We start from the raw sequence: 57,671 nt of genomic DNA on the forward strand, positions 1-57,671 counted from the left end.
TATAGGTTGTCGCCCAAGCGACTCTCGAATTGCTCAATGGACTCACGGTCAACGCCTGCGGCGCCGCCGTTCGCCTTGACACATTTGAATGCCTCCCAGATTAACGCCTTGGGAATGTCATACGGTTTGGTCATGAGACCGTGCTCCTCCTGCTTGCGCAGTTGACACGACGACAGACCGGGATGACGCAGCCCCTTCGCTCCACCACCATTACAGCGGCTTCAACACTACTACGAGCTGCTCCGCCCCTTGGTGGCGCATCGCTATTTTCGGCCTCGCCTTTCGGGCTTGTGCCTTTCGCTTGGCATCGCCACCGAAGGTTCCCGCAGTCCACTTCCACTGACTCCTGCTCACTCAACTGGTCTATCAGCGCGTACGATCGAGTTCGTCCGACATCAAGAGAGCGGTAGCCTTTTTTAAGATCGCTTTCTCCCGCTCCAGCCGGTTGATCCGGGCTTCCAGCTCCTGGATCTTCTGCTGCTCAGGCGTCAACGCCTTGCTCTTTGGGGTCACGCCCTGGCGCTCCGCCTCGAGCTGCTTCACCCAACGGCGCAAGGCCGAGTCCACCACTCCCAGTGAGCGGCAGGCCTCGATATGGCTGTAACCCTGGTCCAATACCAAGGCAGCAGCCTCTCGCTTGAACTCGGCGGAAAACGTACGTCGTTGCTTGCTCATCAGACACCTCTCTCACGGCGATAATTTTCGCCTAAATCGGTGTCCGGGATCAGTAGACCACTACAAAACGCCTTAATAAATCTTCTTGTAATTCATTGCCTTACAGAACGAATGTCCTAATTTTCCCCTTATCCCGGCATGGCCCCCTCGACGTCCTGCTGCATCGCTCCTCCCCGCCCTGGCGTACCGCCTTTCGACACCAATTCGTTCAAAACCCGGCCTGACCTTGGATAATTCGTGATTATCCAATCTTACTCCAGATGCCATCTGGCGAGAAATTAGGATAGAAAATAGAATGTAAATACATAGTATGTATATCAGTACGAAATCGTAGGAGATCGACATGGCGCGTGGTGGTATTAACAAGGCGGTGGTGCAAAAAGCCCGAACCGCCCTCCTCGCCCGTGGCGAACACCCGAGCATCGATGCGGTGCGGATTGAGCTGGGCAATACCGGTTCGAAGACCACCATTCACCGTTATCTTAAGGAACTGGAGGCTGCTGATCAGGGACGCAGCTCTGCCCCCATACCGTTTAGTGGTCAGCTGGCCAATTTGGTGGCGCAACTGGCAGAGCAGTTGCAGGAAGAAGCACAAGTGGCGGTAACCGCAGAGCGCGAACAGTTGGCCAGCGAGCGTCGAGGCTACCAAGATCGCCTCAGCCAAATAGAGGAGCGTTGCCACCAATCCGAAGCCCAATGTGCAGGTCTCACCGAGCAGTTGCAGATTGCGCAGCTGGCACTCCAGCAGGAGCGGCGGATTCGCCAGCAGGCCGAGGTCGAGAACGCTCGCTTACTCCAAGCCAACCGCGATTTGGAAACACACCTGAAGGATCGTGGCGAGCAAATCCGGTCGCTTGAAGAGAAACATCAGCATGCGCGCGATGCTTTGGAGCACTACCGCCAAGCAGCCAAAGAGCAGCGTGAGCAAGACCAGCGCCGTCACGAGGCGCTGGTGCAGCAGCTCCAATTGGAACTGCGGCAGCTGCAACAAACGCTAATGATCAAGCAGGACGAACTGACCCAGCTGAACCGCGATAACGCCCGCCTATTGTCGGAGGCCCGTCAGCAACAGAAAGAGCTGCAATCGCTGCAGCGGCAATTGGAGCAGCGCGAACAGACCCTAGCCAGAGAGATGCGGACCAGAGCCCAGATTGAGCAGGAGAACAGTGCCTTGCGGGAACGCTGCGATACGCTGCAAGGTGAAGTGATACGCCTGAGTGAAACCAGGGCGTCCCAAGACCAGCAGGTACAGAGCCTCCAGGAACGCCTGGTCGAAGCCCTCACACAGGTTAAACTTCTAGGCCAATCTCGCAGGGATACTGGTGAAGCGAAACACACCTGAGCCAGCACAGTTGACCGGTTTAACCATAGCAGGACAGGACCGCGAGTTTTCCTAGAATTGCAAAGTAACACCGGTCTCGCCGAAGTCAGTCGCAATGAAGCCAAGCGATAGCGTTTCATACTCCGAACTTGGCAGATGTACTACCGACCGGAACAATTAAGGAAAATGCCGGGCGGGCGATCATCGCGACCATTCTAGCTTCAACAGAGCGCTGAACGGCAAAGGGTTCTCCTTCTGACATCCCGAAGTGCGTGCGGCAACCATGAGCCTCTGCGCCCAATTTCTTTGCTCAACCCTTACCGGTAATAGGCTTTCAAAATATGCAAAAACAAACCATAATACGCAAATTTATATTTTATAATATCGCAGACCTAGAATAACGCTCTGTGGATCAGGTTCATTACATGGATCGTAGGCCCACCGACGCCAGGAGTCCTTGGCTCTACCCCAAAGGCGATCTTTCTTATTCCCCTCACAGCTTTTCTGATACGAATCCTCAACCCCCTGAACAAACTCACATATACGTTCAAGGGCCGAGCATGATACCCCTGAAAACTTCGCTCTTACATAGAGATAGTCCTCTCTGTTAGACAACAAAAAACACTCACTCCCAATTTTATAGCTATTCAAGCGGCACACACCTGACGCGATCTTCAGCAGCCTATCTATAAATTTTACTTCCACATCAGAAAAAATCGAAAACACCATTCCAGCCAATATCACCGCGCTCATCCTTACATGAACGCCGGCCCTGAACATCCCTTCCTCAAGAGCCCACGCAAATCCCTTTTTGGGCCGGTCAAACCTAGGCTTTCCAAGAAAAAACAGACTCCACGCTGCACCTGGTTTCAGAGCGTAAGTGGGAGCAGCAAGGAGCATCTGAAGCACAACATCAAAGCAATGACGTAAATTTTCATCAATCTCATTAGAAATTTTATTCCTTTCGCCACTTCCCAAATACCAAGCCACAACCTTTCGAACCAGAGAAATTCTTATCCGCTCAGACTCATTGCTCATCCAAGCTGAAGCATAGTTTTCTGTTGTGAAAATTTCTGATCTAGCCTCATATACGAAGGCATCCCATGCTTTATTTACTGAAAGCGCTCCATTCAAAGATGAAAGCTGACGATTATGACTCAAGCAATGAACAGACATCACGTAACACCAACTCTTTCGCCATGCAGGTAGACGACCTGCTACCACATCAGCACGCAGACATTCTGGGCAATAATTTACCCTCCACTCCCAGGGCAAAACCAATCGCTGCTCTTTTTCAAAAAAACGAAAACTGTATGACCTATACGCTCCTACAATTATTATAGAACCTTTAACGTAATCGGAGTTCGCATCAAAATCTGGATCCTCAAATTTATATTCTGAATCCTCTCGCGAAAATTCAGACTTTACAGAGAGCCCAGTCACCTTCGCTGACAATCTAGCAAGCAAGCATCGATTGACCCATGAGCTAAACGTCTCATCATAAACGGGCTTAACCAATCTATAATCGACCATCAATAACTCCAAGGCCTTGCGACAGCATCATTAAGAATGTCAATGGTAATTTTCTCCTCCCCAGTTCTAATTGCGTAGCATGCAGCGGCCTTCAATAGATTTACCACTTGATCCATTCGGCCGGCCGTTTTCTCAATTAAATAACCAGTGATTTCTGGGCCATCGAGATTTGATGATTTCTTTAGCGGAAGATTCTCCTCAATTCCGGCCAAAAATGATCTAAATGACTCCGTCTCAGACCAGTCTGCAAGGTCAATCTTATAGAATCGCCTGCTTAGTTGCGCGTCAAATGACAACGCATTTCTAGCCTCTTTAGTCCCAAAGCCAATTACAGATAAACCATAAATCTGATTGGAAAGGCCTTTTATTAGCGAAAGATTTTTAAGCTGCTCTGGTCTAGGGACTAACATGGCATCGTGAAACTCATCGATAACTATCCCGCGAATATTTCTGAGCTTAATTACCTCCGCCAACTCCTTTGGCAACAAGTCTTTTCTGGACCGGCCATAGCCTCCAGCCGCAGAAGGAACACCCAGCGCATCAGCAATCAACTCATTGAATCTTAGGCTATAGGGATTTACGTTCATCGCAACGAACACAAGCCGACTAGCGAGCGATGGCGTCTTCATCAATTGATTTACAATGCTGGTCTTACCTGTCCCTCCGTCGCCTTTTACCATTAAGCAAGGAGCCTGAGTACGCCTCGGGACGTCCAGCATATTTTCGATGACTCGTATGATTTTGGATGACGCCGGGTACTCTATATAGAAATTGTCGTCTTGGACCTCACCGATTCTGCGGGCATCAGAAAGCATCAGGAGCTTACGCCTTTCGGGTGTCAAATGCGCACCAGCATTCATTTAGTCCTCCTAGCGTAGGGCGTTGCTTTCTTCGTATAATCGGGCTTTCCTGAATCTTTTTCGTTACTTATAGCACCCGCGGACTCCGACTGCCTTAGCTGCTCGTAATAATTACTATCCAAGTACTCGCTTCGAGCCGCCTCTTTTTTCCTGGAAGCTTTAGTTTTTTGGATGCTTTCTTTGACCAAGTCATCATTCTGCTTGATTACGTCAACTAACGTGGGATCTTCCAAACCGCCAACAGGAACTCCACCCCTCCCTCTTCTGCCGATTTGTGAAGCACGATACTCCTCATAGGAATAATCGCTTTTTGTCATATCCGAGAAATACAGCGGCGTGTACTCGTTATCAAGCCTTATCCAGATGGTTGCCATCGAGAAGGGGTCATACTTTACGGTTACATTGCTTAGACCAATGAACGGTACCAAAGCTGGATTCCAGTACCAGCGATTATTAAGAGTAACCCCGGCAGGATGAATTTTCCTCGTTTCCTCAGGCATAAAGTCCAACCTGAATGCCCAGGGATTCTCCAAGAGAGGAGGATGAATCGCACCCTCAGCGCGGTTCGTAAAACATGACTCCCATGCAGCTTTTGGAGAGCATTGAATTGCCTTATGTTTTCTTCCATGGTAAATGGCGACCTGCCCCGCGAACCAGCGACTAAACTCTTTAAAAGTAAGCGCTGAGTTCTTTTCGCTATGATAACCTTTACGCTGCACGACATTCGACAGTGTTGTGCCGGGGAGAAAATGAACATACTCCGTCATTATTGTGCCTATTAGTCGCTCCACATGACCGCCATAGTGTTTTGCACCGTACGGCCTCCACTCTGGTTTTATATTGTTCCGCACACAAGCCTTTATGAATTTTGTGGACTTAAATTCTTTGGCATTGTCCATATGAATAACCTTTGGCACTCCAAAGAACGGGTAACACTCGGGGGGCAATCCCATATCTTGCAGGAATTTACGCTTTGGAAGTGCGGCATGGGTCATCGCACCAGCCACAGAGATCGTGGAGGGATGATGCAAGCTTAGGTAATAACCAAGAATAACTCTTGTATGAATATCAATCAGCACTGTCAGCCAAGGACGACCAAGGGGACATCTATGCTCATTGTCCACGAGAATTACATCGACCAGAGTGTGATCCATTTGGACATGCTCCAGGGGAAGACTTGTTATCTTTTTCCCAGGTCGAGCACCATAATTTTGGCTGGCTGATTCTGCACCATGCTTCTTTTTATGCAAGTCTCTAGCGGGCAAATCCTTTAATCGCGATGCCACCGAATTCCTTGCGGGGACACTTAAATCGCCAGCAAGACAAAGCTCTTCAACCCTTCTCCAGACCGCAGCCAATGATGCTGCTTTTCCACTATATTTTTCTCTAATCGCTTGCTGAATAATCTCTTCAACATTAAAATCAAGAGTTCGTTGGCCAATTTTTCGCCCACGCTTCAAACGTAAAAGCGAAATCGGCCCGGCGGACTCTTCATATAATTTTTTCAGCTTATAGAATATACCATTTGAAACATTCATTTCTTGGCGAGCTTTTTCTTGATCGATCTCTCCCGCCATGTATCTTTTTAGGATGTCGTATCTCTGCTCGGCCAACTGGTACTCTTCTATAGAGGCTTCTTCAGCTCGAGCAAACACCATTTCGGACACAAGTTTTAAATTCTCGTCCGTTGTTTCTGGGAGAACTTCAATTTCATCTATATTTACGGTCTTTCGCTCTTTGCTGCGTTGAAAGAGAACTTCGACCAAAAGACCTGGAAGGCACTGCACAACTGTTGCGACAGAGCCTTGAGCCACGACGACCAGCCCCTGCTTAAGCACGATATGCTGCATGCTCCCCCCGGAACCCTCCTCCATGTGTATCGGGATGAGCATAGACGAACATTTAAAAGGTGGAATACGAGTAAATTTTTCGAGTTCATTACACCTTTTAAAAATTATTTTTAGAGATTTTCCTTAAAAATCATATATATAATGATTTTTTACTTTTTAAGTGATGCCCACATTTCCAGGCATCCACTACGCACAATCCAGGATTCTGTTCAATTCATGGCCTCCACGCGTCTTCGAGGAATGCTGCTGCATTCTCCAGCGCACGTCGTCCCTCGGGCAGGATCGCGGCGAACAAGTGCCAGACATGGAACATGCGTGGCCAGACTTCCGGGGTCACCCGCACACGATTCTCGGCCAGGTGCGTGGCAAGCCGCAGCGCATCGCTGAGCATTACCTCGCTTTCGCCGATATGAATCGCGATCGGAGGCAACCCCCGAACATCCGCAAATAAGAGCGTCTTGGCCATCAAGTTGAGGCCCGCCAGGTTTACGGTGGGATCGATGCCATCGCGGGTCATCATTGACGAACCCGTGTGCTCCAGGTTGGCCCAAGGCGAGAGCGCCACGCCAGCAGCTGGAAGCGGCAAACCGGCAGCTCGCTCGGCGACCATCACCGTCACCACCATTGAGCCGCCGGCGGAATCGCCCGAGAACACTATCGAGCGTGCGGGAGTGCCTTGATCCAGAAGCCATTGCTACGAGGCCAGCGGCGGCCGGGAATGGATGTTCTGGTGCCAGGCGATAGTCAGGCATGTAGACCCTGGCCTTTAGCAGTTAAGATGTGCATCTAAATAATGGCAAAATTCTTTAATATCTTCCCTGCTCTGAAGAATGGAAAATCGACTGTCAGCGACCTGTTGCCAGTAAAAAGCCGCATCAGCGGCATGCTGGCAAATTAAAGGAACAATCACTCCGTTTATTTCATGCATCCTGAATACGCTCTCCACTCTTACGAATAGCTTTTCACTATAGAGTGCCACTGTTGACCGTCGAACCTATCTACCCGGTAAGAGCCGGCAATAACCAGTATGCCGTCATAAGCATCCATATGGCCGTTGAAAACCACTTTTTTATCGCCGTCCATTACATACTGCATTGCTTTGCCATCCCATACCCGAAGCTGGTAATCGGAGCATAGCCACACCTGATTGTTAAACCAGCGTAACTGGTTCCATAAAATGGTGGAGTTTCCCTGATAAACCTTCGTCCAGGTATGTTCTTTACCGACCCACAGGCTACAACCTTCGCCGCCGATATAAACGTTGCCGTCCGGGGCACATAGCACAGTATTAATCTGTTCATTGGAAGGAAAAGCGCACTGTGACCATCGTTCGCCGTTATAGCGCCAAACGTCGCCACGACCGCCCACCGCATACATGTCCTGTTCGCTGAAGCCGTCAATATCCAGAAAACCTTCAGCTATTGATTTTTCTAAGGTCCACTCTTCCTCAGATAAAGTAGGGATCCCATGGCTTATAGATACCCATTGTCCGATGTCAACCCGCTTATAAATTTTTCGATGTACGCTGGCGGCATATGTGTAGCCGTCAATGCATCGTAAGTTCGCTGTGCCTGCACCTTGCCCTTCGATAATATGCTCTAGCGGCCATTTACCCTTTCCCATTACACTAACTGTGCTATCTGCTAATCCTCGGGAAATCAATAATCCCTGAGATACAGGTTTATGAGATATCCCAACAATAGGTCGAGCAAAACCTGCCAATCCTTTCCATCCATAAGGATCGTCTGGTGTATCAAGATACAGTGCCACTAAACGACTAGGAATTTCACTATCCCACATATCCTTCATTTGCTCATGAGGTAAATCTTTTCTGAGGCAGCAATAAATAATACTTTTATCTCTTACTGCACAACCTGTAATAATCCAATTTGAAAATATTTCTTGCCATAATTCATTGTTGATATATGTATTCATAACACTATTCCTAAAAAGTCATTTATCGTTTCCACGGCTATCTTCTTTTCTGGCTTCTTTACCCTGCTCATTAACTACTTTAGTCCGACTGCCCCGGCATATTTTATAAAATTCTGCTAGTTGCTCCCGGATACATTTATAACTACAGCCCGCATAGGGAAATGCTGTCATATGTGAAGCCGCTGCAGCATTCATTGCCTGATCAAGGCTGATCGTGTTTTTACTATCCTTAGACATTTTATCGAGAATATCTGCCATTGCACCATGCACACGCTTGTGGCTCCCTTTATGCCAGGAGGTTCCCTCAACGCAAACCGTTGGTGCCAGAGCGGCCTGTTTTTCCGTCCACTTAGGGCAGGTATCCTCAACCACTTTATTATTGAGCAGGTGGTGTCCCGCTTGCCCTTTACAGCAGCCTTTTCCCGTCGCGGTTTCGATTTTAGAGCGTTGTCTGGAACCAGTGAGCGTATTTTTAGCGCCGTAAGGAACGAGATTACATTTTCTGGCACGGGGACAAGGGTTAATGGCCGCCAGCATATCCTGACCATCAGCAGCCAGATCTAGGAACAGTCTTCTTTAGCAACCATACTGTTCTTGATAAATACCGTGGCCGTGCCTTTATCCAGCGTTTGTGCTGTGACCGTATTTGGATAGGGAACAACAATTTTGCGTAGTTTCCCGCGATTCCGTGATAGCCCGCAGGGTTTCCCGCCACATACCCACACCGTGTATGTAGAGCATTACCCTGCCGTCCTCGATGTTCTCGGGAGTAACCAGGGTGGCCGGCACGCATCGGATGCCAGGAACAGACAGCCGTAGGCGACCTCGATTGGTTGTCCCCCTCGCTTCATTGGCGTGGATGCGATCACCACCTCGTTGAGCTCAGGCGCCTGTGCGTCGGTGAGCGCTGTGTGGATGAAGCCTGGATGCACCGAGTTGACGCGGATTCCGTCGGCGACGTACGTCATTGCCGCGTTCTTCGACATGTTGCGAACGGCGCCTTTGGCCGCATGGTAAGAGTGCGCGCCTGCAACCGCGGCGCTGCCCCAGATAGATGAGATGTTGATTATCGATCCCCTCCTCTGCTTGCGCATCACGGGAATGACCTCCCGCATGCCGAGTAAGACGCCCGTCTGGTCGACGGCAATCATCTGCAGCCACTCCTTCATTTGCAGTTCGTGCAATGGCTCGTAGGCAATTCACAACGCGGGCAGAACCTGCAGTGATCGAAGGCGCGGGTGGATTACGACTGATTAAGCACGGCTTTGCGTGCGACCTCACCAACGAGGTCACGCAGCCACTGATGCGCGGGGTCATGGCGGTAGCGAACGTGCCACGCCATCTCTACCGGAAATGTGCCCAGGTCGACGGGCGCAGCCAGCACCTTCAACCGCGGGTCGCGGGCCAGATGCTGGCAGATCAGTCTGGGCAGGGTCGCGCAATAATCCGTCGCGGCTATGAGTTCCGGGATGGCCAGGAAGTGCGTTACCGATACCGCCACCTCGCGCTGCAGTCCCTGCCGCTGGAGCGCCTGAAACAGGCCTGCTCGCAAGCGCCCCGGAGGAAGTACGGTGACGTGCCGAAGCTGTTCGTACTGCTGCCTGGATATCCGTTTGCTGATACGTGGATGGTCGGCGCGAACCACACAGGCCAGGCCGTCTTCCATCAGGTGCTGCACGACCAGATTGTCGGGCGGGTCAGTGATGCGCCCCAACACCATCGCCGTTGTTCCGGAGATGACTCCGGTCTCTGCCAGATCGGCGCCGAACGGCACCATCCGCAGCCGGATGCCCGGCGCCCGTTCGCGCAGACGCGCGACGATGCCCGGCAGTAGCACGAACTCGACGTAGCTGTTCGGTGCCAAGGTGAACAGGCGCTCTGCCTTGGCCGGGTCGAAGCCCTGCTGGCCAAGCACCAGTTCGTCCAGGCTCGAAACGGCAGCGGCAATACCGGGAGCCAGCGCTTCGGCCTTCTCGGTCGGCTGCATCCCGTATCGCTCACGAATGAACAGCGGGTCCTGAAGCATGTCGCGCAGTCGCGCCAGGGCGTTGGACAGCGCTGGCTGCGTCATCCCCAGGCGTTCGGCCGCCCGCGTGACATTGCGCTCTTCCATCAGCGTCAGGAAAACGGGCAGCAGGTTCATGTCGTAGCGCATCCAGTCATATTGATTAGGACATAACTGGAATTCAATAGATAAATTGGCTCAATGACTTCCTGGCGCGCAATCTGAGCCTCGTTGACGAGTTACTGGTCCTTCCCGACCGTTACCCCGTGCCCCTTACCCCTGTATTCGAACTGGAGCCGCCATGTCTTCCGAATCGCTCTTCTCCCCTACCCGCCTCGGCGCCATCGAAGTCCGTAACAAGATCGCCATGGCGCCGCTGACCCGCTCCCGCGCCGACATGAGCGGCGTTCAAACGCCCCTGGCGATCGATTACTACGGGCAACGAGCCTCGGCAGGCCTGATCATCACCGAGGCCACCAATATCTCCCGCCAGGGTCGAGGCTACGCATACACCCCCGGGATCTACACCGACGCGCAGGTGGCCGCCTGGGCGCCCGTGACAGAGGCCGTCCACGCCGCCGGCGGCCGCATCGTGGTCCAGCTCTGGCACGTGGGTCGGATGTCCCACATCAGCCTGCAGGAAGGAGGCGCTGCACCTGTGGCACCGTCCGCTATCCAGGCCGGTGGCAACGTCTTCACCGAAGCCGGCTACCTGCCCCCGTCAATGCCGCGCGCGCTGGCGACCGAAGAGATCGCCGGCATCCTGGAGGACTATCGTCACGCCGCGCGCCTCGCCAAGGAAGCCGGGTTCGATGGTGTGGAAGTGCATGCGGCCAATGGTTATCTGCTGGAGCAATTCCTGCGCGACAGCACCAACCACCGCGACGACCGCTACGGTGGCTCCCTGGAGAACCGCGCCCGTTTCCCATTGGAAGTCGTGGAAGCTGTCGCCGATATCTGGGGCGCCGACCGCGTGGGACTGCGCCTATCGCCCCTCTCCACGGCAATCGGCGACACACCGCTGGACAGCGCGCCGATGGAGACCCACAGCTACCTGGCTCGCCGACTCGGTGAAATGGGGCTCGCCTATCTGCATGTCGTCGAAGGCCAGCTGCACGGCGGGAATGGCGCCGACCTGTTTGACGTGCAGGCCCTTCGTGCGGCCTTCGGCGGTGCCTACATCGCCAACAACGGCTACGACCGACAGCGAGCCATTGATGCCACCGCTTCCGGTCACGCGGACATGATCGCCTTTGGCAAACCCTTCATTGGCAACCCCGACCTCGTCGAGCGGTTTCAATCCCAGGCGCCCCTGTACGACGCGCCGGTGGAGACCTACTTCGGTGGCGGTGCGGAAGGCTACACCGAGTTTGCCCGCGTATAGGTCGCGTGGAGCTGTGCGTGACCAGGTTGGCCATGCACGGCTCCCCTACCCCATCGCTCGCAGCACCTCAGCCGAAATCTTGAGTTCACTGGTTTCGAAGCCTTCGGTGAAGCGCGAGTAGACCGCCTCCAATTGCTCCCTGGCCTCCCTGCTCTTGCCCTCGCCTGCCCGCACGCGCGAAATGAGCAGCGCGACTCTCAGCTCCCAGGACAGCGCGGACTGCTCCCTCGCGCTCGCCAAGGCCCGCGAAAGCAGATCCTCAACCTGCTGCTTCTCGATCGGCGGCAGGCTCAAAATCACCTCGGCCTTGGTTCTCAGCAGGTCCGGAAAGTTGAAGTTGCCGCTTGTGATTTCAGCCAGTTCGATCGCTTCCTCGATAGAAACCAGGGCTTCTGCGCCCTCTCCGCATTCCCGTTGCGCTTGCGCAAGGGCCTGGAGTGCATCCGTCCTCACGACGCTCATCTTGGGCGGCGGCAGCAGCGCCAGGCACTGCTGAAGTTGGTCAGCGGCGACCTGGTGGTGCCCTCTTTGCAGCATCAGCAAGCCGTTGAGGAAGAAGATGACCTGACGGCGCACTGCCACCTTGTAGTCCACAGCGACGCTCTCGAGCTCATGGATCAGGTCCTGTGCCCGGTCCAGCAGGCCATTGCTGAGCAGGATGGGGAAACACAAGGTTGCGCACAGGTAGAACGAATCCGGGTTCCGCCTGCTTTCGGCAATGGCGCTGGTTGCGAGCTGGAGCGCCTGCACCGGCATACCTCGAATCCATTTCACGCGTGCCTGGCCAAGGCTTGCGACGACCTGCTCCTTGGTCTCGAAGTACTGGAGGGGACGCAAGGGGTGCCCTGCCAGAAGCCCGGCACCTGCGGAGTAGCTTTCGTCAGCCTCCGCCTGGTGCCCCGAGAAATGCCAGGACGACCCTTCCATCCAGCGCGCGATGATCGCCTCGCAAGGGCCGCCATGGGTCGCGGCCGCGCTGGCGTACCGCTCGCTGACCACCAGCGACTCCTGGAACCTGCCGTTCGCCATCATTGCCAGGTGGAGACCGGCGAGGAAATGGAACATGGAGCGAACATCGCCCATTTGTCGCGAAAGCTCCAATCCACGCTCCACGACGGGCGTCATCTCGCCGTCGTAGTCACCGGCGGAGTAGTAGGTAACCGCCGCCGATTCCAGTAATTCGAGTTCCGTCTTCGTCGTGCGGAACGCCTCCGGTAGCAGCCTCAGTGCCCGTTCGCAGCAGCGCTTGCACTCCATGAGCAACCCCCGCTCCAGAAACAACGGAGCGGCCAGGCAACTGATCTCCACCGCCAGCGGTAACGCCCCCTGCTCGGAAAACGCCCAGTCGATGGCCGCGCGCAAGTTACCGACATCCAGTGGACCCGACTGCTCGCTCGAAGCGATAGACGACGCAACGCGAGCCTCCTTCAGCCGTCGAAGCTGGCCTGCGTAATAGAGGGCGTGGCGGCGGGCGTATTCGTTCCGCTTTTCAAGCCTCGCGAGCCGGGAAGCGGCATAGGCACGGGTGGTCTCGAACAACCTGAACTGAAGCGCTCCGCTCACTCGCGCGATGGCCACCAGCGACTTGTCGACCAGATCACTGACGGCCTCCCCCACCTGGATGGCGTCGATCTCCCGATTCGCCGCCACGGCCACCGCAGCATCGAGCGTGAAGACTCCCCAGAAGACGGACAGCCGGTAGAGCACCTGGCGATCCCGCTCAACCAGAAGGTTGTGGCTCCAGTCGATCATCGTCTCGACCGTCTGCTGGCGGGGACAGGCATCACGGCGGCCCTGCCAATGCAGGGCGAACTGATTGGCGAGCAGGTCGGCAACGCCCTGCACGCCATAGGTCCCGACCCGACTGGCCACCAGGCCAATAGCATGGGGATTCCCATCCAAGCGGCGACAGAGGGCCGCAACGGTAGGCGCATCCTCGTCACGCAGGTCGTTCCTGGCGCCCCCTTCCCGGGCTCGCTCCATGAACAGCTGCACGGCCGGCCAGAACAGGGCCTGCTTCGCCGTCAGGCGGCCTGTATTGGGCGGGGACGCCAAGGGACGCAGCAGGTAGATGAATTCGTCATTGACCCTGAACGCCTCCCGGCTGGTATTCAGGAACGACACGCTCCCGGTCCCATCGACAATCTGCAGGCACAAGGCTGCAACTGCGGCGATCAGATGCTCGCAATTATCGAGAACGATCAAGGTCCTTGTCGTCGAGAGAACATCCAGAAGTCCCGGCAGGATATCGGCGCCCTCTGCTTCATCAGTTTCTATCTCCGCTCACTAACCAGCGCGCCGATCGGTACGGCGGATCGCTGCCCGGGCGGATGCGATTCCCCCTCGAAGTCTTCGACCAGGTGCGCGATGCCTTTCCAGCCAGTCGCCCCATTTTCGCGCACCTCTGCGCGTCGGATGATGTCGAAGTCGGTTGGACGCTTGAGCAAGCCCTGATTCTCGCCAAGGAACTGGAGGCCAGAGGCTGCAGTGCCATTCAGGTGTCCTCAGGTGGAATCCAGCCCCTCGACTCTGCTCCGGCAGAGCGCGAAAACCTGGAGTCGCTTGCTCGAGCATTGAAGGCGGCAGTGGCAGTTCCCGTGGCGATGACCAGCCCCCTCACCGGTTACCAGCAGGTCGAAGCGCTTGTCTCCCAGGGCACAGCGGACCTTATCGCCATGACGCACACGCTCCTGAACGCCCCCCGTTGGCCTTGGCTGGCAGCTCACTCATTGGGTGGCCGGGTCTGGATGCCGGTCCAGTACACACACGGACGCGCTGGCCTTTTCTGGAAACGCTGAGTGCAACGCATCACGGGGCCGGAATGGTCCTTCCGCACTAACCGCGCCACGGTGAGTACTGTGCAATGACACCTGCCTTTCACAGATGAAATCGCCCTACTCCGGCATTCGCCTCCAGCTCGGCTCATCCCGCAACACCGGGTCATCGGTCGCAGCCATGAATCTCGGCAGGTCCGTCCGGGCGATCCAGATTTCCCCCTGCCACTTCACCACGCCGATCCGCTGATTGGCCCAGGTCATGAATGCCCGATGCGGCGTGGCGTCCGGCGCGCGGTGATAGTCGTGCAGCGTCGGCACCAGCACTTCGCTCAGCCACTGGCTGATCACCCGGTGTTCCGGGTGCCCGAAGCGGTACAGCGCCTTGTAGGCCCCGGCATCGCTGATCACCTCGACCTCTTCGCGAAAGCCGCTGGCGAACTGCAGCATCACGCTGCGCTTCTGGTGCGGGTCCATGCGCTTGGGCAGGCGGTAAGGGCGATGGGCGCCGATCAGCAGGGCGAAATCGTAGGCGACGAACCAGGGCTGGTTGTCGATCATCACGGCCCGCAGTTGATGGGTATGGCGCTGGAATACGACGGGGGTATATGCGTCTTGCATGGTGAAGCTCCATTTCATTCCGGAAGGAGCCGCCAACTACGTCGTCAAACGAAAGGAGGCGGACCGCGTGGGGTTGACGAACCGGTGAAATGGAACCCGGTAGGCCCAAGGGCCTCCCCACGCGATCCGCCATAAAGCGATGCAGTCCAGAACTGCAAAGGTGCCGGCAACAACAGAACGCTGGATGCTTTCTGCAGTCACGTGCGGCGCGATCACGCCATTTCATCGGGTCGTCAAACCCGGCCACGGATTGACCGTGACGGCCGGCACTCTATCCAGCGCGTTTGTAGGCGCTCAAGGTTAAAGCTGCGTAGGAAACCTTGCTGTCGGCACAACGACTTATCGCAGGACGAATCCTGTAGGAGAACGCTTACTTTCCCCACCCTCCCCTGCAGCCTCCCGTAACCGCCTGCATGCAAGCGCGCTTACTCGCGGCTCTGCCAATAGGGCTCACGAAGATCGCGCTTGAGGATCTTGCCCGCCGCTGACATGGGCAATGCTTCGCGATTTTCCACCGTCTTCGGGCATTTATAGCCAGCTACGCGCTCCCGGCAATGTGCCCGCAGTTCCTCTTCGCTGGCCCGCGCAGTGGGCTTCGGGTAGACACACGGCGTGTACCGCTTCTCCGCAGCTGTCGTTCAGCTGCATGTGGTTTACACCTCAATAGGGTTGCGTGAGTGCGAGCCGACGCGTCGAGCGAAGGCCGTCAGTCATCGAAGGCCGTCCGCCACTGCCCTGCCAGCTGATCGTCACCTTCGGTATGCACGAGCCCATGCTCCAGCGCCTGGGTGGCAGTCACCCGATTCGCCAGCATGGCCAGCAGCACGCCTTCGCCCACTATCACCAGGCTCGCTCCCTTGGTAGGGGCCGGCGCATGCGGGGTCAGATGCCACTGGCCATCGCGCAGCTCGAAGCGCGTCCACAAGCCGGGCTCCACCAATAACAAGCTGAAATCGTTGCCACTGGGTGGCAGGCGGCTGGCCAGGCGATCCATCGCGGTCAGTGCGCGGCGCATACCGAAGCCGCCGGGTAATGGCAGCGGCTTGGCGATCAGTTCGTCCTGGTAGGCCTGGTGGATGGCCAGGGACACATCCAGCGATGCCGGATGTGCCAGGGCCAGATCCATCGCCATGCCGTCATAGCCACAGGCCAGAGAGGCCGGGGCGGCGCTGCACAGCAGCACCGCCAGGCCAAGTATCACGTCTCTCATGGCGTGACGATGTCGAACCAGAAGTCGAACGTGTCGAGCAGCCCCATGAATTCGCCGAAGGCTTGCTGGCGACCGTCGAACTTCAGCTCGCCGGAAGCCACCTTCTGCTCCAGGGTGGCCCTGCCCAACTGGATGTCTTCCAGGGTGCCCTTCTTCATGGTCAGTCCGACATCGGCCTTGTCGCTCGCCTTCGGCTCATAGGTGAGCACGGCGTTCTCCACGGTCAGGGCGTAGCGCTTGCCCAGGTCGGTGAAGTTGAAGTTCAGCACCAGTTTCTTGCCCGCCGCGCGCTCGCCGTTCAGGCGCACCGCCAGGTAGTCGAAGAGCATTTCCGGCGTCATCGCGTGAATCACGTCGGGGCTGGCGGTGACCGTATTGCCCAGGGTCGGAACGCCATTGCGCAGCTCGTACGCGCCCTGCAGGTAAATCGAGCGCCAGGGGCCGGCCTCGGCCTGGTAGCCCAGTTGTTCGAAGGCATCGGCCATCAGACTCTTCGCCGCGGCGTTATCCGGTTCGGCGAACACCACCTGCTTGGTCGCTTCGGCCACCCAGCGGTACTCGCCCTTGGCGAAGTCGGCTCGGGCCTTGTCCAGTACCGCAGCCGAGCCACCCATGTATTCGACATACTTCTTTGCCGCCGGCTGCGGCGGCAGCTTGTCGAGGTTGGCCGGGTTGCCGTCATACCAGCCCATGTAGCGCTGGTAGACAGCCTTGGCGTTGTGCTTGAGCGTGCCGTAGTAACCGCGCCCCGGCCAGAAAGCCTCCAGCTCCGGCGGCAGTTTGATCGCCTCGGCGATCTCTTCGCCGGTCATGCCCTGGTTCATCATGTGCACGGTCTGGTCGTGGATGTACTTGTACAGCGCACGCTGCTTCTTCAGGTAGTCCTCGATCTCGGCCTTGCCCCACACCGGCCAGTGGTGGCTCTGGAACTTCACTTCGGCCTTGTCGCCATACAGCGCAAGGGCTTCGCCAATGTACTTCGACCACTGCAAGGCGTCGCGGACCTGCGCCCCGCGCAGGGTCAGCACGTTGTGCATGGTGTTGGTGGTGTTCTCGGCCATCCACAGCGCCTTGAACTGCGGGAACCAGGTGTGCATCTCCACCGGCGCCTCGGTGCCCGGCGTCATCTGGAACACCATCTTGACCCCGTCGATGGTGACTTCCTGGCCGGTCTTCTCGACGAACTCGGTGGGCTGGATCAGGGTCGTGGTACCGGCAGATACGGTCTGGCCGAGACCGGCGCCAACGCCGCCCTGGGGATTGCGCGGCAGCAAGGCGCCAAACATGTAGACGGCACGACGGGCCATGGCGTTGCCGGCGATGACGTTTTCGCTTACCGCCTCTTCGGAGAAACCTTCCGGGGCGACGATCCTGACCTTGCCGGCCTTCACGTCCGCTTCGTCGACGATGCCGCGCACGCCGCCGAAGTGGTCGATGTGCGAGTGGCTATAGACCACGCCAACCACGGGCTTCTTGCCCAGATGCTGGCTGACCAGCTCATAGGCGGCCTTGGCGGTTTCCTGGCTGAGCAGCGGGTCGAAAACGATCCAGCCCGTGTCGCCCTGGATGAAGGTGATGTTGGAAATGTCGTAGCCACGCACCTGATAGATACGGTCGGTGACCTTGTACAGGCCGTACTGCACGTTCAACTGGGCATTGCGCCAGAGGCTGGGGTTGACCGTGTCCGGGGCAGGCTTGTCCAGCGTGATGTACTGCTTGTAGCTCTCCAGATCCCAGACCACCTTGCCGTTGGCGTCCTTGATGGTCAGGGTGTCCGGCTTGGCGATGAAGCCACGCTCGGCATTGGCGAAGTCCTGGCGGTCGGCGAAGGGCAGCTGCTTCAGCACGGCCTCGTTGGCGGCGCGGGTCACTTCGCTGGCGGGTTTGGCAGGTACCGGCGCGGCCTGGGCAATCGTACTGGCCAGCAGCGTCAGGCTCAGGCCGGCAACGGTCAGATGCTTAAGTGCGTGGTGCATGTAATGCTTCCTCGTTGTTGTTATCGGGTGTTCGCGATCCATTCCGCCGCGCGCTCGGCGATCATGATGGTGGGCGCGTTGGTGTTGCCGCCGACCAGGGTCGGCATGATGGAGGCGTCGACCACACGCAGGCCCTGGATGCCGTGAACGCGCAACTGGCTGTCCACCACAGCGAGTTCGTCGTTGCCCATGCGGCAGGTGCCTACCGGGTGGTAGATGGAATCGGTGCGCCGACGCAGCAGGTCGATCAGTTGCTCGTCGCTGTGCAGGCCGTCGCTGAATTTGTCCTTGAGGCCGAAACGCGCCATGGGCGCCTGCGCGATGATCTCGCGGGCCATGCGGTAGCCCTTGAGCAGGGTCTGCACGTCATCGTCATGGCTGAGGAAAGCGGGATCGATGCGCGGCGGCGCCTTCGGGTTCACCGACTGCAGGCCGACGCTGCCGATGCTCTTCGGCCGCAGCACGCAGACGTGGCAGCTGAAGCCGTGTCCCCAATGCAGCTTGCGATTGTGGTCGTCGAGCAGGCTCACCACAGAATGCAGCTGGATGTCCGGGCGGACCAGCTCGGCGCGGGTCTTCAGGAAGCCGCCACCCTCGGCGAAGTTGCTTGCCAGCGGGCCGCGCTTGCGGGCCAGGTACTGTGCCAGGGCCGAACCCATCTTCAGGCTGCCGCCCAGCGAATAGCCGAGGAGCGAGTTGTCGGTGCTCTGGTAGCCCAGCACCACATCCGGGTGGTCCTGCAGGTTCTGCCCAACGCCAGGCATTTCATGCGTGACGGCGATGCCTTGGGGCTTGAGTTCGGATTCCGGGCCAATGCCGGAGAGCATCAGCAATTGCGGGGTACCGAACGCGCCCGCGCTGAGCAGCACCTCACGGCGCGCCTTCAGGGTGAGGGACTCGCCCTTGATCTGCACCTGCACGCCACTGGCCTGCTTGCCTTGCAACAGCACGCGCTCGGCAGTGGCGCCCGTCAGTACGGTGAGGTTGCGGCGCGCGCCGCGTATGGGTTTGAGGAAGGCGGTGGCCGTGCTCCAGCGGCGACCGCCGCGAATGGTCACGTCGTACTGACCAATCCCCTCCTGCTCGGCCCCGTTGAAATCGGCGTTGTAGCGATGCCCCGCTTTCTGCCCCGCCTCGATGAAGGCATGAGTGGCGGCATGGGCCTCGATCTGGCCGACGTAAAGTTCGCCCTCACCGCCATGGAACTCGCTGGCGCCGCGATGGTGCATCTGGCTCTTGCGGAAATAGGGCAGTACGTCGGCGAACGACCAGCCGGAATTACCGAGGGCCGTCCATTCGTCGTAATCGCTCTGATGGCCGCGGATATAGATCATCCCGTTGATCGAGCTACTCCCGCCGAGCACCTTGCCGCGCGGCTGGTAACCCCGGCGGCCGGCCAATCCGGGCTGCGGCACCGTATCGAACGCCCAGTTCACGTGGCGGGTCGGCAGGATGGCGGCAACGCCCGCCGGCGCATGGACCAGCGGCGACCAGTCCCGGGGGCCCGCTTCGAGCAAGCACACGGAGACGGCCGGGTCAGCGCTCAGACGGTTGGCCAGTACGCAACCGGCAGAACCGGCGCCGACGATGATGTAGTCGAACTCCATGGGAAGCTCCGAAGTGGGGAGTGGCCCTGGAATTCTTCTCCGCAATCGACCGACTGATATTGATCTTTCATGACAGTTATTTGATTCTGCACGACATGGAACCTTTCATCAGAACCACTTCATTCGGCGGCTTTCGCGAACTCGTCGGCCAGCTCGGACACGACCCAGCGCCCCTCCTCGCCCGTTTTCGTGTCCGCCCGGAATTGCTGGACGACGAAGATGCCCGCGTCCCCTTTCGCTCGCTCATCGGCCTGCTGGAATGCGCAGCCGACGAGCTGGACTGCGCCGACTTCGGCCTGCGCATGGCCGAGTACCAAAACCTGGCCGTACTGGGCCCGATCGCGCTGATTGCCCGCAACGCGGAGACGGTGGGCCATGCGCTCTCCGAAATCATCCGTTTCATCGGCTACCACAGCTCCGGCATCCAGCTGGACCTGGACCGCAGCGAGCCGGAGGCTCCGCGCCTGGTCATCGAACTGCGCATGCCCGGTCCCCAGCGGCAGATGGTCGAGCTGGCCCTGGGCGTGGCGCACAACACCATGAAGATGCTGTGCGGACCGACCTTCAGTGCCAGGGCGGTGTTGCTGTCCGGCACCAGTCCGCTTCCGCTGGCCCGTTACCGCCGCTACTTCGCCAGCGAGGCCTATACCGGGCAGGCCTGCAATGCCCTGGTTCTGACGGGAAGGCACCTGGAACAGCGCATCGAGCGGCACGACCCGTCCCTCCACCGGACCCTGGTGCAGTACCTCAGCCAGGTTCACCTGCAAGGCTCCACGGACCTGCTTGAGCAAGTCCGTCGCCTGGTGCTGCGCCTCTTGCCGACGCAACAATGCCGCTTGCTTCTGGTGGCCGAGCAACTCGGCCTGCACGAGCGCACCCTGCAACGCCATCTGGCCGAACAGGCCCGCACATTCGAGGAGCTGGTCGAGGAAATACGCCGTGAACGGGCCGACTTCTATTTGGCCGAGCGCGACATTCCCCTGTCGCAGATCGCCGGCATGCTCGGCTACAGCGAACAGAGCGTATTCAACCGCGCCTGCCGCCGCTGGTTCGACATGACACCCGGCGCGCGCAGGAAGGCGCTGCTGGCGCAGCACTGAGGGCTACGGGCGGCTTTCGCAACCGACTCCGGCTTTGGCTATGTCTCCGTTAGCTGTTGCAACGTTGAAGGAGGCGATTTAGCACGGGGCTTCCAGATTTGCGCACCAGCCTGACGTAACCCTCTCCCCCGCCCCTCTCCCTAAAGAGGAGAGGGGTGACTCGCGCCAGCGAGGCTTGAGCGATCCTGAAGCCCAGACGGGTCTGAAAACGGGCGGGCGAGGTGGGGCAGCGGCCCGCATGGAGCAGGCTTCGCTCCCCTTACTGCTGCCCTCCCCCGATAAACCAGCGGTAGTAAGGGTTGTCGCCGTCCTGCTGGACCAGATGCTGCATTCCACGCGCCCAGGCCTGGCGATTGCCGTTGTAGGCGTGGAGCGTCACGGCGTAGAAGCGGCCGAGGGCTTGCCAGTCGTCCTCGACCGCCCCGCGCAAGCCGGCATCGGCATTCAGAAGTGGTGGCGGCGTCCGCAAGGCCAGCAACTCGGGCAGAACCCGCGTGATCTCCTTGGGCCGAACCCAGGCGGCGTATTCGATCCGTGGCCGGTCATCGGTCACCGGCTTGGCGTTTGCCGCGTACTGCTCCAGTCCTGCCCGGTCGGTCACCCAGGTGGCAAGCAAGGCAGAAACCGAATCCACCCCGACTTCGCCCAGCGCCGCCGCCACGTCCGGTTGCTCGAAGCGCTGGCGAATGCGCTCGGCGTCGAGCACCAGTGGCTGCGGGGAGCCGATCAGCAACATCTCATGGAACTCGGTGGTCCAGAGCGATGCATGGGGGAAGGCATCGAGGAAGCTGCGCACCAGCGACCGGCTGTCCTCATCGTTCTGGGTCGGTAGCGGCAACCACTGGGCGACGATACCGCCCTCCTCCAGACGGGAGGCGGCCAACTGGTAGAAGTCTCGCGAGTAGAGGTTGACCACACCGGCCGCTGACGGCGGCGGCGGCTCCAACGTGATCAGGTCATAGCGCTCGGCGCTGCGCAGCAGTTCGCGGCGGCCGTCGCGCAGGCGGATGTCCAGGCGCGGGTCGTGCACCGCGTCGTAGTTGCCATGGAACAACGGTGCCGCCGCGAGTACTTCCGGCAGCAGTTCGGCGACCACGGGTCGTTGCAGGCCGGGATAGCGCAGCATCGCACCGGCGGTAATGCCGGTGCCAAAGCCGATCACCAGGGCCGAGCGCGGCTCGCCGCCATGGATCAGCAACGGCAACAGGGCCTGCAGGCGCATGTAGCGCAACGACGGCATGGCATCCCCGGTATTGGACACGCCCTGGATGTAGAGACGATTGAACGCTCTGCCATGCCGCCCCTGGGTGACCACGGCAACCGTGCCGCCCCTGCCTTCCTCATAGAAGGTGATGCGCCCGTTGCGCGCACCCGGCAGCAGCTCGGCCAGCCGGTCCGGCGGTGTCAGCACAGCGGTGACCAGAGTCACCACGGCCACCACGCCGATCGCGCCGCGCATGGGGCGGCGTACATCGGCGCCGCGCCAGGCGGCCATGCAACCGATACCTGCCGCCAGCACCGCGAGCACCGCCAATGTCCGCACCAGGCCGACCTGCGGCACCAGCACAAAACCAGTGAGCATGACCCCGACTATGCCCCCCAGCGTGTTCAGCCCAACCACGGCGCCCACGTCACGCCCGACATGGGCGCTGTCCACCGAGAGCCGCAAGGCCAGGGGAAAGGCAGCACCCAGTAGGGTGGTGGGCAGGAACACCACACACAGCGCGGCGGTGGCGAAGCGCGCGCACATGCCCGCCAGTTCACTGCCGGTCGCCTGCAACGCGAGCATTTCCATGTGGGTCTGGGCCATGACCAGCCAGCGGCCCAGGCCGGCAATCTGCAGCAAGGCGAGCAGGCCCGCCAGGGCGATCAGCAGACCGAACAGGCCCCAGGGGTCACGGATACGGTCGGCCCGGCGCGCATAGAGCGCGCTGCCGAGCACCAGCCCGGCCAGATAGGTGGCGAGCACCATCGCGAAGGCGAAAGTCCGGGTACTCATGAATTGCACGATGGACTGTGTCCAGACCACCTCGTAGCCAAGCGCCACGCCGCCCGCCACGCAATACAGCGCGATGGCCAGCCGCGCCAGCGCGGAGCGAGTCATTCGCGTGGCTTCAGCGGGCTGCGCCGCCAGGTCGTCGCCCCGACGGGCAATCCAGGCACCTGCCGCAGCCAGCAGATTGAGGGATGCAGCAACAAGGGCGCTGCCGGTAACGCCCAACTGGGGCAACAGCACGAAGGCTGCCAGCAGGGTTCCGCCAATGGCGCCGGCGGTGTTGGCGGCATAGAGCCGGCCACCCGCCTCGCCCAATTGGCCGTCGGCGGGCGTCAGTGCGCGGACCAGCACCGGTAGCGTGCCGCCCATGAGGAAGGCCGGCAGGCCGACCAGCGCAAAAGGCAGCACCCAGGCCAGCAGGCCGACGCGCTCTTCCAGCCGGGCGAATGGCCCTGCCGCGTGAGCGAGCGCCAGGGTTGCGCCAACGCCAAGGGCGGCCACGGCCACCTCCAGAATCGCGTAGAGCCTGACGGGTTGGCGCAGGCGGTCCGCCCAGCGGCCGAATACCAGGCCACCCAGGGCAAGCCCGGCGAAAAAGGCACTGATGCCGGTGGTGACGGCATACACCTCCACCCCCACCACCAAAGAAAGTTGTTTGACCCAGAGCACCTGGTACACCAGGGCGGCGCCGCCGGAAATGAACAGCAGCACGGCGGGAATGAGCATCTGCAGGGGAAGCCGTTTGCGGGCATCTTCACCAACCGTGGCACGCGGGCGCACACGGGACGAACTGGTGGCTGAGGACATCGACGAGCCTTATCGGATTGCTGAACCCGCAACAGGAAGGTAGGAAAAAGGCGCCCGCCATGGGCGGGCGCCGGGCCGATCTACTGCTTTTTCATTTTCTCTTCGATTTTCTTGTCCACGTCGGCGCGGATCTGGTCGATGCTGAAGCTCGCCGGGCGCTGGCTCGGCGGGTACTCGACGAAGGTCTGCAGGAAGGCAGCGGACCGCTGGGTCGCCTGTTCAGTGATGAAGACGTTCTTGGTCAGCATGTCGTAGTACTGGTCGGAGACAATGTCCGCCCGCTCGTACGGGTCCATGCGCAGGTTGAAGATCTTCGGCAGGCGGAGGCAGACAAAGGGCTCGCTCCACACTTTCATGCCACCCGGTTCGCGCTGCTCGCAGAACACCACTTTCCAGTTGCCGAAACGCATGGCCACCAGGTCGGTATCGTCATTGAAGTAGTAGAACTCGTCGCGCGCGCTCTTGTTGGTCTTGCCAGTGAGGTAGTCGAGCTGGTTGAAGCCATCCAGGTGCACCTTGAAGCTCTTGCCGCCAACATCGGTACCCTTGAGCAAACGCTCCTTGATATCGGTGTCGCCGGCAGCGGCAAGCAAGGTCGGGAACCAGTCCAGGCCCGAGAATATTTCGGTGGAAACGCTGTCAGGCTTGATGTGCCCCGGCCAGCGGACCATCGCTGGCACCCGATAGGCGCCTTCCCAGTTGGAGTTCTTCTCGTTACGGAACGGCGTGGTTGCCGCATCCGGCCAGGAGAACTGGTTGGGCCCGTTATCGGTGGTGTAGATGACGATGGTGTTGTCGGCGATCTTCAGGTCGTCGACCGCCTTCAGCAGTTTGCCGACGTGACCATCGTGCTCGATCATGCCATCTGCATACTCGTTGCCCGGCATGCCGCTCTGCCCTTTCATCGAATCACGCACATGGGTGAACAGGTGCATGCGCGTGGTGTTCATCCAGACGAAGAAGGGCTTGTCCGCCTTGGTTTGCTTGCTCATGAAATCGATGGCGGCCTGGGTGGTCTCGTCATCGATGGTTTCCATGCGCTTCTTGTTGAGCGCGCCGGTGTCTTCGATCTTGCCGTCGGCACTGGACTTGATGACCCCTCGCGGCGAGGCGCTCTTGACGAACTTCTCATCATCCTTCGGCCACCACTCGCGCTCCGGCTCTTCCTCGGCGTTGAGGTGGTAGAGGTTGCCGAAGAACTCGTCGAAGCCGTGGGCAGTTGGCAGGTACTCGTCACGGTCGCCGAGGTGGTTCTTGCCGAACTGGCCGGTGGCATAACCGTGGGACTTGAGCGCCTGGGCAATGGTAACGTCCCGCGCCTGCAACCCGACGGGAACGCCCGGCAAGCCCACCTTGGAAAGGCCAGTACGGAAGATCGTCTGGCCGGTAATGAAGGTCGAGCGGCCGGCCGTGCAGCTGTTCTCCGCGTAGTAGTCGGTGAACATCATGCCTTCCTTGGCGATCCGGTCGATGTTCGGCGTCTGGTAGCCCACCACGCCCTTGGAATAGGCACTGATGTTGGTCTGTCCGACGTCGTCACCGAAGATCACCAGGATGTTCGGCTTGTCCGCGGCGGAGGCGATGCTCGCCCCGACTACCGCCGTCGCAGCTAGTGCGACCCTGGTTAACCATTTTCCGCTGCGCTTCATAAGGTCACTTCTCCGTTTCACGTTTCTGTCGTTGCCACGACTACGTACACGAGAGAGGCCGACTGCCTGGCTGGGGGTCCCTGTGTTCCTGCGGTCTTTCGTTAGGGGTGGTCAGTTCTGCTCGAAGGGATAGACACGGCTCCACTCCTTCGCCATGTCGACCACTGTCCAATTGCCGCTTTTGGCGGCCTCCAGCGCCTTGTCCAGCCGGCCGACCTTGCTGTCCCGGTCGTAGGCCCACTCACGCTGGGCATCGGTGTGATGCACCAGTCCGGCAAAGCGCTTGCCCGTTCCGGCCATGGTCCACTGGAGCATCTGCAGGTCGCCGTCGGAATTGCCGAAGGCGAAGATCGGCCGCCGGCCGATGATGGCGTCGATGCTGACCGGCTTGCCTGGCCCGTCATCGTTGTGGGCCAGCTTCGGCAAGCGCTGGATCGACAGCTTGCCGTCCTTGTCCTGGAACTGGGATTGGAAGGTGGTACCGATCACCTGCTCCGGTGGAATGCCGTACACCTCTTCGGCGAAGGCGCGCATGAACGCCACTTCACCGCCGGAGACGATGTAGGTCCTGAAGCCATTGGCACGCAGATAGGCGAGTAGCTCCAGCATTGGCTGGAAGACCATCTCGGTGTAGGGCTTCTTGCTGCGCGGGTGTACCGAACTGGCCAGCCAGCTGCGGGACTGGCCGATGAAGTCCTCGGTGCTCATGCCGGAATGGGTGGCGGCGATGATTTTCATCAACCCTTCCATGCCGCTTTCAGCCAGGGATTTCTGGTCGCCTTCCAGCACTGCCTTGAAGGGCTGCTGCTCCTTCCATTCGGGATGTTGCGGGGCCAGGCGCCGAACCTCGTCCAGTGCGAACAGCACCTCGAAGTACATCGGCTGCTCGCTCCACAGGGTGCCGTCGTTGTCGAACACCGCAATGCGTTCGGCTGGCGGCACGAAGTCCTTGCCGCCCTCGGTGGTCACGGCTGTAACGAAGGCCTCGATGGCCGTGCGCGAGGGGCCGTCCTTCCACGAGGGCAAAGGGTTCTGCGCTTGGGCCAGCACGGGCAGGAGCAGAAGCAAGGTGAACCACCAACGAAGCCTGTACAGAGCATGAGGCTGATGCATGTGACGTCCTTGCTGAGTTCCGGTTTGCCTGGCTCGCCCGAGTCAGGGGTTGAGGGGTTTGAGCCCGTGTCCTTCAGGGCGCACCTTCTTCCGTACCGATACCGCTCGCCGTACATCCGGCAGGACCCGCCTCAGGTCGGCAGGTGCTTGACTCGGCGCCGAAGCCGCCCCGTAGCGAGATTTGAAGAAGCCTAGCAAACGATCTGAGAATGCGTCGCATGATGTGTCGGAAAATTCAGACAGGGTCCGATTTCCCGTGCTCCGCCGAACCCAGAGGTAAAGGCCGCCCAATTGTGTGGGGCGCCCCTTCAACTGGCGGCGGGCGAGCTTCCAGGCATAGTCGGGGGATTCCAGCCAGGCCCGTTTTCGTGCCGCTCTCCAGCGCCGCAGCGACGCCAGTGCCACCCTGCCCCAGGGCCGGCCGAGATAGGCCAGGCCACCGCCCAGCACCAGGAACATCCCCAGCAACATCCCGTGGCCGGAAAGCCGGAGGCGGGTTTTCTGACCCAGGGCTCGCAAGTCTTCGCTGATGGAAAACGGCGCCTGGTAGTCGCCCTTGGCGGCCTTCAGCTCGACCGTCGGTACCGCGGCGCTGTGGCCCTCACCTGTCGCGACGTCCCACCACTTGAGCTCGATGGCGGGCAAGTCGATCTCCCCGGCCTCGCCGATCACGTAGGTGACCGAGTCCTCGCGGACGCCACCCAGGGTACCGCCCCGGCCATCGCTGAGCGGCGTCACGCGTGGCGTTTGCACGTAGCGCTTGAGCCCGTTCACCTCGACGAACTCGGGTGGTGGCAGCAGCATGGCCTGGGCACCTTCTGCTTGCACCTTGACCCGGCGGGTGATGCTGTCGCCAACCCGCAATGGGTCATGGGAGCGCTCGATTTCCTGGGTGAAGGTGACGCTCGTCGCAACCAGCCGATGGCCGTCCGACTCACCGGCCAACTCCTTGGCGGCGAAGGCCAGGGGCTGACTGCGCACCTTGACCGGGCCGCTGGCCTGGCCGGGTTGCACCTGGAATTCCAGCGCAGGAATCTCGAAGCGCTGCGCCGCCTGCGGGGTGATCTGATAGATGAAGCGCAGGCCGAAGAAGGTCTTGCCATCCTGCTGCTCGGTCAGGTGCTGCGCCTCGCCACTGGGCGGGTTCACAACCGCCCCCGGCAGCTCCAGCTTCGGCAGGATGGGGGCTGCGGTGAACCAGGTGTCTACGAGCAGGTCCACCTCCAGATTGATTGTGCCGCCCACCATCACCGAGTCGGCGGGAGCCAGACGGTTCTGCACCCGTACTTCGGGTTCCTCGGCCATCACCAACCGCGGCAGGCAGAGCAACAGACACACCAGCAGCCGTTTCATGGTTTTACCTCCGCAGCCTGCTGGCGAGCAGCCTCCTGAAGCATGAACTTGCGCTTGAGGAATTGCGCTGGCGAGGTGGTGAGGTTGTTCAACCAGAGTTGATCGGAAGCGGCCTGGGGGGTGTTCTGCTGCCTTTCCTGGCGGCCCTTGGCGGGCGTCTGGTCCTCCACCACCTTGTCGGCCTTTTCGTCTGGCGTGCCCGCGTCCTGCTGGTCTTCGTAGTCCTTCAGCAGTGCCTCGGCCAGGGCGAGGTTAGCCGTGGCTTCAGGGAAGTCCGCCTGCCTGGCGAGGGCCTGTTTGTAGGCGGCGATGGCCTCAGGGAACTTGAAGTGGTGAACGTAGATGTTGCCGAGGAAGAAATAGGCCGGCGCCGTGTCGAGCCGCGCAAAGCTTGCCAGGGCCGCATCGTAGTCAGCTGCCTGATAGGCCGCCACGCCCTTCCAGTAAGGATCGGCGAAGCGCGCCGCAGCCTGTGGGAAATGCCCATGTTCGAAGGCCCAACGCCCTTGCTGGTCCGGCGTGAAGAAGGCATCCGCCAGTGCACCGGCACGGGCTGGCGCCGGTGCTGTTCCCAGCAGCACCGCCAGGAGCAACCCGCCCAGCCAGTGAACCTGCCAGCCCCGTCGCACGCAGAAGAACGCAATCAGTGCCAATGGCCAACACAGCCAGTAGCCGGCGTCTTTCCAGTGGACTTGCTGGCCGTCACCTTGCACCGCTTCGAAATGCCGCTGGGCGTGCAGTTCGATCCAGTCGAGGTCGTCCTCGTTCAGGGTCAGGCTGCCGAGGGGAGCGTTGGCCGCATCGGCGAGTCGCTTCAGTGCATCCTCATCGAAACTGGCCTGCACGGGCCGGCCATCGGCAGCGACCCGGGGCTGCCCCTTGGCATCACGCACCAGCCCGCCGTCCTGGCTACCGACTGCCAGCACCAGTACCTGCAAGTCGCCCCCCTCCAGCCGCTTGCTGATGGCCTCGAACTGGTCGGGATCGGCGCCATCGGTCACCAGCACCAAGGTTCCGGGGGCTTTCTCGGCATCCAGCAATACCCTCGCCTGGTCGATCACGCCCAGTACATCCTTGCCGGGTTGCGTCATGAGACCGGTGTCCAGCGCCTGGAGGAAGGTATCCAGCAGCACCGGGTCTTCGGTCGCTGGCAACACCAGGTGTGCGCTTCCGGCATAGGCGATCAGTGCGGTACGGGGCCCTGCTCGACGCTGGATGAGGTCGTGCAGTTTGTGTCGGGCGGCGGCCAGCCGGGTGGGCGGAACATCGTCGGCATCCATGGAGGGTGACAGGTCTACAGCGAGGATCAGCGGCGCCCGGTTATCGAGGAAGTCGGGAATGTCCTGCTGCCAGGTCGGCCCAGCAGCGGCGATGCCACCCAGCACCAGCAAGGCACCGAGCAAGTGAACCGGGCGCAGGCGCTGGTCGTCGTGCGGGGTGATGACCAGGTGTTCGACGAGGTGTGGCGCGATGATGCCGTCCAACTGGCGCTTGAGGTCATGGCGACGGAGCCACGCCAACGGCAGGAGTACTCCCGGCACGATCAGTAGCAACCAGAGCGGTCGCAGGAAGTGGAAGGCACTGAGGTCGATGTCCATCTCAGCGCTCCTCTTGCGGCCGAGCGACCCCGGCCGGTTTCAGTCGACTCGCCAGCGCCGCGAGTCCATGGGCGACAGCAAGGAGCAGCAGTGCCCCGCCCAACGGCCACCAGAACAGGTCGCGCTTGGGCTGGTGGCTGAAGGTCTTCACCTTGTGCGGCGTGAGTTGATCGAGGGTGGCGTAGACCTGCTGCAGGGCATCGCGATCATCGGCACGGAAGAAGCGGCCACCCGTGGCGCGAGCGATGTCCTGCAAGGTCTGTAGGTCCACCTTGGCATCGCCACTGGCCTGCGGATCACCAATGCCGATTGTATGCACGACAACGCCCCGGGCACCTGCCATCTGAGCCGCATGCCCGGGGGTAATGGCGCTGCCGGTGTCGTTACCATCAGTGAGCAGGATCAGGACCTTCTCCTGCTCACGGGCGCTCTCCAGCAGTTTGATCGAGAGCCCGATGGCGTCTCCCAGAGCGGTATTGGGGCCGGCCATGCCGATACCCACTTCATCGAGCAATACCCGCAAGCTAGCATGGTCGAGGGTGAGCGGCGCCTGCGGATAGGCGCCAGTACCGAACACGATCAGGCCGATGCGATCGTCCTTGCGCCGGTCGATGAAGTCGCGCACCACGGCCTTCACCGCCGTCAGGCGGTCCACACGCTGGCCGCTGGCATCGGTGTAGTCGGTGGTCTGCATGGACTGGGAAATATCGATGGCAAGCATCATGTCGCGAATCGGCTGCTCGTGTTCGATAGCCTGTTCGACGAAGACCGGGCGAGCGCAGGCCGTTACCAGCAGCGCCCAGACCAGCAGGTTCAGCACCCGTTGCCAACGGCCTCCTCCGGCCCCGGCGGTTCCCGGCGATTGCCCCACGGCGCGACTCATTGCAGCGAAGAATGGCACCCGCAAGGCGCTGCGCCCTTCCCGGTACTCGCGCAGGTAGCGCCATCCCAGCCACACCACCGGCAGCAGGAAAAGTACCCACGGGTAGTCAAACTGCCACATGGTGAGCCTCGATCCATTGCCGGCAGCCGGCCAGAAGCGCCCTCGCCTCCTCCTCGGGAATCGCCAGCACCTGGGCATCCGGTGCATAGGCCAGAGTGAACAGCTGCGCGGCAAACCCCTCCGGCAGCGGCGCCTTCGAACGTTGCGTGAGGAATGCCTGCCACTCGGCTCCCCCCAGGCCCGCTACCGGCGGCGCGTCCGGCATGGACAGGGCCACGCGCTTGAGCAGCTCCGGCATCTCGCGCAGTGCCGGCAGGCGTTGCTCGCCATCGGCCAGGGCCTGCCCAAGGGAGTCCAGACGGGCCAGGGCCTCGCGGCGGTAACGATCACGCTGCCAGCGTCGCCAACGCAGCGCACCCCAGACCACCGCAATGGCCAGCAGAATCAGCAGCAGGGCCAGCCAGCCCCAGGTCTGGGGGAAATAGCTGAAAGGCGGTGCGGGAATGGCCAGCTCCTTGAGCTGGTCGATGCTGGGCACGCTCGGGGTCGTCATCGCGCTATCCCCGTCAGTCGCCCCAGTTCCCGACGAAGTTGTTCCAGGGTGTCTTCGCCGGTGCTGATCATCATCACCGGTACCTGGCTGCGCCGCAGCAGCTCGGCGACATCACGCAGCCGGCCGGATAGGAACTCGCCAAGGGGCCGGTGCACCTGGCGGCGCTCGACCTCCAGCTCTACCTGCAAGGCGCCCTGGGTGACGGTGATGCGGCCCTTGTCCGGCACCTGCAACGCGATGGGGTCATAGACCTGCATGGCGATCACGTCGTTGTGGGCGCTGAGCTGGCGAAGCAGTTGCAACGTCTTCGGGGTGACACCGGCGAAGTCGCTGATGATGCACACCAGATGGTCGTGGCCGGCAGCACCAATGCAACTGCGCAGCGCGATGTCGAGCTGGTCGTGATGCTCGGCATCCGGGCCGGTCGCGCTCAGCCGGTGGTTGGCGCGCACCACCGCGGCACACAGCGCCTCCACCCTCGCCCGGCTGCGCAACGGGCGGATGTGCTCGACCTGATGATCACCGAACACCAGCCCCCCAACGCGGTCACCGGCGTGAAAGGCGATCCAGGCGGACAGCGCCGCCAGCTCCGCCGCCGCCACGGACTTGAAGCAGCGCTGGGAGCCGAAATACATGTTCATGCGCTGGTCCACCAGCAACAGCGTCGGTCGATCACGCTCCTCGGTGAAGGTGCGCACGAAGGGCTTGCCGTAGCGCAGGGAGGCGCGCCAGTCGAGGTGACGCAGGTCGTCGCCGGGGATGTAGTGGCGCAGTTCGTCGAAGCTGAGCCCTCGCCCCCGAAGGCGCGAGGCATGGTTGCCGGAAAGGATGCTCGACAGCGGCTGTCGCGACAGGAAGCTCAGGCCGCGCACGCGATGCTCCAACGCCATCATCTGGGCGAGCGAGGCGTGGACGAAGCCATCCGGAGCCGGTTGTGTCTGTTGCATGGGCTTGGCTCCGCTCAGGCCGGGATCGCTACCTTGTCCAGCAGGCGGTCGATGACCTGGTCTGCATTCACGCCATCGGCGATCGCATCGTAGGAAAGCTGCAAGCGGTGGCGCAGCACGGGATGCACCACGGCGCGCACATCGTCCGGCGAGACGAACTCATTGCCGGACAGCCAGGCATGGGCGCGGGACACACGGTCCAGGGCGATGCCGCCGCGCGGGCTCGCGCCGATGTTGATCCAGCGCGCGAGGTCCGCGTCGTAATCCGCCGGCTTGCGGGTTGCGGTGATCAGGCCCATGAAGTAGCGGTCGATGGCCTCGGACACGTGTACGCCAGACATTTCGCGGCGAGCCGCAAAGAGCACCTCCTGGGGCAGGCGCGCAGGCTCCTGGGCAGCGCTGCCGTCCTGCTGTCGCTGTTCCTCGCCACGCACCAGGCGCAGGACCTGGCTCTCGTCCTCCACCTTCGGATAGTCCAGTTTCAGCTTCATCAGGAAGCGGTCCATCTGTGCCTCGGGCAGCGGATAGGTGCCTTCCTGTTCGATGGGGTTCTGGGTGGCCAGCACCATGAACAGACCGGGCATGGGGTAGCTCTGCCCCGACACGGTGATCTGGCGTTCCTCCATGGCCTCCAGCAAGGCCGCCTGGACCTTGGCCGGAGCCCGGTTGATCTCGTCGGCGAGAATCACGTTGCCGAACAGCGGGCCGGGCTGGAACTTGATCTGGTTGCCTTCGGCGGTCTGCTGGAGGATCTCGCCGCCGGTGATATCCGACGGCAGCAGGTCCGGGGTGAACTGGATGCGGCTCATCCGCGCATCCAGGTGGGTTGCCAGGGCCTTGACGGTGCGGGTCTTGGCCAGGCCCGGCAGGCTCTCGAGAAGCACGTGACCATTGGCCAACAGCCCCAACAGAACATGCCGGATCGTCTGGGACTGGCCCAGGACCTGTTCAGAAACACTCGCCTCCAACCCTGCTATCTGCTCACGTGTAGTCACTGATCGATTCCCTGTCAGAGCCTGCTCGGAAGTTGCCCGATCGCAAGCGCAACCATTGGTTTGTGGCGAGCCAGCACAACGAAGCTCATCCCTTCGAGACGAGATGCATTCGCGATCTACGGGTTTGGTAACTCTAGTCGCCAGCACGCCATGCGCTAGACGATTCCCGATCTTGGCTCAGGCTGCGGGTCGGTTGCGTGTGCAGGACAAGCATCTAGGCTGGTTAACGTTGGCCCGTGGGCACTGATGCCTGCACGAGTCGCACCAACACAAGAAATGCAAAGGACCAGCAGAGGAAGCGCCATGTTCAGCAGCCACCCCATGTCACTGCGCGTCGCAAGGCTCTCAACCCTGGGCTCGCTGCTGTGGCTATTGCCCGGCGCGGGCTGGGCCGGCGGCATCCTGATCTACGAAGCCGGCCAGGAAGGCGCGGGGCTGGCCAATGCCGGCGCTGCGGCGCTGGCTACCGACCCGAGCGTGCTGATGAACAATCCGGCCGGGCTGACCGAGCTTCCAGGCACCCAGATCAGCGCCAATGGCCAGGTGATCTTTGGCGATATCAGTTTCTCCCGCGATGCCAGCAACCAGTTCGACGGCAACGAAGGCGGCAATGCACTCCAATACCTGCCCGGTGCCAGCCTGTTCGTCAGTCACCAGGTCAACGACCAGGCGAGCATCGGTTTTGGCATGTACGGGAATTTCGGTCTGGCGGTGGACTACGACGATGACTGGGCCGGTCGCTACTTCACCCAGGAGGCGGCGATCATCGGTGTTTCGCTGCAACCCACCTATGCCTACAAGATCAACGACGACCTCTCCATCGGGTTCGGACCACGCATGATGTACGGCTATTACCGCACCGAAGTGGCCGTCAACAACAACCTGTTGGGCCTGGCGGACCGGCCGGACGGCCAACTGGAATACAAGGACACCGACTTTGGCGTGGGCTTCAACATCGGCCTTTTGTACCGCGTCAACGAGCGCACCCGCGTGGGCCTTGCCTACACCAGCAAGGTCGACCTGGAGTTCTCGGATCGCCCCAGCGTGGATGACATCAGCAACCCGTTGCTGAACGTTGCGCTGCGGCGACTGGACGTAGACAACCTCGACATCGACATGGAAGTGCCGCAAACCGCGCTGTTGAGCGTGGCCCATGACCTGGACTCGCAATGGAAGCTGCTCGCCAGCCTCGGCTGGCAGGACTGGAGCGAGTTCGGGAACATCGGTGTGGAAGTGGATGCCGATAACCTCGGCACCAGCCGCACGGTCGACCGGCAGTACAAGGACACCTGGCACGCCTCGGTGGGGGCTCAGTACCAGGCCAGCCCGAAACTCCGCTGGAGCATGGGCCTGGGTTACGACAGCTCAGCTGTGGACGACGAAGACCGCACCGTGGACAACCCCATGGCCGAGTCCTGGCGCCTGGCGGCCGGCGTGAACTATGCGGTGGAAGAAGGCCTGGATCTGCATATGGCGTACACCCTCATCTGGCTGGGTGACATGGATGTGGAGCAAACCAAGCAGCGCTCGGGCAATAGCCTTTCCGGGAGCTTCGACAACAGTTCCCTGCACGTCATTGGCGGGGGCGCGACCTGGCGTTTTTAGAAACACGTGAAAACTGAATGCCCTCCTCGGAGGGCATTCTTGCCTCTGGTCACTGATGCCAGTACGGCTCGACGGCGTGCCGGCCCTTAGCTGGATGCGAACACGATGATTGGACCGCACACCGCCAGCAGCACATTGGAAATCGCATAGCAGACGGTAAAGCCGATCACCGGCGTGTTGCTGCCGGACTGCTCGATGATCTTGTTCATGGACGCCGCTTCCGTCTGCGCCCCGGCCAATGCGCCGAACAGGATCATCGGGTGCAGGCGCAGCACATAGCGCCCGAAATAGAGCGCCACCAGCGGCGGTACCAGGGTGACTATCACGCCCGAAATCAGCAGTGCGACGCCCTGCTCCTGCATCGCCGCGATGGCTGCCGGCCCGGCCAGCAGGCCCACCACGGCACCGAAGGCGGTGAGGCCGAACTCGGAAAACGCCCATTGCGCGGCCGGCGGCAAGGCGCCGATTTCGGGGTGTCGGGAGTTGTACCAGCCGATCAGCAGCGCCACCAGCAATACGCCGCCGCCAACGCCCAGTTCAATGGGGATCATCCCAATATGGGTGGAGAGCATGCCCAGCAGCGCGCCCAGCACCATGCCCAGGCTGTGCACCGCGATATCAGACTTGTAACTGCGCTCACGCACGCGCCCCAACTGGGCGGCCAGCGCATCGATGCTCGAAGAACGACCGGTAAGGGAGATCACGTCACCACGGCGCAATACGGTGTTGGGCAGCAGCGGCAGGTCGAGCCCCTGGCGGGTGATGGTGTTGATGAAGCAGCCCATGCGGTTCGCGCCGACCAGGTGCGACCTGATCTCGTGGATGGTCTTGCCGGACAACTCGGCGGAGGTCAGCACGATGTCCGCCGATTTGGTCGGGAACGACAGCGACTCCGGGTGATCCACCTCCGGGCCGATCCAGCCGTCCAGTTCGCCCACAGCTTCGCGCAGCGCATAGACGCCAGCGATGTCACCCGCCTGCAACACGAGGTCGGGTTCACGGTCATGGATCTGCCCCGTGCGCACCACACGCTCGATGCTCAGGGACGGGTGCAGTCGCTCGATATCGGCGACGGACCTGCCCTGCGCCCCCTCGGCGACCCGGTGCGCTCGCACCACGATGCGGGTGTAGGGAATGCTGATGATGTTCTCGTTGCTGGCGATGCCAAGCTCCAGCTCCAGCTCCCGAGCCGAAGTGCGCAAGTCCACCCCCAGCAGCTTGGGCGCGATGCTGCCGACGAAGACGATCAGGCCGATGGTGCCGAACAGATAAGTAATGGCGTAGGCGATGGCCATATGGCTGTTGAGCTGGGCCTTGGCCGCATCGTCAAGGGGCAACTGGGCGATGGCGCTGCCGGCGGTGCCCATGATCGCGGTGTCGGTCAGGGCGCCGGCGCCGAGGCCTGCGGTGAAGCCTGCGTCGAAGTGGTAGTAGGCGTTCACCGCCAGGATGGTGCCCAGGGCGGTGGCGCAGAGCACCACGGAAAACAGCACGAGCTTGAGGGTGCCCCGGTTGAGGCTACCGAAGAACTCCGGGCCGCTTTTGAAGCCCACGGCGTAGATGAACAGCACGAAGAACACCGACTTCAACTCGTGGGGTACTTCCAGGCCGATCTGGCCGATGATCAGACCCATCAGCAAGGCGCCAGCCACCGAACCCAGGTGGAAACTGCCCAGCCTGATCCGGCCGATCAGTACGCCCAGGGCGATGGCCAGGAAGACGGCGATCTCCGGGTTCGAGCGCAGGGCGCCGAGTACGAAGTCAATCATTGCTTCGCTCCTTCCTGGTCAGACGGCTTGGCCGGTGCTGTGAACCAGCGCTCCTTGGGGACCCATTTTTCCTGCGCGGGGTCGCCCAGGTAGTGCGGCGACATGATCTGCACGCCGTACTCGTTGAACACGTCCTGGATATTGGCGTGCAACAGGGTCAGCAGCTCGGCGCGCGGCCTGGGTTCGCTGGGTACCGCCTGGGCCACCAGCCGGTACTCGGGGTAGAAGTCCGACAGAGCCGTCTGGAACACCTGCGGGGAGGGCGTCTGCAGAATGCCTGGCGTACGGCGGGCGGCTTCCTTGAGCATCGCCTCGACCTGGCGCCACGGCGTGTCGTAGCCGATGGTGACCACCGTGTCCACCACATAGCCGGCGCCCTGGACCACCCGAGAGTAGTTCTTGGTCACCGAGCCGGTGATCATCGAGTTGGGCAGGGTCAGCACTTCGCCCAGGCCGGTGCGGATGCTGGTGGTGAACATGCCGACCTCGGTTACCGTGCCTTCATGCTCGCCCACCCGGACAAACTCGCCGGGGCGCAACGTGCGGGTATAGGTAAGGATCAACCCGGAGGCGGCCTGGCCGACGACGCTGGAAGCGCCCAGGGAAATCATCAGGCCAATCAGCACGGAGAGCCCCTTGAACGCTTCGGTCCCGGCGCCGGGCAGATAGGGATAGGCCATTGCCAGTGCGAACAGCCAGATGGCCAGGGACGTCAGGCGGGTGGTCGGCTGCAGGGTTTCGTGGTTGAGCCAGCTGATGGTGCCCGGGCGCGACAAGCGCTCCAGCACACGCTTGCTGAACGCGCTGAAGCCGCGCGCGATGAAGAAGATAAGCAGCGCGATCACAAGGCCCGGAATGGCGCTGACGATGGCATCCAGCAGGTAACGGACCAGTTCCAGCAGGTACTGGTTGAGGCTTTCACCCCAGGGCCGCGTGTAGGGGAAGCGCTGCAGGACGAAAGTCAGCCATTCGTAGGTGAGCAACAGCACCGCTGACCAGTAGAGCAGCGCCAGCAGGCGCCGGACGATCGGGAACAGGTTGCTGGTATCCACCAGTTGCGTTTGACCGATCTTCAACGCGCTGGTGTGCTTGCGCATGCGCTTGGGCAGCCAGGACAGCGCCTTCTCGTGAGCCCAGGAGAACAGCCGCAACAGCGCGATGTACAACAGGGTCGCCACGGCGGTGAACCCGCCGGCGGTCAGCAGGAAGCGGAGGCTACGGGCCTCCTGGGATTCCGCGACGACCTGGCGAAGCCGCTGGGCCGCCTCTTCCGCCGCTTCCCGGACCGATCCGTCAGCCGAGTCCACGTCCTTAGGCGAGACAATGAAGGCCCGGCGGTCGCCGAGCAGCACGAGGTAGCTGTCCTGGATGGTGTCCAGGGTGACGTCCAGTTCCTCGGTGCCCTCGAGCATTTCCTCAATCACGGCATCGGCGCGCTTGGCACGGGCTTCCGGCGTCTCACCAAGCAGGGTGCCGTGGAACGTGAAGATGCTTCGATTGGCAATCTTCAGCTCAACGGAAGGCGGCGATGCAACGTCTGCCTCCCCCTCCTCCGCCGCTTGCGCCCCCCAGGACAGCGTCCCCAGGAAGACACTCAACCCAAACGCCAGCCACCCCTGTACGCGTATCCCCATGCTTCCCGCCTCAAATGTCTTTCCGGCTCCTTCCCGCGCTGCAATTAGCGCCTGCAGACAACGGCTTACGGAGTGGAGCTTAGTGCAGCCGGAAAAATCCGTCGGAGCTGCTAGCCACACATCCAGAAACTTGACTGGAGACTTGCGAAACCACAGTCGCCTCCTACGCTGACCCGCAGCGTTGGGGCAATGCATCCCGATGCTGCCCTTGCACGGCATCGAGTACCGCGAACACCGAATGGCGTGACTCCACCCTTCCCCGTCTTTTCGCAGCATTCGACGGGGTTCACGCCAAGCCGCATGGGACACTGAAAATCAGCTGCATGGCCAGGCCAGGCAGCCCACCATTGGAGTCACCAACCAGGAGCAAGTCCCCGTGAACAGAATTGTTCTCGCCATCCTCGGCTCGGCTGCGGCCGTGTCTGCGAACGCGTACGACCGTATTCCCCAGGAAAGCGGTTTTTCCGGCTTCGCCTTTATCGGCGCCGGTAGCACTGAACGGGAAACCAACATGATCGCGACCGTCGGTGGAACCGAAGTCGCGGATGAGCGCATCGACTCCCTGACCCAAAGCCCGGACAGCGAACGCTACGGCAAGCTGCTGCTGGACTTCGGCCTGAGCTACACCTTCGCCGACAGCCGCACGCAGATCTTCGGCGGCACCGAACTGGAAGACTTCCTGACCCAGGACAGCACCTTCGGGCTCGGCGTGCGCCAGGGCATCGGCGATGCCGGCAACCTGCGCGCCAGCTTCATCGCTTCCACCCCCATGGAAACCTGGGAGGACCCCTACCTGGTGGGCGCCGACCGCGAAGAGACCGACGTCAAGAGCGGCGGCATGCGCCTGGGCTGGGAGCACATCTTCGGCTCCGGCCTGGAGCTGACCTACACCAAGCGCTCCGTGGAACTGGACGACGAGCTGAGCGGTACCGCCCTGGGCCTGACCGCCGCACAACGGGACCTGCTGGATCGTGAAGGCGACCTCAAGGAACTCAAGGTCAGCTACTTCTGGCAAGCCGCTCCCGGCCACGTCCTCACGCCCAGCTTCTCGCAGATCGACCATGACCTGGACGGCGACGCTATGGCCATGGACGGTTACCAGGCCGAGCTGAACTACGCCTACACCGGCATGCAGGACTGGGAGTTCGTGGTCAACCTGCTCGCCGGCAAGCTGGAAAGCGACGACGACAACCCCATCTACGGCAAGAGCCAGGACCTGGACCGCATGGGCCTGTCGTTCGCCGCCACCTACAAGGAGCCGTTCGGCCTGCAGGACTGGCGTGCCCGCGCCGCCATCAGCTACGGCGAAGAAGACAGCAACATCGACTTCTACGACACCAAGATCACCAGCCTGAACCTGGGCATGCTGTACACCTTCTGAGGTAACGCACTACCCGGAAACGACAAGGCCACCTTCGGGTGGCCTTTCGGTCTCACTCAGCGGGCGATCGGGTTGTCCACCACCTTGACCACGGCGCCAGAGACAGGGTGGCAGGAGTTTCGAAGCCTTTAGCCCGGTGACTCTGCGTGTTTCACGCCACCAATTTGGCACATGGCACCACGGGCGGATATCGCCGCCTAAGCTCTTTGCCGGGCGTGGAATCTCTGTCATCGTCACGCCCAACGTAAAGTCGCCATCCGCAGGAGTCGTATCCGGACTGGCCCAGGACGAGGACGTCAAGTGCGTTTGATCCCATCAGTGTTTCTGGCGCTGTGCGCGCTGCTCAGTTGCAACGCCCAGGCCCAGGAGGCAGGACAGCCCCCTCACCTGGCCAAGGAACCCGCCGGCTATGCCGACGCAAGCAGTTGCCTGGGTTGCCACGCCGAACAGGCAAAGGACTGGAAGGACTCCGATCACGACTGGGCCATGCGCGAACCGAGCAAGGACAGCGTGCTGGGTGACTTCTCCGGCAGCACCTTCGATGAGGCAGGCGTCACGGCGCGCTTTTTCCGCAAGGGCGACACATTCTTCGTCAACACCGAGGGCGCCGACGGCAAGCCAGCCGATTTTGAGATCCTCTACACCTTCGGCCACTACCCGTTGCAACAGTACCTGGTGGCTTTCCCCGGCGGCCGGCTGCAGGCCCTGACCATCGCCTGGGACAGCCGCCCCAAGGCAGCGGGCGGCCAGCGCTGGTTCTCCCTGTATCCGGGCCAGCGCTTCGCGCCGAACGACCCCTTGCACTGGACCGGGCGCTACCAGAACTGGAATGCCATGTGCGCCGACTGCCATTCCACCAACTTGCTCAAGCAGTACAACGACAAGCAAGACAGCTTCGCCACCACCTGGCATGAACAGAACGTCGGCTGCCAGGCCTGCCACGGCCCCAGCCAGGCCCACGTCGACTGGGCGAAGCAGGCCCAGCCCGGCAAAACCTACGCTTCGCCGAAGGAGATCGGCCTCGCGGTGGACTTCAAGGCCCTTGGGAGCAAGGGGCTGGTGGAGCAATGCGCCTATTGCCACAGCCGCCGGCAAAGCCTGGGCGTTGGCCAGCAGCACGGGCATGCGCAACTGGATGCCACCCTGCCGGCCACCCTGCGGCCTGATCTCTACCATGCCGACGGGCAGATCGACGGCGAGGTCTACGTCTACGGCTCCTTCTCCCAGAGCAAGATGTTTGCCGCCGGGGTGACCTGTACCGACTGCCACAATCCGCACAGCACCCAGGTGAAGATCGAAGGCAACGGTCTCTGCCAGCAATGCCATAACCCCAATCCGCCCCAGCGCTTCCCCAGCCTTCAGGCGAAGAACTACGACACCCCCGAGCATCACCACCACCAGGCCGGCACGCCCGGCGCCCAGTGCGTCAATTGCCACATGCCCGCCAAGACCTACATGGTGGTCGACCCTCGCCGTGACCACAGCTTGCGCATCCCCCGCCCTGACCTTGCCGACAAGGCCGGCAGCCCGGACGCCTGCACCACCTGCCACCAGGACAAGCAGCCGGCCTGGGCGGCCAAGGCCATCGAAGGCTGGTTCGGCCAGCCGCAGCGCCCGCCCCATTACGGCGAGGCCTTCCACCAGGTACGCCAGGGCACGGGCGACTCCCTGGCCCTGCTGACGGGGGTGATCCAGGACCTGGGCAAACCGGCCATTGTCCGCGCCACCGCCGCCGAGCAGTTGGCCAACCTCGGCGCGCCGGCACTGCCGACCCTGCGCAAGGCCATCCCGGATGAAAGCCCGCTGGTGCGCGCCTACGCCATCTCCGGTTTCGCCGGCGAGCCACCGGTGGAGCGAGTGAAACAGCTACTGCCATTGCTCGACGACCCCGACCTCGCGGTACGCGATGAAGCGGTTCGCGCGCTGACAGGCATTCCCAGCCTGGCGCTACCGGAAGAGCGCCGCGCGGGCTTCAAGGCGCAAAAGGCGGACTACGAACGACGCCTTCGGAGCAACGCCGACCTGCCGGGCAATCGCCTCAACCTCGCGGTGTTCCTGGAGCGGGACGGCCGTCAGATGGAAGCGCTCGACGAGTACCGCCAGGCGCTCAAGTTCGATCCGTACTTCTCACCGGCGCGGATCAACCTGGTCACCCTGGCCAACGGCATGCTGCGCCAGGACGAGGCCGAGCAAGTCCTGCGCGAAGGCGTGGCGCTGCCGAACATGCCGGTGGGCGACCACGGTAACCTCGTCTATATGCTGTCGCTGCTGCTGGTGGAGCGTGGACAGGCCGACGAGGGCCTGAAGTGGATGGATATCGCAGCGCAGGAGCTACCGCAGAATTCGCGCATCCGCTACAACCAGGGCCTGCTGCTGTTGCAACTGCAACGCCACGCCGAGGCGCAAGCCGCGCTGGAAGCCGGCCTGGAGCAGTCGCCGGATGATGCGGACCTGCTCTATGCGCTGATCTACCTGCACGGCACCTCGGGCCAACGCGAACAGGCACAGCGCTACACGCGTCGGCTGGAGAAGGCAGCGCCGAATGACCCGCGCCTGGTGCAGCTCAAGGGGCAGTAGCAGGCGCGCCAGCGGTCGTTCGCCTCGGCGAGCGGCTGCTGGCCGACGAATGACAGGGCGCTGACGCGAAATGTCAAAACCCTGTCGTCGAAAGTGAATAATTCCAGACGCAATGGGTTCAAGTTGCAGCTTCCAACAACAAGAAGCTGCAGCATCCCGACGTTTATCGGGATGCAGGAGTACCCCGATGCGTCCTTATCTGTTTGTCCTTACCCTGCCCTTCCTCATTGGCGTCCTGGCGCTGTCCGCCCGGCAAGATACTGCCGTCACGCAGGCCGCGGAACATGCCCACAGCATGCCTGTGGTGAGCATTGGAGAGGTGTTCAGGCACCTGTAATCGCCCTGCCCTCGTGCCACTTCTGCGCCTCCCATCGCCGTACCGGCGCACGGGAGGATGGCTGATACCGGATTGGCAAAATTGTGTCAGTGCGGTGTCCGGCCCCTCCCTGCGCCCCACCATCCACCGCTTACACCGATCTTTGTCGGAATCGACATAAACGATGGGCGGACTGGCGAGCTTTGTATCCGCTATCTACTTTTTCTGACAGATATTTCCTACAGATATCGCATTGATGTATTAAAGGGACCGTCAAGTGCACGGATTAGCACACGCGTTCTGGATGCCACCACGGCATCCGATTTACCCGGATTCGGGCCGAGGTTGATTCCCGGCTGATTCCGCCTTGCTCTTTGCGCCTGCCTGCGCGGGCACGACCTTGGTGAAAATATGGACATGAAAACCAAGCTGGGTGCCCTCGTGCCGCCCGTTTTCAAACCGCAACGCCGCGCCATGGCGTTGGAACCGCGCATTCTCTTCGACGGCGCCGCCGCCGCTGCGACGGTCGACCAGCAGCAGGACAGCGGCGACAACGCCGACGCAGCCCAGTCCCACGCCACCCCGAACGATGCCCACAGCGAGCCGGGCCAGCAGCAATCGGCAACGCGCCACCTGCTGGTACTGGACAGCCGCATCGAGGACCGCGAGAAGCTGGTGGGCCAGTTGCCCTCCAACGTCGAGGCGCTGGTAGTGGACAGCAGCCAGGACGGTCTGGCCGCGATTTCCGCCGCGCTGGCCCAGCTTGGCCAGGTGGACTCCATCCAGATCCTGTCCCACGGTGCCTCCGGCGAATTCACCCTCGGCAGCACCACCCTGACTGCCGACAACATCAGTCAGTTCGCCCAGCCCCTCAGCGAATGGAGCAAGTCCCTCAGCGAAGGTGCCGACATCCAGCTCTACGGCTGCAAGGTGGGCGAAGGCAGCGCCGGACGCACCCTGGTCAACGAACTGGCGCGTTGGACCGGCGCGGATGTGGCCGCCTCCAGCGACGACACCGGCAGTGCCCGCGTGGGCGGCGACTGGGACCTGGAAGTCACCAGCGGCGATATCGACAAGCCCATCGCCCTTGCCGCCACCGCCACGGCGGCCTATGACCGCCTGTTGGCCGCTGGCCCGACCACCACCCTGACTGGCGGCGCCGACGTGCTGCTGGGCGATACCTTCAACTTCAACGTCACCTTTACCAACATCACCACCGACACGGGTTACGCCCCCTTCCTCGACCTGTTCTTCCCGGCCACCGGCAAGGATGGCGCGGGCGCCGAGATCGATGACGGCATCACCTTCGTCTCCGCCACTTACCTGGGCCAGACGCTGACCACCCATGTCCTGACCTTCGATGCCAATGGCCAGGCCAGCCACCCGCTGGCGGTGGGTACGAACGGCCAGCCGCTGGTGATCAACGCGGCCGATTTCGGCATGCGCGCCGGCGACCAGATGGTGGTGGTGGAACTGCCATTCGCCAGTGTCAGCCAGGGGCAACCACCTATCACGGTGCAGGTGACGGCTTCGCTGAGCGACCTGGCCGACACTGATTTTTCCTTCTCGGGGGCGACGCCTGACCTGACCATTCGCGCGCGCAGCGGCTTCCAGTACGGCAACGATTCGCTGAACAACCCGGCGACCGACCCCAGCATCCTGGAGCCATCTGCCAACGCCGACAGCTACGTGGTGCACCCCACGGTGATCACCTTCGACCAGATCATCACGACGCCCGAAGGGGAAACCGCGACCGGGCCGAACTTCGGCCGCGAGCTGGACGTGATCATCACCCCGGCCGACTCGCAGACCCTGAGCGATGTGGTGCTCATCCAGCCGGTTCCGGGCAACGTCATCGTCACTGCCATCAGCCCCGGCGGTGGCGGAACCATTGCCTCGATCACCCTGTTCAATGGCAGCGCCGTCACCAACCCGACGCTGATCCAGGCGATCCTCGCGCAGAACAATGACGGCGACCTCAGCAACGACCTGTACATCCGTGAGTTCACCGTCCGCTACCCGACGCTGACCACAGCCACCACCACCAGCGTGCAGTTCTTCGTTCCGGATGACGATGCCACGGGTGCGCCGATCCTCAACCCGGCCACCGGGGACGATGTCACCATCACCTTCGACGCACCGACGGCGGCAGGCAACTGGCAACCCCTTGACCCGCGCGACGCCACCAATGGCCTGATCCGCTTCGATGGCCAGGGCGACGATGTCAGCTTCGTCGCCAAGTCGATCACGCTGCAGAAGCAAGTCAGCGTGCGCACCGATGTCGGCGCTACCGGCCTGAGCCCGGGCGATACGCTCGACTACCACCTGAATATCGCACTGTCCGACTACTTCGCCTTCGGCAAGACCTTCCTCGGCCAGGGCAGCTTCCTGGTTTCCGACCAATTGGGTGACGGGCAGAGCCTGGTAGCCGGCACTGCCACGCTGACACTCAGCCAGAATGGCGCCACCCAGACCATCGCGCTGGTCACCAGCAGCGTGGTCAACGCTGATGGCACGACATCCATGGTGTTCGACATCGCCCAGTCGCTGGCCAACGCATTCGGTGTCCGCAATTGGCTCAATGGCGACCTGGCGTTCGATGATCTGCTGCAAGGCGCCACCCTCGCCGTGATCGCCTACCAGGCGCGTGTCGGGCAAAGCTATACGCCGCCGGCAGGCGCTCCCCACAGCGAGATCAACGAAGGCGACTCCATCGGCAACAGTGCGACGGTCACCGCGACCGTGCTGCTGGACGTGAACAACCTGAGCGGTTTCGACGAGAGCGACGGTTCCAGCACCACCAGCACCATTCCTACCAGCCAGGTGCAGATCGACCTCGCGGGTCTCAACGGCGGTGGCGCGCCGGCGCCGGGCACCGAGCTGCGCCCGGGCGACGTTGTCACCTTCCGCATCAGCTACGACCTGATTACCGGGGACTACGAGAACTTCACGCTCACCGCCTACCTGCCGCTGCCCCTGTTTGACCTGACGGGCCTCGATCCGAACGCCATCTGGCGCCTGGCCACAGGCAACACCAACCCCAACAGCCCCACTTCGGTCACCCTTGGCCCCGGCAACTCGCTGGTATTCACCTTCGCCGACTACGTCAATACCGGCGTCAACGGCAGCCGCATCGCCATCGATTTCACCCTGACCGTCAGCGACCAGCCCTTCGCCGACCAGCGCGCCTTCAACGTGCTGGGCGAATCGAACCAGACCCGAACCCTGGACAAGAGCGTCCTGGTCACCACCGATGACGTCACCCTGATCGCTTCGGTCGCCGAGCCGGTGCTGACCATTGGCCACGGCGTGGTATCCACCAGCCATGGCACGGTCACTGGCACCACCGGCACCTGGAACGCGCCGGGTACCACGGGTGTACCGTTCAGCGGCAGCATCACCGATATCCTGGCGGTCAATGGCAACGTCACCGGGATCGATGCCAGCGACCGCCTGCGCCTGGCCACCGCCATCGAGAACAACGGCGGCGGCACCGCCTACGACGTCAGCACCCGCATCACCCTGCCGCCAGGGCTGTCCTTCGTTGGCGGCAACCTGTCCGCCGCCAACCTGCTGATCTATCGCGGCGATGGCACCCGGCTGGTCGCTGGCACCCACTTCACCGTGAACAACGCCACCAACACCATCACCTTCATCGATTCACCCGGCGCCGGCGCCCTGCTGGCCGGCCGCCCCGGGACCGCTGCGGATAACAGCGGCGCCAACGTCGTGGTCATTACCTATGACGTGCAGGTGGCGGCGGCCATCGGGGCCAGCGCCACGCGGCAAAGCACGGCCGAGCTGACCCACTACGCCAGCGCCGAAGGCGGACAGAACTTCGTGCCGGTGCCGCTTTCGGATATCGCCAGCCAGCAGGTCAGCGCGCCGGATATCCGCAAGAGCTTCGCCGGCGGCAGCCTGGACAATGGCGACTCCAGCGCCCCCCACACCACCGGCGCGAACCTGGTGGTCGGCGAGAGCATGCTCTACGACATCATCGTCACCCTGCCCGAAGGCACCACGCAGAACCTGCGCATCGACGACCTGATTCCTCCTGGCCTGCGACTGGACACCAGCTTCAACGGCAACCAGGGCTATCAGTTGATCACCACCGCTGGCGGTGCGCTGACGGCGAACTTCGCCGGTGCCGTCAACATCGCCAGCATGACCGCACCCAGCGGCACCCTGGGCGCCGATGGCGTCGATTCACGTTTCACCTTTACCGTCGCCAGCGCCACTGGCGACAACAACACCGGCAACAACAGCTTCGTGATTCGTGTGCGCCTGGTAGCCAGCAACGTGATTGGCAACCAGGCCGGTGGCGTACGCCAGAACGACGCCCGGTTGAGCTACAGCGACCCCGATGGCAACACCCCGAACGGCAGCGCGCCGCTGAATCGCGATGTCAACCTGACCGGCACCAAGCCCGCGATCACCATTCAGGAACCGACCCTGCAGCTCAGCCAGCAATTGATCACCAACCCGGGCCTGGGCTTCGATGAAGGCGACCCGGTCGACTTCAGCATCACCATCGCCAATGGCAACAGTGGAAACGACTTCGACGCCTTCGACATCGCCTTCTCCAGCCAACTGCCCACCGAACTGGATCAACTGACCCTGGTCAGCGTGACCTACACCGTGGGCGGCGTCAGCACCGATATCAGCGCCAGTTTCACCCTGGACCCGACGGGCCGCACACTGGTGAACACCGGCAATGTCGATATCGCCAAAGGGGGCACCATCTCCATCCGCATCAGTGGCGTGGTGAACGCCACCGGCGCCTCGGTGGCCCGCTTCGACAACCTCGCCGATGTGCGCTGGACCAGCCTCAACGGCAACAACACCAACGGCGCCGCCAATCCGGTCGGCGAGCGCACCGGCCAGGACGGCCTGATCAACACCGGCGTGCTCAACGACTACCAGCGCGACAGCATCCTGATTTTCCCCATTGCCCAGGGCATACGCCTGTCCCGCGTGGGGGGGCTGAACGATACGGCCGCCCCCAACCCCACCAATGCGCCGATCGAGGTGGTGGCCGTTGGCGAGATCATCCGTTACCGCACCGCCGTCCTGATTCCCGAGGGCATCAACCCCAACTACCAGTTGGTTGTGACCCTGGACGACGGGCTGACGGTGGATGACCTCAGCACCATGCGTATTGGTTTCGTTTCCGATGGCGGGCTGGTCACCAGCCTCGGCGACCTGATCACCAGCGGCACCCTGCAGATCATCGGCAACGAAGACAGCCCGCAAGCCCAGCTCATCACCCCGGACCTATCCGGACCGGCCCTAACCGGGGTGCTGAACCCCATCTACGTCACGCTCAGCACCGACGGCAATGGCAACCAGGTGGTGACCCTCAACCTGGGCAACATCACCAACGAGGGATTCGCCGGGGGCAACGATGGTAACGATGACGACCTGGAAGGGATTGTCTTCGAGTTCAATGCCCGCGTGGACAACAGCCTGGGCAACCAGTCCGCCGTCCAGCTCGGCGTCACGGTGCATGATCGCGTCAACGGCATCATCCGTACCACCAGCGATACCCTGTTCGAGCGCATCGTCGAACCCGGCTTCGCCAACCTGGACAAGACCGTCACCGATTTCAACGCGAACCCGGGTGGCAGCCTGGGCACTGCCACCGTCACCGTCGACTTCACCGCCAACGGCGGCCTGCCGGCTTACGATGTCCGCCTGACCGACGGCTTCCCCACCGGCAGCAACTACGCCCTGCTCAGCCTCACCATTGGCGGCACCACCTATGCCCCGGGCAACCTGCCGGCGGGCGTCAGCTTCAGCACCACGGGCGGACTGACCGTCGACATTGCCCGGATCGACCCCGGCACCCAGGTCAGCGTGGTCTACAGCGTCCAGGTGCCCAACAATGCAAGCATCGCCAGTACCGACGCCAACCTGACCTGGAGCAGCCTGCCGGAAACCTTCTCCAGCTGGGGTGGCACTCCGGTCGGCGCCGATGGCACCGCTACCGGTGAGCGCAACGGCTCCAACGGCCCCGGTCCGGATGGCACGACCCTGAACAATTACGTGCTTCGGGAAGGTGCCGGCCTGGGGATCATCAGCGGCACACTCTGGAACGATACCGGCACGGCCGCCACGGCACCCAACGACGCCACCCCGGACGCCGACCCGGTCCCCGGCACGCCGGCCTATGAGCTGGCGATCGCCAACCAGACCATCAACCTGATCTGGGCCGGCAACGATGGCGTGCTCAGCAATGGCGACGACAAGACCTTCACCACCACCACCAACGCCAACGGCCGCTTCAGCTTTGGCGTATTGCCGTCCGGCCTGTATCGCATCGACGCGCCGACCACGGTGAACAGCATTGCCCAGTTCGGCGAACTGCGTATTCGCATCGACACCGATGGCGGCACCCTCGGCCAGGTCCGGGTAACCCTCGGCGAGGGCGCCACGCAGCAAGCCAACTCCGGTTACGTCGAACTCAACGATGCGCCGGTCAACAGCCTGCCCGGCTTCCAGCAAGGCCAGGAAGACACACCGCTGGCCATCGGCGGCATCCGCGTCAGCGACATCGATGCCGAGCGCGACCCCAACGTCAATGGCCGCGCCATCCAGGTCACCCTCAGTGTCGTGCGCGGAACCCTGTCCCTCGCCGGCCCGACCACCGGTGTCACAGTCACTGGCGCAGGCACCCTGAATATGGTGCTGGTGGGGCGGATCGCCGATATCAACTCGGCCCTGGCGGGCCTGCGCTACCAGGGCAACCTCAATTTCAACGGCAACGATTTCCTCACCGTCCTCACCAACGACCTGGGCAACTACGGCGACTTCAACGGCAACGGCATCCCCGGCGAAGCGGCAGACGCCCGCACCGACCGCGACTTCCTGGTGATCAACCTCGCCCCGGTCAACGACCCGCCCACCGCAGTGGATGACAACGACACCGCCGTGGAAGCCGGTGGCACCGACAACCGGCTGCCGGGCATCGATCCGCGGGGCAACCTGCTGGACAACGACACCGACGTCGACATCGGCACCAACGGCGACCAGCTCATTGTGATCTCGGTCACCTCGCCCCTTGGCGTGGTCGTAGCGGTGCCCCCGCTCGGTTCGGTGGAGGTGATCGGCCGCTTCGGCACACTGGTGATCCAGGCCAACGGCGCTTACCAGTACATCGTCGATAACGACAATCCCGAGGTGCAGGCACTGCGCCTGGCCGGCCAGCAGTTGACCGAGGACTTCACCTACAGGATCGCGGACATCGGTATCGGCGGCCCTCCCCTGCAATCCTCGGCGACCTTCTCGGTGGTCATCCAGGGCGCCAACGACACGCCGCAAGGCGTCAACGACCAGGGCACCGCCATCGAGCAAGGCGGCGTCAACAACACCGACGTCGGCAACCCCAACGACAGCCCGCCTCCGGGCTTCCCGGTGCCCGGCGCCGACGCCGTGGGCAACGTGCTGGACAACGATATCGACGTTGACGGCGGCGAGAATCCGGCGGACCCGATCGACTATGGCGAGACCAAGACAGTCACCGGTGTGCGACCGCTGCGGGAGATCGTGCCCGGCCTGCTGACCATCGTTCCCGGAGGTGGCAGCGTGAGCATCAATGGCACCTACGGCACCCTGACCATCGCCTCCGATGGCAGCTACAGCTATGTCATCAATGAGAACGCCACGGCCGTGCAGCGCCTCGGCCCCAATGACTCACTGACTGACTTCTTCAGCTACCAGGTCACCGATGCGCTCGGGCTGAGCGACCTGGCCGAACTGCGCATCACCGTGCGCGGCAACTACGACAACCCGGTGGCCAGCGATGACCGGGCCGCCGCCCAGGCAGGCTCCGGTCCCACTGCCGTCGGCGAGAGCAACCCCAGCGGCAACGTCATTCGCTTCCCCAGCCGTCCCGGCACGGTCACCCAGCCCGGCGGCAATGGCGTGGATAACGATGTCGACGCCGCCGATAGGCCCAACACCCTGCTCAATGTCAACGGTGTGCGCGTCGGCCTGGAAACCGCCGGCGGCGCGCTGATCGGCGTGGCTGCCGGCTCCACCAGCACCGCCAACGCCACCCTGCTGGCGGGGAACTTCGGCGTGCTGCGCATCGGCGCTGACGGTTCCTTCACCTATGACGTGGACAGCAGCAACCCCACGGTGCAGGCCCTGCTGGCCGGCCAGACCCTGACCGAGACCTTTACCTACCAGATCGTCGACACCAACGGCCTGACCGACCAGGCGCAACTGGTGATCACCGTCCGCGGGGTCAATGACCCGCCCATTGCCCAGGATCACTTCAACCTGGCCGTCGAACGTGGCGGCGTAGCCAACGGCCAGGCGGGCATCGACCCCACGGGCGATGCCCTGCTGTTCGATATCGACCCGGACGGCGACCCGCTGACCGTCATTTCCGTGAGCAATGACGAACTAGGGACCAACGGTGTCATCGGCCAGGCCTTCGCCGGCCAGTACGGCACCCTGACGCTGAATGCCGACGGCACCTACAGCTACGTGCTGGACAACAGCAACCCCGAAGTGGAGGCCCTGCGCCAGCTTTCGGATTTCCTCATCGAACGCTTCACCTACGCCATATCCGACGGCCTGGAAGCCCCGCAGTCGGCGCAGTTGGTGATCCTCATCCTCGGTCGCAACGACAACCCGGTGGCCGCCAATGACGGTGCCACCGCCGTGGAAGCCGGTGGGCTGAACAATGGCAGCGCCGGCGTGGACCCGAGGGGCAATGTGCTCGACAACGACACGGACGTGGATGGCGGCGCCGGCGACCCGATCGACTACGGCGAAACCCAGGCTGTGGCCGCCGTGCGTACCGGCGCAGTCGAAGGCGCCGGCACGGCGGGCACCCTTGGCACCGAACTGCGCGGTTTGTATGGCTGGCTGACGCTCAACGCCGACGGCAGCTACAGCTACCGGCTGGATAACAGCCTGGCGGCCGTCCAGGCACTGCGTGCGGGCAACACCCTCACCGACAGCTTCAACTACAGCCTCATCGATACCGCTGGCGCCACCGACATTGCGGTGCTGAACATCACCATCCAGGGCGCCAACGACACGCCGGTGGCCACTGACGACAACGACATTGCCACCGAAGCCGGTGGCTTGCTCAACACCACCTCGGGTATCGACCCCAGCGGCAATGTTCTGGACAACGATTTTGATGTCGATCAGTTCGGCGAATCACTCAGCGTGGTCGGCGTACGCCAGGGTGCCAGTGTCGGCACCATCGGCACGGCATTCGTCGGAACCTATGGCACCCTGACGCTGAACGCCGATGGCAGCTACACCTACATCCTCGACAACGACGACCCGGAGGTGGAGGCCCTGCGTACGGCCGGCGATACCCTGAACGAGTCCTTCACCTACACCATCCGCGACCTGGCGGGCGCCACCAGCACCGCGACGCTGACCATCACCATCCAGGGCCGCAACGACACCCCGCTGGCCAACCGCGTCAACATCGTCGCGGTCGAGGCTGGCGGCACCAACAACGGTACCGCCGGTATCAACCCCACTGCCAACGTGCTGGACAACGACCGCGACGTAGACGCCGGCGACACCAAGACCGTCGTCGGCATCCGCCTTGGCGACGAACTGTCAGGCGCCGGGTTCGAACTGGTCAACGGCAGCCGCAGCATTGCCGGCCTCTACGGCACACTGACTATTTTCGCCAACGGCCAGACCCTCTACGTGGTGAACAACGACCTCGCTGCGGTCCAGGCACTGAAGCCCGGAGAGACGCTGCGTGAGCTCTTCTCCTACCGCATGCGCGACACCGCCAGCGACTTGAGCATCGCCCGGATCAACGTAACCATCGAGGGCGCCTGGGACGCCCCCGTCGCCCGGGACAACGTCAATATCGCAGTCGCCGACAATGGCGACGGCCTGGTGCTCAACCCCAGCGGCAATGTGCTGCCCAACGACAGCGACATCGATCAGGGCGACCAGATCAGCGTCACCGGCATCCGCACCGGCGCGGAGAACGGCAGCGGCGTCGCCGGGTCGGTCGGCAGCGTACTGCTGGGCCAGTACGGCACCCTGGTGATCAATGCCGATGGCAGCTACACCTATACAGTCGATTCCAGCAACCCGGACGTACTGGCCCTGGACCTGCTCGGCACCCTGGTGGACCGGTTTACCTACGAGATCACTGACCTTGGCGGGCTGACCGACCTGGCACAGCTGTCGATCGTAGTGATCGGTCGCAACGATGTGCCCGACGGTTTCGATGACGAAGCCTCGGCCATCGAAGCCGGTGGCCTGAACAACGACGATCCCGGCCTGAACCCCAGCGGCAATGTGCTGAACAACGACACGGACCTCGAAGGCGGTCCGCTGTCGGTGTCGGCCATCCGCACCGGCAGCGAAACCGGCAGCGGCACCAGCGGAACTGTCGGCACGGTCCTGCGTGGCCTCTACGGCGACCTGACGATGAACGCCGACGGCAGCTGGACCTACGTGGTCGACAACAGCCTGCCGGAAGTCCAGTCCCTGCGCATCAGCGGCCAGACGCTGGTGGACACCTTCACCTACACCCTGGTCGACCCACACCTGGCGGATGACACCGCCGAACTGCGCATCACCATCGACGGCCGCAACGACACCCCCATCGCGCAGGACGATGACAGCATCGCCATCGAGGCCGGCGGCGTGAACAACGCCACCCCCGGCCAGCCCGCCACCGGCAATGTGCTGGGCAACGACATCGACGTGGATGCGGTGAGCAATGGGGAGTCCCGGCAGGTGCTGGACGTGCGCAATGGCAGCGGCCAGTCCGCCAGCGTCGGCCAGGCCTTGCAGGGCCTCTACGGCACCCTGACGCTCAACGCCGACGGCAGCTACGTCTATGTGCTGGACGACGCGAATCCCGCGGTGCAGGCCTTGCGCACCGCCGGCGAAACCCTGCGGGAAGTCTTCACCTACCGCATGCGGGACACTGCCGGGGCCGAGTCGGAGGCGCGCCTGAACATCCTGGTCCAGGGTGCCAACGACAACCCGGTCGCCCAGGACAACGGCAATCTGGCCAGCGACCAGACCCCGGCGCCCCAGGCCACCGGCAACGTACTGCCGAACGACTCGGACATCGATGGCGGCGACCGCCTGCAGGTGGTCGGCATTCGCAGCGGTGCGGAGAACGGCAGCGGCACGACCGGCCTCGTCGGCCAGCCCATCGCCGGCCGCTACGGCACCCTGGTGATCAACGCCGATGGCAGCTACACCTACAGCATCGACCTGACCAATCCCGAAGTGCTGCGGGCCGCCGGCCTTGGTCGTGTCCTGCAGGACGTCTTCACCTACACGGTGGGCGACCTGGCTGGCGCGGTGGATCTGGCCCAGCTGGTGATCGACCTGGACATCGCAGCCCCCTTCATCCCCGCCCCCGACAGCGACCCCATCGGTCCACACGAGGACCGTGGCGATCTCGATCCGTTCCGGCGCCTGCCACTGCCCGGCGTGGACCCGGTGGTCTTCGTCGGCCCGGTGGTGGAACGCAATGATCGCCAGCTGATGTTGTCCGGCTGGGATGCCGACGGCAGCGATCTGCGCCTGGGACTGGAGCCGGAAATCGAGAGTGAGACCCTGAACGCGCACTTCGGCCAGATCAAGGGCCAATTCGTCTCCCGGGCGGTACGTGATAGTAGCGCTGGCAGCGACCTGGACCTGGCCTGGATTCTCGGCCGCCATGGCCGCATCAGTCTGAGCGCCGATGGTCTTCTGCCCGACCCCTCGGTGTTCGCCACCAGCCCCGACAACCTGACCCAGGGCGACGCCCAGCTTCCGCCACCCTCCGATACCCGCACAGCCCCGGGCTTCCGCGCCCAGCTGCGCGAGGCCGCAGAGCGCTTGCGCGCCCTCGGCAACGGTACGACCGAATAAGCAAGGACCAAGGACAGACCATGCCAAGACACCCCCTGAAACTTCTGAGCGCCGCCATCGCCTCCGTCCTCCTGCTCAGCGCCTGTTCGGCGATGCAGACCCAGGAGTTCACGGAAGAAGAAAACCGCCAGCGTATCGTCCGCGACCAGGCGCAGATGTACGCCGACCAGGAGCCGGTGACCGCCCCCATCACCTTCTACGAGGCCGCCGCCCGAGCCCTGAAGTACAACCTGGACTACCGCCTGAAGTTGATGGAGAACGCCCTGGCCTCCGACCTGCGCGACGTCTCCAGCCACGAGATGCTGCCGCGCCTGGTGGCCTCCGCCGGCTACGCCGGGCGCAACAACGACTCCGGCGGCACCTCCATCGGTATCCAGGATCGTGAGGAAAGCTTGCGGGCATCCACGTCCGAGGAACGCTACCGCGAGCTCTATGGCCTGGGGCTCTCCTGGAGCCTGCTGGACTTCGGCGTCGCCTACTACCGGACCCAGCAGAAGAGCGACCAGATCCACATGGCCGAGGAGCGCCGCCGCAAGGTGGCGCAGAACGTCTTGCAGGACGTGCGCAACGCTTACTGGCGCGCAGTCGGCGCCCAGCGCCTGATGCCCCAGGTCGACCGCCTGCTGGTACGCACCCACCAGGCGCTGCTTTCTGCCCGTGAGGCCGAGAGCAAGGGCTTGCTGCCGCGCCAGGAGGTGCTGGCTTACCAGCGCGCCCTGCTCGACTCCATCTACCTGCTCACCGTGCGCCGCCAGGACCTGGAGTTCGCCCAGGCCGAACTGTCGGCGCTGATGTCGCTGCCACCGGGCTCGAAGCTGATCCTCGCCGACCAGGCCGAACAGCCATTGCCGGAACTGAACCAGGACATCAACCGGCTGGAACAGATCTCCCTGGAGAACCGCCCGGAAATCATGGAAGAGTGGTACCGGAAACGGGTCAACGAGAATGACCTGAAGATCGCCAAGGCGCAGCTCTGGCCCAACGTCAGCCTGGACTTCGGCTACAAGTACGACTCCAACAAGTACCTCTACAACAGCCACTGGACCGAGACCGGGCTGCAAGTGTCGCTGAACCTGCTGCGTCTGCTGCAACTCCCCTCGCTCAACCGCGCCACCGAGTCCCAGGAGAAGACCGACGACATGCGCCGGGTGGCGCTGTCGATGGCCATTCTCACTCAGGTCCGGGTGGGCACCCTGCGCTACCAATTGGCACGCCAGGAAGTGGAGTTCGCCGACCAGAGCCTGCGTGTGGACCAGAGTCTGCTGGACTACGCCCAGGCGGCGCGCACGACCTCCTACGGCTCGGAGTTGGAGCTGATCCGCGCCGAAGGCCGCTACCTGCTTTCGCGCTACCAGCGCGAGGCCGCCTACTCTGACGCCCAGGCGGCCTGGGGCCGGCTATACAACTCCGTTGGCCTGGACATCCTCCCCGAGCAGATCGAAAAGCACGACATCCAGACCCTGTCCCGTGAAATCCAGCGCACGATGGGCGATCAGGAACGCACCAACCTCCTCGTCGGCAAACAAGGAACACCGAATGTCGTACAACGCTGAGCGCAGTTTGCTCGCCCTGTTGCTGTCCCTCGTACTCACCCCTGCCCTTGCTGAAGACGCCGCGCCGGCTCGTCCCCTGGAGGACCCTGGCGCGATTCGCGTGCTGCTCGCCGCCGACCTGGAAACCACCCTTTCCAGCCAGATGAACGGCACCCTTGGCGAGCTCAAGGCGTCCCTCGGCCAGCAAGTGGCGAAGAACGCCCTGCTGGCCCAGCTCAACTGCGAGGAAGCCCAGGCCCGCGCCAAGGTGGCTGTCGCCGAGCTGACCATGGCCCGGCAGAACCTCGACGCCAAGCGCAACCTGCGCAAGCTGGACGCGGTTGGCGACCTGGAAGTGGCCATGGCCAACACCGAGGTGCAGAAGGCCGAAGGCGCCCGCTCCCTGGCCCAGGCCCAGAGCGGCTACTGCCAGGTGCAGGCACCCTTTTCCGGGCGGGTGGCCAAGGTCCATGTGAAGCCCTACCAGACGGTAGCCGCGGGAACACCGCTGTTCGACCTGGTCAGCGACGGCGCCCTCAAGGTGCGCCTCAACGTGCCCTCCAACCTGCTGCCGCAGCTCAAGCCCGGCCAGCCGCTGGAGGTCAACATCCTGGAAACCGGCAAGGCTTATGCCGCCCATATCAGCGCCATCAACTCCCGGGTCGATGCCGTGGCCCAGACCGTGGAACTGGAAGCGCGGCTAGACGCCGAGCACCCGGAACTGATCGCCGGCATGAGCGGCACCGCACGTTTCCCGCAAGCCCATGACTGATCGCCTGCCCCACCCGCAATTGCTGCTGGGGTTGGCCGCCCTGCGCGACCGTGCCCTGGCTGCCGACTCGCTCAACGCGCTGGCCTTCTCCATCGCCAATGATGCCTATGCCCTGCTGCACTACCACCAGGCCCTGGTGCTGGCCCAGCGCGGCGAAGACCTCGAACTGCTCTGTGTGTCGGGGCTGGCCAGGCCCAGCGAGGATTCGCCCTACCTGGTCTGGCTGCGCCGGGCCAGCCGTTGGCTCGCCAGCCAGTTGCCCGACGCCCAGCCACGCTGGCTAGGCCGCGACAGCCTTGCACCACCGGACGATATTGCCGAAGGCTGGGCGGAATGGTGGCCGAGCGGAATCTGGTGCATTCCCCTGCATGATCGCGATGGTCAGCGTCTTGGGCTGGTGCTGTTTCTGCTCGAAGCGCCACCAGCGGAAACCCTGGTGCCCTTGATGGACGGCGTCTGGCAGACCTGGGCCCACTGCTGGGCCTCCTTCGGCCGGCGACGTCGCCTGCTCGGCTGGCGGCCCAGCAAGCGCCAGGCATTAGTGGCGATGGCGGTGGCGGCGCTGCTGTTGCTGGTGCCGGTACGGCAGACCGCGCTGGCGCCGGCGGAAATCGTCTCGCGCCAGGCGCAGATCGTCAGTTCGCCCATCGACGGCGTGATCGAACGCATGCAGGTGCGGCCGAACCAGCCGGTGGAGGAAGGCACCCTGCTCTTCTCCCTCGACGAAACCACCTTGCGAAGCCGCGCCGAGGTACTCGGCAAGGAAGTCGCGGTGGCCGATGCCGAGCTGATGGCCGCGAGTCAGCGCGCCTTCGACAATCCGCAGAGCAAGAGCGAGCTGACCCTGCTCAATGGGCGCGCTCAGCAGCGACGCGCCGAGCTGGCAGCGGTACAGGCACAGCTGCAGCGCACCCGGGTGCGTGCGCCACGCGCCGGCGTGGCGGTGTTCAGCGACCCCAATGACTGGCTGGGCAAACCGGTGGTGACCGGTGAGCGCATTCTCCAGGTGGCCGATCCGGCGCATCCGGCGATGCTGATCCAGTTGCCGGTGGCCGACGCCATCGCCCTGGAGCCCGGCGCCGAAGTCACGCTGTTCCTCACCGCCTACCCCCTCTCCCCGCTCAAGGGTCAGGTGCTGGAGACCAGCTACCAGGCCCGCGCCAATGAAGAAGGCGTAGTGGCCTACCGGCTGCTGGCCAGTGTCGAGGGCCAGCCTGAGCACGCCCGTTTGGGCCTGCACGGCACCGCCAAGCTCTACGGCGAGCGGGTGGTACTGGGTTACTACCTGCTGCGCCGGCCCTTTGCCGCACTGCGCGCCTGGAGCGGGCTGTGATGGCGAACGCGGCCGAGCTGCCGCTGCCACCGCTGCGCGAAGACCTGCGCCTGCTGGAAACCGCGCCGGGCAT

At 62.4% G+C, this 57,671-nt stretch carries 37 protein-coding genes and 2 pseudogenes (1 of these 39 running past the window's edge); 13 read left to right on the top strand and 26 right to left on the bottom strand.

The annotated features are described in order from the left end of the window. Positions 1–325: 325 nt before the first annotated feature. Positions 326–675, bottom strand: a pseudogene (locus tag G559_RS30790) (transposase); the annotation flags it as partial. A 343-nt stretch (positions 676–1,018) separates the two neighbouring features. On the opposite strand from G559_RS30790, the gene G559_RS0108810 reads away from it, so the two are divergent. Then, the gene (locus G559_RS0108810; protein WP_028627875.1) at positions 1,019–2,017 is read left to right on the top strand and encodes a DNA-binding protein; all 999 of its coding nucleotides are present in this window, start codon (positions 1,019–1,021) and stop codon (positions 2,015–2,017) included. A 348-nt stretch (positions 2,018–2,365) separates the two neighbouring features. On the opposite strand, the gene G559_RS30300 is transcribed toward G559_RS0108810, so the two are convergent. From G559_RS30300 to G559_RS0108840, 8 genes and pseudogenes are all read right to left on the bottom strand, one after another. After that, positions 2,366–3,529: a TniQ family protein gene (locus G559_RS30300; protein WP_155945689.1), complete on the bottom strand. Its 1,164-nt coding sequence runs from the start codon at positions 3,527–3,529 to the stop codon at positions 2,366–2,368. Next, the gene (locus G559_RS29585; RefSeq protein WP_051246498.1) at positions 3,529–4,389 is read right to left on the bottom strand and encodes a TniB family NTP-binding protein; all 861 of its coding nucleotides are present in this window, start codon (positions 4,387–4,389) and stop codon (positions 3,529–3,531) included. Before G559_RS29585 ends, G559_RS30300 begins: the two co-directional genes overlap by 1 nt. Continuing rightward, positions 4,386–6,239, bottom strand: coding sequence for a Mu transposase C-terminal domain-containing protein (locus tag G559_RS29800; protein WP_162144810.1), 1,854 nt, complete (start codon positions 6,237–6,239; stop codon positions 4,386–4,388). The genes G559_RS29585 and G559_RS29800 overlap by 4 nt, the downstream gene beginning before the upstream one ends. A 214-nt stretch (positions 6,240–6,453) precedes the next feature. Continuing rightward, a pseudogene (locus tag G559_RS28715) lies at positions 6,454–7,012 on the bottom strand (alpha/beta hydrolase fold domain-containing protein); the annotation flags it as partial. 175 nt (positions 7,013–7,187) lie between these two features. After that, entirely contained in the window at positions 7,188–8,174 is a 987-nt protein-coding gene (locus G559_RS28720; protein WP_036997238.1) for a beta propeller repeat protein, read from the bottom strand. An 18-nt stretch (positions 8,175–8,192) separates the two neighbouring features. Then, on the bottom strand, positions 8,193–8,711 hold the full coding sequence (locus G559_RS29805; RefSeq protein ID WP_081667987.1) for a hypothetical protein: 519 nt from the start codon (positions 8,709–8,711) through the stop codon (positions 8,193–8,195). A gap of 203 nt (positions 8,712–8,914) precedes the next feature. Beyond that, positions 8,915–9,358, bottom strand: a complete 444-nt coding sequence (locus G559_RS28725; RefSeq protein ID WP_276325056.1) for an SDR family NAD(P)-dependent oxidoreductase — start codon at positions 9,356–9,358, stop codon at positions 8,915–8,917. A gap of 59 nt (positions 9,359–9,417) precedes the next feature. Beyond that, positions 9,418–10,317 (bottom strand): LysR substrate-binding domain-containing protein, encoded by a 900-nt coding sequence (locus tag G559_RS0108840; protein WP_211228785.1) that lies wholly within the window; start codon positions 10,315–10,317, stop codon positions 9,418–9,420. Positions 10,318–10,480: 163 nt separating this feature from the next. On the opposite strand from G559_RS0108840, the gene G559_RS0108845 reads away from it, so the two are divergent. Further along, the gene (locus G559_RS0108845; protein WP_028627878.1) at positions 10,481–11,563 is read left to right on the top strand and encodes an alkene reductase; all 1,083 of its coding nucleotides are present in this window, start codon (positions 10,481–10,483) and stop codon (positions 11,561–11,563) included. Positions 11,564–11,608: 45 nt separating this feature from the next. Here G559_RS0108845 and G559_RS0108850 read toward each other — a convergent pair whose 3' ends face one another. Continuing rightward, positions 11,609–13,768, bottom strand: a complete 2,160-nt coding sequence (locus tag G559_RS0108850; protein ID WP_028627879.1) for an ATP-binding protein — start codon at positions 13,766–13,768, stop codon at positions 11,609–11,611. A gap of 5 nt (positions 13,769–13,773) precedes the next feature. On the opposite strand from G559_RS0108850, the gene G559_RS28730 reads away from it, so the two are divergent. Next, positions 13,774–14,361 (top strand): oxidoreductase, encoded by a 588-nt coding sequence (locus G559_RS28730; protein WP_245586484.1) that lies wholly within the window; start codon positions 13,774–13,776, stop codon positions 14,359–14,361. A gap of 96 nt (positions 14,362–14,457) precedes the next feature. Here G559_RS28730 and G559_RS0108860 read toward each other — a convergent pair whose 3' ends face one another. The 5 genes from G559_RS0108860 to G559_RS0108880 form a co-directional block, all read right to left on the bottom strand. Beyond that, a complete protein-coding gene (locus G559_RS0108860) occupies positions 14,458–14,958 on the bottom strand; it encodes a BRO-N domain-containing protein (protein ID WP_028627880.1) in 501 nt (166 codons plus the stop codon). Positions 14,959–15,383: 425 nt separating this feature from the next. After that, a complete protein-coding gene (locus G559_RS30885; RefSeq protein ID WP_245586489.1) occupies positions 15,384–15,524 on the bottom strand; it encodes a hypothetical protein in 141 nt (46 codons plus the stop codon). 140 nt (positions 15,525–15,664) lie between these two features. Further along, positions 15,665–16,168, bottom strand: a complete 504-nt coding sequence (locus G559_RS0108870; protein ID WP_155945690.1) for a hypothetical protein — start codon at positions 16,166–16,168, stop codon at positions 15,665–15,667. Further along, positions 16,165–18,144, bottom strand: coding sequence for an alkyl/aryl-sulfatase (locus G559_RS0108875; RefSeq protein ID WP_051246509.1), 1,980 nt, complete (start codon positions 18,142–18,144; stop codon positions 16,165–16,167). The genes G559_RS0108870 and G559_RS0108875 overlap by 4 nt, the downstream gene beginning before the upstream one ends. Positions 18,145–18,164: 20 nt before the next feature. Beyond that, positions 18,165–19,751 carry a GMC family oxidoreductase gene (locus tag G559_RS0108880; RefSeq protein ID WP_028627883.1) on the bottom strand — a complete coding sequence of 529 codons (1,587 nt, stop codon included), beginning with the start codon at positions 19,749–19,751 and terminating at the stop codon, positions 18,165–18,167. Between the two features lie 95 nt (positions 19,752–19,846). On the opposite strand from G559_RS0108880, the gene G559_RS0108885 reads away from it, so the two are divergent. After that, positions 19,847–20,851, top strand: coding sequence for an AraC family transcriptional regulator (locus tag G559_RS0108885; RefSeq protein ID WP_028627884.1), 1,005 nt, complete (start codon positions 19,847–19,849; stop codon positions 20,849–20,851). Positions 20,852–21,110: 259 nt separating this feature from the next. Here the strand turns inward: G559_RS0108885 and G559_RS0108890 are convergent, their stop codons facing one another. From G559_RS0108890 to G559_RS0108930, 9 genes are all read right to left on the bottom strand, one after another. Continuing rightward, positions 21,111–23,573, bottom strand: a complete 2,463-nt coding sequence (locus G559_RS0108890) for a fused MFS/spermidine synthase (RefSeq protein ID WP_028627885.1) — start codon at positions 23,571–23,573, stop codon at positions 21,111–21,113. A gap of 161 nt (positions 23,574–23,734) precedes the next feature. Beyond that, positions 23,735–25,303, bottom strand: coding sequence for an arylsulfatase (locus G559_RS0108895; protein ID WP_028627886.1), 1,569 nt, complete (start codon positions 25,301–25,303; stop codon positions 23,735–23,737). Positions 25,304–25,414: 111 nt separating this feature from the next. Further along, complete coding sequence (locus G559_RS0108900; protein WP_028627887.1) at positions 25,415–26,416, bottom strand: HAD family hydrolase; 1,002 nt, start codon at positions 26,414–26,416, stop codon at positions 25,415–25,417. A 42-nt stretch (positions 26,417–26,458) separates the two neighbouring features. After that, positions 26,459–27,769 (bottom strand): BatD family protein, encoded by a 1,311-nt coding sequence (locus G559_RS0108905; RefSeq protein ID WP_028627888.1) that lies wholly within the window; start codon positions 27,767–27,769, stop codon positions 26,459–26,461. Next, positions 27,766–29,367, bottom strand: a complete 1,602-nt coding sequence (locus G559_RS0108910) for a VWA domain-containing protein (RefSeq protein WP_028627889.1) — start codon at positions 29,365–29,367, stop codon at positions 27,766–27,768. The genes G559_RS0108905 and G559_RS0108910 overlap by 4 nt, the downstream gene beginning before the upstream one ends. A gap of 1 nt (position 29,368) precedes the next feature. After that, positions 29,369–30,370: a vWA domain-containing protein gene (locus G559_RS0108915; RefSeq protein WP_028627890.1), complete on the bottom strand. Its 1,002-nt coding sequence runs from the start codon at positions 30,368–30,370 to the stop codon at positions 29,369–29,371. After that, a complete protein-coding gene (locus G559_RS0108920; protein WP_028627891.1) occupies positions 30,357–30,863 on the bottom strand; it encodes a DUF4381 domain-containing protein in 507 nt (168 codons plus the stop codon). The genes G559_RS0108915 and G559_RS0108920 overlap by 14 nt, the downstream gene beginning before the upstream one ends. Beyond that, positions 30,860–31,810: a DUF58 domain-containing protein gene (locus G559_RS0108925; RefSeq protein ID WP_028627892.1), complete on the bottom strand. Its 951-nt coding sequence runs from the start codon at positions 31,808–31,810 to the stop codon at positions 30,860–30,862. Before G559_RS0108925 ends, G559_RS0108920 begins: the two co-directional genes overlap by 4 nt. 14 nt (positions 31,811–31,824) lie before the next feature. Further along, positions 31,825–32,805 carry an AAA family ATPase gene (locus G559_RS0108930; protein WP_028627893.1) on the bottom strand — a complete coding sequence of 327 codons (981 nt, stop codon included), beginning with the start codon at positions 32,803–32,805 and terminating at the stop codon, positions 31,825–31,827. A 303-nt stretch (positions 32,806–33,108) separates the two neighbouring features. Between G559_RS0108930 and G559_RS0108935 the strand changes: the two genes are divergently transcribed. After that, the gene (locus G559_RS0108935) at positions 33,109–34,410 is read left to right on the top strand and encodes an OmpP1/FadL family transporter (RefSeq protein ID WP_245586485.1); all 1,302 of its coding nucleotides are present in this window, start codon (positions 33,109–33,111) and stop codon (positions 34,408–34,410) included. 86 nt (positions 34,411–34,496) lie between these two features. Here the strand turns inward: G559_RS0108935 and aspT are convergent, their stop codons facing one another. Both aspT and G559_RS0108945 read right to left on the bottom strand, forming a co-directional pair. Continuing rightward, positions 34,497–36,179 (bottom strand): aspartate-alanine antiporter, encoded by a 1,683-nt coding sequence (gene aspT / locus G559_RS0108940; protein WP_028627895.1) that lies wholly within the window; start codon positions 36,177–36,179, stop codon positions 34,497–34,499. Then, positions 36,176–37,813, bottom strand: coding sequence for a mechanosensitive ion channel family protein (locus G559_RS0108945; protein WP_028627896.1), 1,638 nt, complete (start codon positions 37,811–37,813; stop codon positions 36,176–36,178). Before G559_RS0108945 ends, aspT begins: the two co-directional genes overlap by 4 nt. A 376-nt stretch (positions 37,814–38,189) precedes the next feature. Here G559_RS0108945 and G559_RS0108950 point away from each other — a divergent pair, with 376 nt between their 5' ends. The 8 genes from G559_RS0108950 to G559_RS0108985 form a co-directional block, all read left to right on the top strand. Next, the gene (locus G559_RS0108950) at positions 38,190–39,194 is read left to right on the top strand and encodes a DUF2860 family protein (protein WP_051246512.1); all 1,005 of its coding nucleotides are present in this window, start codon (positions 38,190–38,192) and stop codon (positions 39,192–39,194) included. Between the two features lie 300 nt (positions 39,195–39,494). Beyond that, on the top strand, positions 39,495–41,771 hold the full coding sequence (locus G559_RS0108955) for a tetratricopeptide repeat protein (RefSeq protein WP_245586486.1): 2,277 nt from the start codon (positions 39,495–39,497) through the stop codon (positions 41,769–41,771). Between the two features lie 187 nt (positions 41,772–41,958). Then, on the top strand, positions 41,959–42,108 hold the full coding sequence (locus G559_RS30305; protein ID WP_155945691.1) for a hypothetical protein: 150 nt from the start codon (positions 41,959–41,961) through the stop codon (positions 42,106–42,108). Between the two features lie 390 nt (positions 42,109–42,498). Next, positions 42,499–53,961 carry a VCBS domain-containing protein gene (locus tag G559_RS0108965; RefSeq protein ID WP_028627899.1) on the top strand — a complete coding sequence of 3,821 codons (11,463 nt, stop codon included), beginning with the start codon at positions 42,499–42,501 and terminating at the stop codon, positions 53,959–53,961. A gap of 20 nt (positions 53,962–53,981) precedes the next feature. Then, a complete protein-coding gene (locus tag G559_RS0108970) occupies positions 53,982–55,514 on the top strand; it encodes a TolC family protein (RefSeq protein ID WP_028627900.1) in 1,533 nt (510 codons plus the stop codon). Further along, positions 55,498–56,265 (top strand): efflux RND transporter periplasmic adaptor subunit, encoded by a 768-nt coding sequence (locus G559_RS0108975; RefSeq protein WP_028627901.1) that lies wholly within the window; start codon positions 55,498–55,500, stop codon positions 56,263–56,265. The genes G559_RS0108970 and G559_RS0108975 overlap by 17 nt, the downstream gene beginning before the upstream one ends. Next, positions 56,258–57,598: an efflux RND transporter periplasmic adaptor subunit gene (locus G559_RS0108980; RefSeq protein ID WP_028627902.1), complete on the top strand. Its 1,341-nt coding sequence runs from the start codon at positions 56,258–56,260 to the stop codon at positions 57,596–57,598. Before G559_RS0108975 ends, G559_RS0108980 begins: the two co-directional genes overlap by 8 nt. After that, positions 57,598–57,671 carry the start of an HlyD family efflux transporter periplasmic adaptor subunit gene (locus G559_RS0108985; RefSeq protein ID WP_028627903.1) on the top strand. Its footprint extends 2,023 nt past the window's final position, so the window shows 74 of its 2,097 coding nt (coding positions 1–74); its start codon is at positions 57,598–57,600; the stop codon falls past the right edge of the window. The genes G559_RS0108980 and G559_RS0108985 overlap by 1 nt, the downstream gene beginning before the upstream one ends.

This window comes from Metapseudomonas resinovorans DSM 21078, assembly GCF_000423545.1.
In the GTDB taxonomy this organism is placed as follows: Bacteria; Pseudomonadota; Gammaproteobacteria; order Pseudomonadales; family Pseudomonadaceae; genus Metapseudomonas; species Metapseudomonas resinovorans.

Excerpts from the sequence above, each read along its gene's own strand:
- G559_RS0108840 (WP_211228785.1), bottom strand. The coding sequence starts at position 10,317 with ATGAACCTGCTGCCCGTTTTCCTGACGCTGATGGAAGAGCGCAATGTC.
- G559_RS0108845 (WP_028627878.1), top strand. The coding sequence starts at position 10,481 with ATGTCTTCCGAATCGCTCTTCTCCCCTACCCGCCTCGGCGCCATCGAA.
- G559_RS0108925 (WP_028627892.1), bottom strand. The coding sequence starts at position 31,810 with ATGCAACAGACACAACCGGCTCCGGATGGCTTCGTCCACGCCTCGCTC.
- G559_RS0108810 (WP_028627875.1), top strand. The coding sequence starts at position 1,019 with ATGGCGCGTGGTGGTATTAACAAGGCGGTGGTGCAAAAAGCCCGAACC.
- G559_RS0108980 (WP_028627902.1), top strand. The coding sequence starts at position 56,258 with ATGACTGATCGCCTGCCCCACCCGCAATTGCTGCTGGGGTTGGCCGCC.
- G559_RS0108910 (WP_028627889.1), bottom strand. The coding sequence starts at position 29,367 with ATGGACATCGACCTCAGTGCCTTCCACTTCCTGCGACCGCTCTGGTTG.
- G559_RS29800 (WP_162144810.1), bottom strand. The coding sequence starts at position 6,239 with ATGCAGCATATCGTGCTTAAGCAGGGGCTGGTCGTCGTGGCTCAAGGC.
- G559_RS29585 (WP_051246498.1), bottom strand. The coding sequence starts at position 4,389 with ATGAATGCTGGTGCGCATTTGACACCCGAAAGGCGTAAGCTCCTGATG.
- G559_RS0108875 (WP_051246509.1), bottom strand. The coding sequence starts at position 18,144 with ATGCACCACGCACTTAAGCATCTGACCGTTGCCGGCCTGAGCCTGACG.
- G559_RS0108915 (WP_028627890.1), bottom strand. The coding sequence starts at position 30,370 with ATGTGGCAGTTTGACTACCCGTGGGTACTTTTCCTGCTGCCGGTGGTG.
- G559_RS0108880 (WP_028627883.1), bottom strand. The coding sequence starts at position 19,751 with ATGGAGTTCGACTACATCATCGTCGGCGCCGGTTCTGCCGGTTGCGTA.
- aspT (WP_028627895.1), bottom strand. The coding sequence starts at position 36,179 with ATGATTGACTTCGTACTCGGCGCCCTGCGCTCGAACCCGGAGATCGCC.
- G559_RS0108870 (WP_155945690.1), bottom strand. The coding sequence starts at position 16,168 with ATGAGAGACGTGATACTTGGCCTGGCGGTGCTGCTGTGCAGCGCCGCC.
- G559_RS0108975 (WP_028627901.1), top strand. The coding sequence starts at position 55,498 with ATGTCGTACAACGCTGAGCGCAGTTTGCTCGCCCTGTTGCTGTCCCTC.
- G559_RS0108920 (WP_028627891.1), bottom strand. The coding sequence starts at position 30,863 with ATGACGACCCCGAGCGTGCCCAGCATCGACCAGCTCAAGGAGCTGGCC.
- G559_RS0108900 (WP_028627887.1), bottom strand. The coding sequence starts at position 26,416 with ATGCATCAGCCTCATGCTCTGTACAGGCTTCGTTGGTGGTTCACCTTG.
- G559_RS28720 (WP_036997238.1), bottom strand. The coding sequence starts at position 8,174 with ATGAATACATATATCAACAATGAATTATGGCAAGAAATATTTTCAAAT.
- G559_RS0108945 (WP_028627896.1), bottom strand. The coding sequence starts at position 37,813 with ATGGGGATACGCGTACAGGGGTGGCTGGCGTTTGGGTTGAGTGTCTTC.
- G559_RS30305 (WP_155945691.1), top strand. The coding sequence starts at position 41,959 with ATGCGTCCTTATCTGTTTGTCCTTACCCTGCCCTTCCTCATTGGCGTC.
- G559_RS30300 (WP_155945689.1), bottom strand. The coding sequence starts at position 3,529 with ATGGTCGATTATAGATTGGTTAAGCCCGTTTATGATGAGACGTTTAGC.
- G559_RS0108885 (WP_028627884.1), top strand. The coding sequence starts at position 19,847 with ATGGAACCTTTCATCAGAACCACTTCATTCGGCGGCTTTCGCGAACTC.
- G559_RS0108970 (WP_028627900.1), top strand. The coding sequence starts at position 53,982 with ATGCCAAGACACCCCCTGAAACTTCTGAGCGCCGCCATCGCCTCCGTC.
- G559_RS0108965 (WP_028627899.1), top strand. The coding sequence starts at position 42,499 with ATGGACATGAAAACCAAGCTGGGTGCCCTCGTGCCGCCCGTTTTCAAA.
- G559_RS0108860 (WP_028627880.1), bottom strand. The coding sequence starts at position 14,958 with ATGCAAGACGCATATACCCCCGTCGTATTCCAGCGCCATACCCATCAA.
- G559_RS0108905 (WP_028627888.1), bottom strand. The coding sequence starts at position 27,769 with ATGAAACGGCTGCTGGTGTGTCTGTTGCTCTGCCTGCCGCGGTTGGTG.
- G559_RS29805 (WP_081667987.1), bottom strand. The coding sequence starts at position 8,711 with ATGCTGGCGGCCATTAACCCTTGTCCCCGTGCCAGAAAATGTAATCTC.
- G559_RS0108935 (WP_245586485.1), top strand. The coding sequence starts at position 33,109 with ATGTTCAGCAGCCACCCCATGTCACTGCGCGTCGCAAGGCTCTCAACC.
- G559_RS0108890 (WP_028627885.1), bottom strand. The coding sequence starts at position 23,573 with ATGCTCATTCCCGCCGTGCTGCTGTTCATTTCCGGCGGCGCCGCCCTG.
- G559_RS0108895 (WP_028627886.1), bottom strand. The coding sequence starts at position 25,303 with ATGAAGCGCAGCGGAAAATGGTTAACCAGGGTCGCACTAGCTGCGACG.